We start from the raw sequence: 55,389 nt of genomic DNA, 5'->3' as shown, positions 1-55,389 counted from the left end.
TTTCATGCGGGCAGAAGGGCTGAAGGATGCGCTGTCGGTATCGGTCGGCTGTCTGGAGGACCCGGAATTCCCGACCCCGATAAGGCTCCATTGGCCTGAGAGAAAGCATAAATGGCTTTGTTTGGAAGGCTTGCCCGAAGCAGTCGCCTCTTGAGGAGCGGATCACCCAGAGCAGCGCGACACTTGGCTTGCGGCAGGGCGGATAGCTGCCGCGGGCGACTGCGACCCGAAGGCTCCCTTGCAACACTTTGCACTCCTCGACGTTCTCCCTCGGCTTCGCCCGGTGGGCTGCGGAAAACCGGCAGGCCGATCATAGTCGCCTTTGGTCGCGTTGTGGTTGGGCCGGCCGAAGGAGGACGCAATGACGAAAGAGAGCAACAACACGCAGCAAGTTCTGCAGTGCATGACAACCGAGCACTTCGTGCTGCAGACCGCCCGCGCAGCCACGATTCAAGAAGCGAACCAGCGCGCCAATCTGTTCCTCACGTCGGTCTCAAGCGTAACGATCGCTCTGTCATTCGTCGCGCAAGTCACGGAAATGGGTATGCCTTTCGTGCTGTTCAGCCTGATCCTGCTGCCTTGCCTGTTCTTCATCGGTCTGGTCACCTTCGTGCGCGCCGTGCAGGTTGCGATCGAGGATATGGTGCACGCTCGTGGCATGGCGCGGATCCGGCACTATTACGTCGAAATCGCGCCAATCATGCAAAAGTACCTCATCCATTCCACGCATGATGACCGCTCGGCGGTGCTCGTCGACAAGGGCTTCAACCCGTCGCCCCTGCAGTATTTCATGACGACCGCAGGCATGGTGAGTACGATCAGCGGCGCGATCGCAGGCGTCTTTACGGGCATAGTGGCAACATCGGTAATCGGCTCGGGAATGTCGCTCGGGGTTATTTCCGGAATTTTGGCTTTCGTTACAAGCATCCTGCTGCTGCGGCATTACCACGCCCGAGCCTGGGCGGCGGCCGAGCAGAAATTGATGACACTTTTCCCGGGCGTGCCCGGCAAATGACGTCACTCAGCCCTGCTCGCCCCTACGCCGGTTGCAGCTGCCCGCGGCAAGGCGCGACCGCGCCAGGCAGAATCGCAGCCCTCGTCAGTCGAGCGGTTCATGCTGATAGAGCTCATCCATGCTGAGCGATGCCAGCGCAGCAAAGGGCGCCTGCTTTTTCACACGGCCGCCGCTCAGGATCACCACGTCGTCGCAGAACGAGATGGTGCTGTGATGATGGCTGATGACTATGGTCGTGCGGCGGCCGGCCCTCGACTTCAGGGTTTCGACGATTGCCGCTTCCGACAGTCCGTCCACCGCATTGGTGGCTTCGTCCAGGATGAGGATGTCGGGATCGCGCACCAGGGCTCTCGCCAGTGCGATCCGCTGCCGCTGTCCCGCTGAAAGATTGACGCCCCTGTAGCCGACGACCGTCTTGTAGCCTTGCGGCAGATGTTCAATGAATTCGTGCGCCTCGGCCAGCCTTGCAGCGCGCTCGGCATCGCCGGCCGAGGCTGCGTCCTGCCCGTAGATTATGTTGTCGAAAATGGTGCCGTCCACCAGTTCGAGGTCCTGGCTGGCAAGCGCGATATGCCTTCGCCATTGGCTGGGATCGATCTGGTCGAGGGGTGATCCATCGACGAGAATTCTACCGGTATCAGGCTCGACAAAGCGGCACAGGAGATTGACGATTGTCGTCTTGCCCGCGCCTGACCGGCCGATAAGCGCCGTCGAGCGGCCGCTGCGGATTTCGAAAGCCGCCGAATGCAGCACCACGGCACGCCGGTCCTTGCCGGAATAGGTAAAGGTCACGTCATCGAACTTGATTCCCTGGCCCAGGCCGCGAAAGGGTCCGCTGCCTTGTGGAGGCTCGGGCTTGTCGGATGGATCCAGCATCCAGACCACCTCTTCAAGCGATCCGCTCAGGCCCTGCAACTGGCTCCAGGCCATTTGCAAGGCCCGCATATACGGCTGCAGCCTGTAGAGCAGGATGACGAACGCGACGATCAGCGGGAAACTCACGCCCACGAACCAGGCGCCGATCACCACCGCCAGAAAGAGCATCGCGTGGAGGACCTCGGTCAGCGGCGGCAACGCGCCCTGGCGGGTAAGCAGGACGAAAGCAGCGCGGCGAACCCCATCCGATGCCCGATCGAATACCGCCTTCTCGCGGCTCTCCTGTCCGAAAATGCGGATCAGACGCCCGGCATGCACGAGGTGGAGCATCTGCGAGGCGAGATCGCTGTTGCGCGAGGCGACGCTGCGGCTGGGCGCCTTCAAATTGGCTGACAGCACAGCGTGCGCGATCTGAACGAGAACCAGCCCCAGCGTGACCAACAGCGTCATCTGCCAGGAAAGCAGGAGCAGAAAGACCAGCAGGATGATTGCAGCCGAGGCGCTGACGATGGCCGCCAGCATGATCTGGATCGCATCCGATGCCCGCCAGGATTCGTTGGAGATGATGTTGAGCAGCCGTCCGGGACTTTGCTGCAGGAAGAATGGGTAACCCACCCGCAGCAGCTGCTCCGACAGCGCGCTGCGGATCGAATGGCTGGCTTTGCCATAGATAAAGGTCGTCAGCAGCGTGTTTGCGAAGGCGAAGACGTTCTTTAGGACGATCGAGCCGAGGATGGCGGCCGAAATGACGATCAACCGGTCGCGCTCGCTCAAGCTCGATCCGACGTGCTGGAACACGGCAGAAAAGCCGGCCATTCCGGTTTGATCCCCCTGCCCCATGATGATGCCCAGCAAGGGGATGATCAAGCCTATGCCAAAACCTTCAAGAGCCGCGCTGACGAGACCCAGCACCACCACGGCGGGAAGCAGGCGCAACTGCTTCCTTCCAAGCGCGCGGCGCAGCATCGGCAGGCTCGGCGGAACCAGTCGCATTATGGCGTATTCACCCTCGCCTCGGCATTTGCCTGTTGATCCTGTGCCTGTTGATCCTGTGCTTGTTGATCCTGCCGCACTTGCGGCGCCTGCGGCCATCTCGCCAGCAAAAGCACGGCGAACTTGGCCGCGCCGAGCATATTCATGACGACGATCGGCCAGTGCGACAGCTTGAGTTCGCAATCGAACGCAGGACCCTTCACCAATTCCCGGAATGCCGATCTGACTGCCCAGTAGAAATGGCGAAGCAGCCAGGGCGCACGGCGAACATGTTTCAGGCACAGCCCGCCATTGCCCATGCTATAGTCGCGGTGGAGTTTTTCGATGGCTTTGCGATCTCGCCGGCCGTGATGGTGGAAGATCGTCATATCAGGCACATACTCGACCGGGATGCCGAGCAGCACCGCTCGCACGAGGTAATCCGTATCCTCCGCGGAGCGCAGCGGGCCGCCGGCGCCGAACCGCTCGTCGAAAAGCCCGATACGGGCCGCAACATCGCGGTGCATCGTCATGTTGCATCCCAGCACGAAGCCGCCGGGATGAACATCCGATGTAAGCCGCTCGCGGACCGGCGACCGCTTGATCGTGAACGGCAGATCCCTGGCATCGCCGATCTCGACGCGGCCTCCCCGGACGACCCGTTCCCCGGTCGCATAGTGTCGCTGCAAATCGCTGAGATAGTCACCATGGACCTGACAATCATCATCGACGAAGACCAGCACACGGCCCCGTGCGCGCGCCAGACCGGCGTTGCGGGCCGCTGCCAATCCGGGTCGTGGCTCGCAAATAGCCTTCAATGGAATGTCCGACAGTTCGGCGATGCTGGCCAGGCGCTCTGCCGTGCGGTCGGTCGAGCCGTTGTCGACAACCACGAGTTCGGCCGCGAAGGCAGGATGGGCACGGCACGCGGCCTGGATCGACTTGATGCAAGGCTCAAGCACCGCAACGCGGTTGCGTGTGCAGACGATGAAGCTGACCTCGGGCGCTGGTCCATGCTGCGACCCGACCGAATTGGCCGCAGGCATCGTCGCGCGGTTATGCTGCAGAAGCTGGTCGGACTTGACTGTCATTCTAACTCGACCCAAGGGAAGGCAGAACCGCTGCGGCCGGCACGGACTGCAAGTACCGCGACAAGGCGTCGACCTGCCTGGTCGCCGACATCGAGACGAGGCTGAACCGCGGCGCGTAAGCGCCGGCACGCAATGCGTACCGCTCGCGACGCCGAATGAGGTCCCATTTCGCGGTCCGCGTCAGGAACTCGTGCGTCAGCAGCGGTTGCATCTCATCTGATATGAGTTGGTAGAGGAAATAGAACAGGTTCAGCGTGCCGGCCTCATAGCTAGGCCTCGTTTCCGCCGGCAGTCCGGAAATTCTCGCTTCCAGTGCCAGAAGCCATTCGGCGGCACGGCCTACCGTATCCGTCGAGACAACATCGCCGATGTCGCGCAGGTCCCGCGTGTTTTGCGCGAGTTCCTCCCGCTCAAGGGTCTCGGCCACGATCTTCAAATGTGTCCTCCGCATTTCCCCCTTGTGCCTGTTCGTCACGCTTTCGCCGTGGATACGATAGGCAATCAGGTTTTCGGGGATCATTGCGGCCGGGTAACGGTCGGTAAGCCGTCTGAAGAGATCGAAATCTTCGGCGTGCCTGTAGCTCCCGTCGTAATATAGATCGCCGCCCCTTATGACGTTCCTATTATAAACCACTGTAGGATGCATGAATATCGTGAAGAACATCGACAATATCCGAAGGAGATTTTCTTGGAGCGCCGGATCGGGCAAGCCTTTGACGATGCGGTTGCCAAGCAGGAAATCCACGCCCGCGCCACACAGAGCAAGGTCGGGTCGCTGGTTGAAGAGTGCTACCTGACGTGACAAGCGCCAGGGATAGGCAATATCGTCCGCGTCCATCCTGGCGACCAGATCACCCTGAGCCACAGCCAGCCCTTCATTCAGGGTTGCGACGAGGCCGCGGTTTTCTCGTGAGATGATGGAGATGCGATCGTCGGTCTGGCGGCACTTCTGCAGGATCTGCAGGGAGTTGTCCGTCGATCCATCATCGATCGCGATGATCTCCAGGCGATCGTAATCCTGCCGCAGGATGCTGCCGAGCGCGGCAGCCAGATAAGGTCCGGCATTGTAGATCGGCAGCAGAACGGACACCAAAGGAGCAGCCATGGTCAGCTCCGATCTGTTCGCGGGAGGTCGCGTGCCAAGGATGATGTGCGGCCACTGAGACGGGCTCCTGCTGTCCTCCCGAGCCACCCGCCACCGTTCGTTTTGACGCCTGTCGGGATGACAGCGCCGGCTCTTGGCGCAACATAGGAAAAATGGCGTTTGAGGCTGTTGAGCGGCTTTTCGAAAAACAGCCATGAGACTGAAGCCACGATGAGCGTCGCCGTTCCCGCAACCAGGAACCGCCCCGGCCCTTGCTCCGAAACATTGAGCGGGATCCAGGGCTGGGACATGACGGCCAGCGACAGGACGATCGGATGGTATAGGTAAACGCCATAGCTGACGCGGCCAAGGGCCAGCAGTGGCGGCAGTTCGAGAAGCCTGCCCCGGTAACCGCCGATGCCGGACGAGCAGCTCGCCACGACCACGACAAGCGGCGCGAGAGGCAGGACTTCCAGCAGCAGCCAGCGGCCCCATTCCTGCACGGGATTTGCCGGCGCCGGCGCAAGCCACTGCAGGACGAAAAACGCGGCCGCGAGGGCCGGCCAGCCACGTCGCAGCCACTGCGGCAAGCCGGCGGCTCTGGTTCGGTAAACTGCAAGCAGCGCACCTGTCGCCAGCGCGTCCATCGATGCCGGCGGAAGCAGGTCGCGCGCGAGGTCGGGACTTCCAGCGATCGGCCAGTAAAAGCGATACGACAGCGACAGCAGGATGACGCCGATACAGATCGATTGAAGACGCCGGCGCGGCGCCAGCAACACGATCAATGGCCAGACGATATAGAACTGCTCCTCGATGCTCAGGCTCCAAAGATGGGCAAGGACCCAAGGCGTCCATTCGTTGCGCAGCGCGAACCAGAAATTCGACAGATAAAGCGCATGCCAGACCAGCGATCCCCTCGACTGCTCCAGATCGACCAGCCAAACGAAACCCAGCACGGCAAAGTAGGGAGGGAATATGCGCAGCGCTCGCCTGATGTAGAAGGATTTGAGTGCTGGCGCCGTTTCGAATTCAGCGGCCGAGCGCGCGTCCAGAAGAAGGCGCGTGATCAGAAACCCGCTCAGCACGAAGAACAATCGCACGCCGATGTGGCCCCAGAAGGAAGACCCTCCCGCCGCAAAGAAATGCGAATACATCACCATCGTCACCGCGATGGCCCTCAGCGCGTCCAATTGCGTGTCACGTCTCATCGGCCGCGCCCGCCAGTTGGATGTCCCCGCCGAAATTGCCGCCGCCGCAGGCGTTCGCCGCGGGCCACTTTGCGGATGACGGCGCAACATGGCTGATCGTTTTTGCTCGAAGCGCAGCGTCTTGCGCGGGCTCCGGAGGTTCGGGCGGGGCTACCAAATAGCTCTGCGCCATCCCCGCCAGTGGGCCTACCAAATTGCAGATTGCGTCAACACCACGCTTCACCGGGCCTCCAGCGAGAATTGCCAAGGATAGTCTCTTCACGCAATCGAATGCCCCGGGGCGACGATAGGAAAAAAATGCTGCGCCGCAACACAAAATGTTAACGCTGTTGAAATAGTCGCGTGAGGCGCGGTCTGCGAAATGCGCGAAAACCGCCGGAATTGCCCTACTTTGGCAGTTTTGCGTCCGAATCCCGGACTTATCCACACCTCATATTGGCGCGAGCGCGCTGCGCTGCAGCATGACCGATCGCTAATCAAGAAAGAAATCGGGCCCACAGACCTGACCTAAACAGAGCACAAAGCTCCTGTCGTTGCCGATGGGGTCTCGTAGTTGGGGGTCAAAAGCTGGCATAGTTTATGTCCACTTTTGACCCCCTGCGCCCACTCTCGGCCAATCCTTACGCCGGTTGCAACTCCCTGCGCGGCAGCCGCGGGAAGGCGATCGCCACCGCCACCGCGCCGAGCCCGACAAGGGCCGAGCCGATGAACAGCCAGGAATAGCTGGCATAGGCATCGAACACCATGCCGCCGGCGAGCGGGCCGAAGGCCATGCCGATGCTGGACAGCATGGTGACGGCACCAAACACCGTGCCGAGGATGCGCTGGCCGAAATATTCGCGCGCCAGCACCGCATAGAGCGGCATCACGCCGCCATAGGTGGCGCCGAAGATGATGGCGAGCGTGTAGAATTGACCAAGCTCGCTGACGGCGAGATAGGCTGCGATGACCACGGACTGTATCGCCAGACCGGTAATCAGCACCGGCTTGACCCCCAGCCGGTCGGCAAGCACGCCGTATAGAAGCCTGCCGCCTAAGCCGGCCAGGCCCTCGATGCTGTAGATGCTGACCGCCGCCATCGGCGCTATGCCGCACAGCATCGCATAGCTCACCATGTGGAAGATTGGCCCGGAATGCGCCGCGCAGCAGGCAAAGAAGGTCAGTGCCAGAACGATGAATTGCGGCGAGCGGAACGCTTGTGGAACTGACATGCCGGTATCGTTGGCGGCAATATCGGCGGCTGCGCCGTCGGCGGCAGGCTTGGGCGGCTGGCGCACCAGCAATGCGGCCGGCACCAGCAGCGCCCATGCCGCGACGCCGATGACGAACATGGCGGTGCGCCAGTCATAGGCCGTGATCAGCCATTGCGCGAAGGGCGAGATCGTCATCGGCGCCACGCCCATGCCCGCCGAGACCAGGGAAACGGCCAAGCTGCGATTGGTGTCGAACCAAGCGGCGGTCAGCGCGATCATCGGCGCGAAGAAGGCGCTTGCCGCCAGGCCGACGAGCACGCCATAGGTGATCTGGAAGACAAGCAGCGAGCCGGTGCGGCTGGCCAGCACCAGCGCCAGCCCGAGCAGCAACGCACCTGTCATCACCACGATGCGGGCGCCGTAGCGATCGTAAATGGCGCCCCAGGCGAAGCCGCCGAGGCCCATTACCAGGAAGTTCAGCGTCATAGCGCTCGATATGCCGGCGCGCGACCAATCTGTGTCGAGCGCCATCGGTTCGAGGAAAATCGCCAGCGAGAACATCGCCCCGAGGGCGACACAGGTCATCACAGCACCTGCCGCGACGATGACCCAACGATAGGAAAGGCTCATGTTTTTCTCCCGAGATCGTTTGGACACGGCGCGACTTCTTTCGAGCTTCGTCACACCGCTTGCGTCCGAAGGACGATGGCGACATTTCGAATCCTACAATCCGGTTGCGTTTTTTATCCAGTCGGGAAATCGCCCCACTCAATTGCTCCATTGCATTGACCGTGCACTGTCCTGAGCTAGATTTCCAACCTGGCGATCAGGAGCTAACAGGCATGGAACTTCATCGCGGCCGTCTCATCGACCACGTCCAGCTGGTGGTCAGGGATCTCAAGGCCAGCCGCCGCTTCTACGAGGCGGTTTTCAAGGTGCTCGACGTTCCCATCGGCGGCAGCGCCGAGGATTATTTCTGGGCCGACGAGCTGTTCGTCTCCAGCATCGACAGCCGGGCGGCCAACGGGCAACTGACCGGGCGCCACCACCTTGCCTTCCAGGCAAAGGACCGCGCGATGGTCGACGCCTTCTACAAGGCCGGCCTCGATGGCGGCGGCACGGACAATGGCGCACCGGGCGAGCGGCAGCACTACCATCCCGGCTACTATGCCGCCTTCCTGCTCGATCCCGACGGCAACAACATCGAGGCCGTCTTTCACGGGCCGGCGAACCGCAGCGCCGCTTCGGTGAAGATTACGTTTTAGCTCGATGGACAGGGATTCTCGTTACGTCGCGCCGCGCCAGGGCTTGATATTAAACTTCAACGCAGCGACGCTCAAAGGCTACCGCATGGCCATCGAGGAAGCGCCGCTGTCTTTGCCACGGAGCGCCTGCCCTATCGCGTCAGCGCCGCCATCTGGCTCGCCAGGAAGTCGACGAACAGCCGGGCGCGGACCGGTAGCTGCCGCCCATACGCATGGACGATGTGCACCGGCATGGTCGGCATCGCCACCTCGGGCAGGATGCGGACCAGACGGCCGGTGTCGAGATCGTCCTGCACGGCAAACTGCATCAGATGCGCGATGCCGGCTCCGGCAAGCGCCGCTTGCCGGATGGCGCCGCCGTCATCGGTGTCGAGTCGCCCGTTCGGCACGATCACCGTGCCGTCGGCCAAGGTGACGGGATAGGGCCGGCCGGCCATCTGGTAGCGGACGAAGTCGTGGTTCTGCAAATCCTCGATCGAGGCCGGCCGGCCGCGCCGTTCGACATAGGCGGGCGACGCCACCAGCACGATCGGCAGATTGGCGATCTTGCGAGCGATGAGCCCGGTGTCCGACAGCGCCCCCATGCGCACCGCGACGTCATAGCCTTCGCGGATCAGGTCGGCGTGGCGGTCGGTGACGCTGAGCTCGAGCTTCACCTCGCCGTGCTGAGCCAGGAACGCTTGCGCCCATGCGGCGATCAGGCCGCGCCCGAGTTCGACGGATGCCGTGACGCGCAGCAGGCCGCGCGCCGTATCGGCAATCTGGACGATGTCCTCGGCATCGTCGAGCGCTCTCAGCAAAGGCGCGACCCGCTCGTAATAGGCGAGGCCTTCGCTGGTCAGTGCCAGGCGGCGCGTCGAGCGCTGGATCAGCCTGACGCCCAGCCGCCGCTCGAGCCGCGCTACGCTCTTCGACACCGCCGACGGGCTGGAGCCGACCAGCCGGCTGGCGGCATGGAACGAACCGGCATCGACCGTGCGCACGAAGGCGACGAGACCGGCGGTCTTTTCGAGGATGGTGGTCATTCAAGAATTCCAGGCACGAAAGAACCGATCGAGGCGATCCTAATACGCTATCCCATCACTATTAAATACCGCTCATCGTCAACGAAGGAGAGATTTGATGAGCAAGCTGAACGGCAAGGTGGCCATCGTCACCGGCGCCTCCAAGGGTATCGGCGCCGGCATCGCCAAGGGTCTTGCGGCGGCCGGTGCCGCCGTGGTCGTCAACTATGCTTCGTCGCGGGAAGGTGCGGACCGCGTCGTTGCCGCGATCAAGGCCGCAGGCGGCCGAGCCATTGCCGTCCACGGTGACGTGTCGCAAGCGGCCGACGTGCGCCGCCTGTTCGAGGCCGCCAAATCGTCGTTCGGCGCGGTGGACATCCTGGTCAACAACGCCGGCGTCTTCGCATTCGAGCCGCTGGAAGCGGTGACCGAGGCCGAATTCCACCGTGAGTTCGACACCAATGTGCTGGGCACCATCCTGACCATCCGGGAAGCGGTGAACCATTTCGGCGCCGGAGGCGGCAGCGTCATCAACATAAGCTCGGTCGCCAGCCTCAACCCGCAGCCGAACTCGCTGGTCTACGCCGCCACCAAGGGCGCGGTGGATTCGATCACGCTGTCGATGTCGCGAGAACTGGGCGCCCGCAACATCCGCGTCAACGCCATCGCGCCCGGCGGCGTCGACACCGAAGGCCTGCAGCGGATCGGCATCGTCGGCAGCGAGTTCGAGAAGCAGGTCATCGCCATGACCCCGCTCGGCCGCTTCGGCCAGCCCGACGACATCGCCCGAATCGCGGTGTTCCTCGCCTCAGACGACGCGTCCTGGCTGACCGGCGAGCGCATCACCGCCTCGGGGGGCTGGCGGTAGGCATCGAGCGCGGACTGCGCCGTTTCACGGACCCAAGCAGCGACATTGATCACCGGCAATCGATGACGGGGGCGATCTGTGCCCTATGTTGCGACGAGGGAGGAGCGCCGTTCGGTACCGATGACGGCGAGGAACCAGGAAGATGACGGACGACGAAAGAGCAATCCGAAAGCTGGTCGAGACGTGGATGGATGCGAGCAAGCGTGGAGACACCGCAACCGTCCTCAGCCTGATGACGGACGACGCGATCTTCATGGTTCCCGGCCGGGAGCCTTTCGACAAGGAGATCTTCGCAGCGGCCGCGCAGGAGATGGCCGGCGTTCACATCGACGGCACGAGCGATATCGTGGAACTACAGCTTCTCGGCGACTGGGCCTTCATCCGCAGCCGCATCGACATGACCGCGACCCCGCCGAATGGCGAGCCGGTCCATCGATCGGGATATGCGCTGATGCTCCTGCGCAAGGAGGCGGATGGTGCATGGCGGCTGGCCCGCGATGCGAACCTGCTGACCGTGCAAGGCTAGAGCCGGTCTCCGGCATCCCGGCCCCGGAGGCGCGCCAGGGGAAGCGATAAGATGGCAAAGATGCGATGCAGGTCGCCCTGAACAGCGTTCTCCTCCTCCACCTGATCACACCGGCAACAGGGCGTTCGGCTTGACATCGGCGATCGAGGCGAAAGTGTGCGTTTCGCGCACGCCGGGCAGTGGCAGGATGACCCGCTGCAGGAAATCCTGGAACACCGCCATATCGGCGATCCGCGCCTTGACCAGATAATCGAAACCGCCAACCACCATATGGCACTCCAGAACCTCCGGAGCTTTCGCCACGGCTTCGGCGAAGCGGTCAAAGACATGCGGCGCCGTGTGGTCAAGCCGGACCTCGATGAACACCAGCGTTCCCCGGCCGACCTTGCGCGGATCGAGCACGGCCCTGACCGCGGTGATGAACCCGTCGCGGAACAGCCGCTTCACCCGCTGGCTGGTTCCGGTCGGCGAGAGCCCGACACGCCCGGCAAGATCAAGCGTCGTCCGGCGCCCGTCCTCCTGCAGCAGCCGGAGCAGGCTGCGGTCTATCTGGTCGAGATCGCTCATCTCACAATCCACGCTATCTCAGGGATTTATATGCTAATTTCACGCAGAGATGTCAAAATCAACGTATTTCATCACATAAAACCCCGCAATAGCCTGCGCTTCCCTCACCCACTCAAAGCGAACGTGGTGAGCCAATTCGACGAACACAGGAGTGCAGGATGACCAAGGAAGCGTTCAGCCCAACCGGCAAGAGTGCGGCGGAAATCAGCAAGGGAGCGACCGAGATCCTGGTGCTGAGCGAAGCCGACGTGATGGCGTGCATCGACCTCAGCCAGCTTCTCGATGTTCTGGAAGACGGCTTCAAGGCGCTGTCACAAGGCAAGGTCGTCAATCCACCCCGACCACAACTCGACATCCCCGGGGCCGGCTACAGCCTCGCCATGCCGGCCTGGATGGAGGGCATGAACCTGACCGTCAAGATCGTCAATGTCTTCGAAGGCAACCTGGCCAAGAACTTGCCCAGCCACCTCGCCACCATCAGCCTGTTCGATCCGCTGTCCGGCCTGCCGGTCTGCATCATGGACGGCACCTTCATAACAGCGGTGCGAACCTCCGGCTCCGCCGTGCTGTCGGTGCGCGCGCTTGCCCGCCGGGACGCCAGGATTGCGACCGTGGTCGGCGCCGGCGTGCAGGCCAACCAGCACCTGCATCTGTTGCCGCTGGTGCGCGACTTTGCCGAAATCCGTGTCGCTTCAAAGAGCTTCGACGAAGCGGCAGCGCTTGCCCGGCTGCATCCGTCGGTGGTGGCGGTCGCCGACATCGAGGCGGCAGTGCGCAGTTCCGACGTGGTGTGCCTGGCGACCCACTCCTACGAGCCGGTGATCGACGCAGGCTGGGTCCAGCCGGGCACGCATGTCTCGTCGGTCGGGGTGGCGCCGCCCGGCGGTGAAATGCCGATCGAGCTCATCGGCAAATCCAGTCTTTTTGTCGAGACCAAGGATGCATTCAAGCCGACCCCGGTCGGCTCTTGCGAGCTTGCCGGCTTCGATCCGGATTTCGGCACCGAGCTTGGCGCCATGCTGATCGACCGCGCGCCGGGCCGCGTTTCGGATCAACAGATCACCACCTACAAGGCGATGGGCATTGCCATGGAAGACATGGTCGCCGCCGACCTCGCCTATCGTTGCGCCAGGCGTCTGCGCAAGGGAAAGCTCATCGTGTTGTAGGCGCGTGCCGCGAGCCAGGCGGGATCGACGTTGCTGACAATGGCGCTCAGGCCGGCTCGCGCTTCAGCGCCTGCGCCATGCAGTGGATGCCGCCGCCGGTCTTCGAGATCTCGCTCATGTCGATGGCCGCCACCTCGAAGCCGCGCGCCTTGAGCTGACCGATCAGCGTCTGGCTGGACGTCGGCGCGATCACCCTGTCCTTGCCCAGCGACATGAAGTTGCAGCCGAGCGCCATCGTATCCTGGAACGGCACGTCGATGATCTCGTGGCCCTTGCCCTTCAGCCAGTCGACGATGCCCGGCTCCGTGCAGGCGAGGCAGACGGCGGTCAGCTTTTCGGCGATCGGCACTACCATCAGGTCGATATGGACATAATATTCGTCGATGAAGGCGATGCGGGTCTCCCAGCCCTCCTTGTCGAACCAGGCCTGGACCTGGCGCGCGCCCTCCTCCTGCGTGCGGGCGCCGCCGCAGCCGATCAGCACCACGCCGTCCTCGATGACGTTGAAGTCGCCGCCCTCGAAGGTGCCCGCGGTGACCATGTCGTAGATCGGAATGCCGAGCTTCTCATAGGTGCGGATCGCGGCGTAGTTCTCGCCGCGCCGCCACCAATTGGCCATCGCGGTGATGATGACGCCATACGGCGTCATGACGCTGGAATCGCGGGAGTAGACCTGCATCGGCAGTTCCGGCGTCGGCTCGTGCCAATGGATGTTGACGCCGAAATGCTCGTAGGCGGCGACCAGGTCCTTGTGCTGCGCCTGCGCGATCTGGACATTGCAGGGCGCCTCGCGCAGATGCTTTCGCGACAGCGAGCTGGTCGAGAGATGGCGCAGGAAATTCGGCGAGCCGAGCAGCACGTCGGTCAGCACATCGGTCTCGTTGGCAAAGCCCCAACCGGTCAGCGGCTTGGTGCCGCCGGCCGGGTTGCGACGCTGCAGCGAAAACGGTTCTGCTACGATGCGGTCATGAACGGTCATGGGGTTCTCCTGGCTTGGGTGATCACGCGGCTTGCGGGTTGCTTGGTATCCACCAGTCCCGTCCGCGCGGGGTGGTGACATATTCCGGCCAGCGGAAATGGATCGGCGGCTCATAGTCGCAGAGCGGCGCCAGCCATTTGCTGCCGCCGATGCCGCCACCGGTGCGGGCGACGAATTCGTCCATCGCCGCATCGCGGGCGGCCTTGTCCTCCAGCAGGCGAAGTGCTGCCAGCGCAATCGTCTTCGACGCGCAGGTGACCATCGGATCGATCGTCGCGGAAATGCCGCCCAGCGCGTTCATCGCCCAGGACGGATAGGCGCGGCCATTCTCGGAACGCAGCGCCGGGCGGGCGACGTAGAACCGCGCCGTCGGCGTGTGCCACGACATGTCGGTGTAATCGTCGGAGGTCGAATTGAGCTGCGACGGCGGCAAGTCGCGGCGCAGGATCGCTTCTGCATCCTGCGGCGCAACCAGCTGCTCCAGCTCAGCGATGAACGGCTCGTCGGTCGCCGTGCCGCCGGCATTGACCTGGATTTCGCGGGCGATCGCCTTGGCCGCCTCGTCCCAGCGCGGTGGCCCGACGGTCGACAGCGCCTCATAGGCGATGCCTGACATTGCGTGATTGGCCAGCCCCGGCCGCGACTTCGACACCCAGTGCCGCTCATGGCGGCAGCCGCTCATCTTAGCGGCGGCTTCCGCATTGCGGTCGAGCACGGCGGTCACCTGCTCAGCCATCGCCAAGGTCGGCACGCGGATCATGTATTGGATCTCGGCCAGCCCCGTCGGCAGATTGTCGGCGGTCGCCTGTCCTGCCGTCAGGATCGCCTCGCTGATCGACCAGCCGCCCTGATGCGGCAGCATGGAATCGCGCAGCGCCTTGGACGCCATGTACATCATCATGAGCGCGTCATTGGCGCCGGGAGCCCTGATCGCCGAATGCGCCTGCGGGATCGGCGCGCCATCGCTTGCGCGAACCCAATTTTGGGGTTCGTCGCACACAAAGCGGTAGATCATCGCATAGGCCGCACCGCAATGCGTGTCCCAGCGCGCGGTGTTGCAGAGCGGCAGCATGTAGAAGGGATGGAAGGAGATCATGCCGGCGAGGCCATCGTAGTAGCCCTTTGCCGCGTGGATCGGCTTCGACCCCCGCACCTTCTCGGCCGGCTCGCCGGTGAAGCGCAGCGTGCCCGGTATACCGTGGCGCTGCATCGCCGCCTTGGTCGCCAAAAGCCCGCCCAGGCTGGCAACGCCGAGCCCGGAATGCGGATCGGTGTGGCCTCCGGCCTGTTCGCCAAGTCCCGGACGCGGACGCTTCACAGTCGCTGCGTCCTGGCAATTGCCGGGCACCGCGTCATACTCGGCATACATCCCGATGGTCGGCCCGGCGCCACTGGTCCAGTGGGCGCAGAAGGCGGTGGGCATGCCGCCGGAGCCTTCCTCGACGGAAAAGCCTTCGTACTTCAACTGCTCGACATACCAGGCGGCCGACTGGTATTCGCGCCAGGCGGTCTCGCCGAAATCGAAGATCGTCCGCGTCCACGCCGACAGCGACGGCTGGACGTCGTCCAGACAGGCAAGCGCGGTCGCTTGGGCTGAGGTGGTCACCGGTTCCTCCATCGGTCAAAGAAAGCAGTGAAGCGCCTCGCCAAAAAGTGATATGTTTTCCCGGCTCATGCAAATTCGGTTCACCTCTTGAGAATTCCATCGACGCAGGCGCTGCGCGCCCTCGACAGTTTTGCCCGACACGGCAGCGTCTGGCGCGCCGCCGACGAACTGCATCTGACCCGCAGCGCCGTCAGCCATCAGCTGCGCCTGCTCGAACGCGATCTCGGCTTCGACCTGCTCGAGCGCATCGGCAAGGGCGTGGCGCTGACGCCGCGCGGCCAGCGCTATGCCAGCGACGTGCGCAAGGCGCTGACAGTGCTGGGCGATGCGGTGACGCGCCATGCCGGCACCGGCGTCGGCGGCTCGTTCAGCGTCAGCTGCACCCCGGGCTTCGCCTCGCTGTTCCTGTGCACTCACATTGGCGAATTCCGGCAGATGTACCCCGATGTCGCGCTGCGCATCCTGACGCCGCGGCGGCTGGACGATGTCAGCAATGCCGAGGCCGACGCCTTTATCGCCTTCGGCGTCGGCAACTGGCCGAACCGCGCGGTCGAGCTGTTGTGCGAGATCTCGTTCACGCCGCTGTGCAGCCCGACGCTGCTCAACAAGATCGGCGGCTTTTCCAAGCCCGCCGACGTGCTGCGCGCCAATCTCCTGCATCTCGGCGACACCGAGGACTGGGCGCGCTGGCTGGCGCTGTCGAAGGTCGAGAATCCCGACATCGAGGGCGGCATCTTCTTTTCCGACATGAACCTGGTTTTCTCGGCGGCGATCGCCGGCCAGGGCATCGCCATGGGCGACGAGCTGACCAGCCGCCGGGCGCTGAGCGAAGGCCGGCTGGTGCGCCCGTTCGACATCGCGATCAAATCACCGCGGTCGTATTTTCTCGTGTCAGAGCATGCGAAGGCCGGGCATCCGGTGCTGAATGTTTTTAGTGGATGGTTGCGGTCGAAGCTGTCGGAGAACCAGCGTTAATCTCCCCCCTTGAGGGGGAGATGGCCGCGAAGCGGCCAGAGGGGGTTGGTCCGACTGGGCTCGGCCCGATCTGCTTTCAAAGAAAGAGGAAGTCGCCACTCCACGCGCAGCGACCCCCTCTGTCGCCTTCGGCGACATCTCCCCCTCGAGGGGGGAGATTAGCTGCATAGATGAATCAAATTTGCCGGTCAGGCGAAAACTATTCGGTTGCGGTAAGCCGCCGCCCTGCCTACGATTTCAATCAGCATTGAGGACAAAGGCAGGATGCAGCAACCCGGCCGGGCCGCAGAGATCAAGGCAATCGGGATCGGCAAGAGCTTCGGCTCATTCCGTGCGCTGGACGATCTGACGCTCGATATCGGCCGCGGTGAGTTCCTGACCCTGCTCGGTCCGTCAGGCTCGGGCAAGACCACCTTCCTGATGATCCTTGCCGGCTTCATTCAGCCCACCGACGGCCGCCTTTACAGCGACGGCGTCGACATCACCGAGCGACCGGCCGAGCAGCGCGCCGCCGGCATGGTGTTCCAGGGCTACGCGCTGTTCCCACATATGAGTGTCGAGGCCAACATCGCCTTCCCGCTCAAGGTGCGCAAGAAATCGTCGGCCGAGATCAAGCGACGCGTCAGTGAGATGATCGAGCGCGTCGGGCTGAAGGGCCACGAGAAGAAACTGCCGTCGCAATTGTCCGGCGGTCAGCAGCAGCGCGTGGCGCTGGCACGCGCCCTGGTATTCGAGCCGGGCGTGCTTTTGCTCGACGAGCCGTTCTCAGCGCTCGACAAGGGCCTGCGCGGCCAGATGCAGGCCGAGATGAAGCGGCTGCACCAGGAGACGGGCACCACCTTCGTCTTCGTCACCCACGACCAGAGCGAGGCGCTGGCGCTGTCGTCGCGCGTCGCCATCTTCAACCACGGCAAATTGCTGCAGGTCGGCGCGCCGGACGAGGTCTACGACCGGCCGGCCAACCGTTTCGTCGCCGAGTTCCTCGGCGAGATCAACATGCTGCCGCTGAAGGGCGTGCGCAACGCCGACAATGGCGCCACCGGCCTGTGCGAAGACCGCACCATCAACCTGCGCGGCAATGCCAACGCGGTCGGCAGCAACGCCATCCTGGCGATCCGGCCAGAATATATGTCGATCGCGCCCGAAGCGGCAGCGGGCGAGAACGGCATCGCCGCCACCGCGGTCGCCTCGACCTATCTTGGCGCTGCGACGCGGCTCGATCTGACGACACGCCAGGGCGCCAAGGTGACGGTCTCCGTGCCGAACGAGGTTGCCGCCTCGGCGCTCAGCAAGGGCAATTCCGTGTGGCTGACATGGCCGGCGGAAAAGGGTTTCCTCCTTCCGGACGGAGGACAATGACGATCGGCGTGGCGAAGCTGAAATTCGCCAAGCCTACTTTCGGGAAATATCAACGACAAAAAAAGGGGAACTGACATGACAAATGAAACCAAGAAACATTCCATCGAGACGCTGTCCGCCAGGGCGGCGCGCGGCGAAATCTCGCGTCGGCAGTTCACGCAGCTGGCTGCACTCGTGCTGGCCGGCACGCCGATGCTGCTGCGCTCGACCGGTGCCTTCGCGCAAGCCAAGCAACTGGTGCTGGTCAACTGGGGCGGCGACGCCATCACTGCCTATGATGCGGCCTATGGCCAGGCTTTCACCAAGGAGACCGGCATCACCGTCAAGATGGACGGCTCCGGCCCGACCGAAGGCGCTATCGCCGCGCAGTTCAAGAGCGGCGCTCCGACCTGGGACCTGGTCGACGTCGATCCGTTCTCGGCCATCACGCTCGGTGCGCAGGGCATGCTCGAGCCGATCGACTATTCGATCGTCGACAAGAAGAAGATGCGCGAGGGCTTCGGCTGGGAGCACGCCGCCTCGACCTATTTCTTCTCCTATGTCATCGCCTACGATTCCGAGAAATTCGGCAGCCAGGCACCAACCGGCATGGCCGATTTCTTCGACGTGGCGAAATTCCCCGGCAAGCGCTCGCTCTACAAATGGGGCGTGTCGAGCTGGGAAGCCGCATTGCTTGCCGATGGCATCGCGCCGGCCTCGCTCTACCCGCTCGACCTCAAGCGCGCGCATGACAAGATCGCCGCCTTCAAGGAGAATGTCGTGGCCTATTGGGGCGGCGGCGCCGAAAGCCAGAGCGTGCTGCTCGACGGCGAGGCCTCGATGGCGATCGTCTGGTCGACGCGCGCCTCGCTGATCGAGCAGGATTCCGGCGGCAAGATCAAGTTCATATGGGACCAGGGCCTGATCTCGCCCGGCGCGCTCGCCGTGCTTAAGGGCAACCCCGGCGGCAAGGACGCGGCGATGAAGTTCATCGCCAGCGCCCAGGACCCGCAAAAGCAGCTCATTATGTTCGACAAGCTCGGTCAGGGTCCGGCCAATCCGGCCGCCGACGCGCTGATCCCCGCCGACAAGAAGCGCATCAACCCGGTCGATCCGGAAAACATGAAGAAGCAGATCGCGCTCGACATGGAGTGGTACGCCAAGAACTACGGGGCCGCGCTCGACGAGTACACGAAGATCATCTCCGCCTGATAGGCCTGGGGAAACCGGGCCGAGATGAAAGCATACTTCTCCGACAGGATGGGCGCGGCGCTATTGATGGCGCCGCTGCTCCTATTCCTTGGCGCCGCCTATGCCTGGCCATTCTTCGGCGTCGTGAACTGGAGCTTCACGCTGCCCGAGCCGGGGCTCGGCCAGTATGGCACGCTGCTTAGCGACCCGCTGGTGCAGTCGGTATTTGTCCGCACGCTGCGCATCGCGGCGATCGTCACGATTGTTTCGGTTGCCGCCGCCTACGCCATCACCGTGGTGTGGGTGCGCGGCACGCCGGCGCAGCGCGTGGTCGCCGAGTTCTGCATACTGGTGCCGTTCTGGATCTCGGTGCTGACGCGCGCCTTCGGCTGGGTGGCGCTGCTTTCCAATCGCGGCCTGTTCAACACGTGGCTGCAGGCGATCGGCTTCATCTCAGAACCGCTGACGCTGGTGCGCAACGAGTTCGGCGTCATCGTCGGCATGACGCATTTCCTCATTCCCTTCGCTGTGTTTCCGCTGGCGTCTTCCATGCGCGGCCTCGACGACCGCGTGCTGCTGGCGGCGCGCGGGCTCGGCTCCAGCCGCATGCGCACCTTCTGGTCGGTTTTCGTGCCGATGACCCGCTCCGGCATCATCGGCTCGGCGCTGATCGTCTTCGTCTTTTCACTCGGCTTCTTCGTGACGCCGGCGATCCTCGGCGGCGGCCGCAGCGTGATGATCGCCGAGCTGATCTATCTCCGCATCTTCCAGAGCCCGGACTGGGGCCTGGGTGCTGCGATCAGCGTCGTGCTGGTGCTGTTCGTCGGCGCGCTGATGGCGCTGCTGTTCCGCTATGTCAGACCGAAGCAGCTGATCTGATGCCCACTTACCGCCCCGGCCCCGTCTCGCTGATCCTCGCCGGCCTGGTTGCGCTGTTCCTGCTGTTGCCGCTGCTTGCCGTCATACCGGTGTCGCTGACGCCGACCCGCATGCTGGCGATGCCGTCGGGCGAATTGTCGCTGCGCCACTACCGGGCGCTGATCGAGGATCCGCGCTGGATCAACTCGATCCTGCTCTCGATCAGGATCGGCGTCGTCAGCAGCGCTTTCTCCACCGTGCTGGCGCTCTGCTTCAGCCTTGGTGTGTGGATGTTCCAGCCGCGCTTCACCGCCGCACTCGTCGGCTTCGTGCTGCTGCCGATGGTGGTGCCGCCGGTGGTCTCGGCAATAACGCTCTACTTTCTTTTGACCTCGATTTCCGGCGTCAGCTCGTTCTTCGGCTATGACACCTGGCTCGGTGTCGCCATGGCGCATGCGGTGATGACGGTGCCCTTCGCCACGGTGCTGATCCTGGTGTCGCTAAGCCAGCTCGACCGGCGTATCGACCTTGCCGCACGCGGCCTCGGCGCCACGGTGTGGGAGCGCGCCACCCGCATCATCATGCCCAATATCAAGTTCGGCATCATCACCGCAGCCCTGCTGTCCTTCGTGCTCTCATGGGAAGAGATCGGCGTCACCCTGTTCATCACCTCGGTCAACGCCATCACGCTGCCAAGGCTGATGTGGATGGGCCTGCGCGACAACATCGACCCGGCGATCGCAGCACTCTCGGTGATCCTGATCATCATCACGGTGCTGGTGCTTGTGGTGCGCAGTGTTGTGGTCAGGCTGCGCGGGGCGCCTTAGACAAAACTCACCGAGACGCGGCCAAACCTGCCTAAATCGCCGGTGACTTTGTCACCGGCCTCGACGCTTATCGGCGTCACACAGGTGCCGGTTATCACCATCTGTCCCGGCTGGAGTGCTATGCCCAGGCCCGATAGTTCATTGACGATCCATGTGAGCGCAATCCGAGGATCGCCCAATACAGCTGCCCCCGTTCCGTTATGCTGCGATTTTCCAGAAACGAAAGCGACCACCGGGTGCTTCGCGAGATCCACGTCGCGCCAATCGTCTTCTGCAGCTTGGCCGATGACGAACAGGTTGGCACAGGCGTTGTCCGCTATGAGCTGCGGCGCCCCGACTGCGCAGAAATCGTCGTATCGTGAGTCCGGTATTTCGATCGCGGGGTGCAAGGCCGCTACGGCATCCATCACCTCAGCGATTTCATAGGGTGCTGGACGAGGCGGCAGTTGGCGGCCGAAACGGAAAGCGAATTCGATCTCGGCCACGCGCATCTTGCTCGTCGCCAGGGAAATGGCCCCACCGACCTCAATCTCTTTTTCAGCCAGGAGACGCCCGGCCATCGGGCCGTCGACGTTGATGTGCCTTTGTCCGGCCAGACTGGTTGCGGCAATCTTCCAACCGAAAAGCGGAGCCGCCGAACGATCCATCACATGCGACTGGATAGCGTAACCTTCGATCCGCGTTTGTAGCCGTAACTCCTGGGGTATGGCGTCGAGACGGGTGCCCTTCTCCCAATGGCTCACCAACAACTGGGACGCGGCCCTGGCCTTTTCTGGATCGAGCATCGTCAGCTCCGGAAATCAAAGAAGACGCCTCACTACCCGTCGCTTCGTGGATCAGGAGCCGGCAAGGAACATTCTGCTAGTGGACCCGTCCACACATGGGGCAAGGATAGATGACCAGGAATCGCGAGTCCACATTCACGCTCCGCATACCAGGCATCATAGCCGGCCTGCCCCTGTCAGATCGCAGTGCCGTCGCCGATTGTCTTTCCGAGATGGAACAGCGGGCGACGTCTCCATCACCGGGTTCACGCCGTGGTGATTGGTGACAAGGAAACCTTGTGCCATCGGATGCGTTTTAGGGTGTTCGACAGCAGGGGCTTCACCATGAATCAAGGATGGTTTTCCAGGCCGGTGTCAGTTTCGGTCGGCATTGCCGGCGCGACCCGACACATCTTGAGCGCACAGCAGGCAGTAGAACTACTGGCGGGCCATTGGCGGGATGCGGGCAGTCTGCAACACAGCTCAGCGCTGCGCGCATGCCGCCGGGCCATGAGCGGCGATGTTTCAGCCGAAATCGCCAGGGATGCGTTTGTCGGAGCCGCGCGGGAGGCGCATGTTCTGGTCGAGTGAGCCGCCGAACAGAGCCGGATAGTTGGCGGCTATATCAAGGCAAGCTATCCCATGGCGTGGCGGATAGTCTTGGACAGACGGCTGAGGAATGCCGGCCTGGACGATGCGTCAAGCTTCCACGATAGGACCGCCGTCGCCATTTTCCGCGGCAACACCCCGACCGACAGGAACCACGCGGCAAGCACGGCGCGCCGGCGCAGGGACGCTGTCATTTCGAGGCTGGCGACGGCGCCGGCCGCCCCAAGCGCCAGCCGGGAATCGTCGGCCACGGGGTGCTGGCGCCTGTCTGCGCACAGCGACGCCAGCCGCTCTTCCAGGTGGACCGGATCGTGGCGGACAGCCTCCGACGGCACGATGGTCAGGCCGATCTCGGAGGCCTGGTCCGACAACGCCTGCATGCGGCGGAAATCGTGGATTACCCTCCAGCGCGCCCGCTCGGCGAGCTTTTCACCGAAGACCGAATGGTTGGCGCCGTGGATCCGGTATGCGCCGACGCATTCCTCGATGGACTGGACGTGCCCATACATGGGCGCCAGCGTTGCAAGATAGCCGTCGGCGCCCTGACGGAACTCCGGCTCCGGAATCGGCATGATCGATTCCAGGGTTGCGCGGTCAAAGGCCAGCCCGCTGGTCACGGTTGTTTGATAGCGGCCCTTGTGCAGCAGTTTCGGCATGACGTCGCCGCTGTCGAAGGGCAATTCGGGCGGCGGAAAGACGTCCTTGATGCGTTGCCGCTCGTCGACGATATGCAGCCTGGACTGCACCTGGGCCGTTGCCGCATCCCAGGTGTCGACGATCGTGGAAACGGCGGTCGGATAGAGGTAGTCGTCGGCGTCGAGGAAGAGGACGATCTTGCCGGAGCTTGCCGCAAAGCCGGTGTTGAATGCCGCCGCATGCCCGCCATTTTGCGCTCGCGGACACGCGACGATCTCGTCGCGGTATGATTCTATGATTGTCGTGGAATTGTCCTGCGATGCATCGTCGACGACGATGACTTCGACGTCCGCGTAGTCCTGCTCCAGGGCGCTGTCGATGCTGCGTTTGAGGAAACGCGCGTAATTGTAGTTCGGGATGATGATGGATACCGGAGTCCTCGGTGCAGACTGCATCGCGTTTGACCTCGCATCTTGCTTTGGTTTCGGCAAAGCCCGCTCACGGGCCGCCCCCCTCTTCAAGCGCGACGAGTTCCTGAGAGGAAAGCCTGCGCCTTCCGTCAGGAGACGGGTCACGTCTCTTGCGACTTCGTATTGAGGCCGCCATTGCCTTCGAGGCTGCCGCCTTGGTCAAGGTTGCGGTTGGCGGCAGCAAAAGCTCCGACGGTTTCGGCCGGTCGCAACCGAGCCCGACGGAAATGTCTCGCCTTCGGTCGCGATCAGGTCGGGATCGAAGTGGACGAGCGCCTTGAAGGCATGGCGGATACTGGCCTTCAAATGCGGCTGGGACAAGCCCCGCGCCAAGAACAAGGCTCACAAGCCTGTTACATTGAGGCAGGCGCGCAGCGGCGTGGCCTATGGATAATCGCAGATGTTGGAGATGGGCAGCGGCTAGCCCGAAGCCGGCGGCGAGCCGGCTCCGGGCCTTGCGTGCTGATAGCCTGAACGATCAGGCGGGCTGCAGCCCGGGCAGCGACAGGTCGGCTTCCTCGGGCAAGTCGCCGGCCATTGCGGCAGCGAACTTGGTCTGGTCGAGTTCCCCTTCCCAGCGCGCCACGACCACGGTCGCCACCGCGTTGCCGACGAAGTTGGTCAGCGCCCGGCACTCCGACATGAAGCGGTCGACGCCGAGGATCAGCGCCATGCCGGCAACCGGCACGGTGGGAACCACCGAAAGCGTCGCGGCCAGCGTGATGAAGCCGGCGCCGGTGATGCCGGCGGCACCCTTGGAGCTCAGCATGGCGACGGCGAGCAGCAGGATCTGGTCGCCGAAGGTGAGCGGCGTGTCGGTCGCCTGAGCGATGAACAGCGCGGCCAGCGTCATGTAGATGTTGGTGCCGTCGAGGTTGAAGGAATAGCCGGTCGGGATGACCAGCCCGACCACCGAGCGGTTGCAGCCGGCACGCTCCATCTTGGCCATCAGGCCCGGTAGTGCCGCTTCCGAGGACGAGGTGCCGAGAACCAGCAGCAGCTCCTCCTTGATGTAGCGGATCAGCGCCAGGACCGAGAAGCCGTTGTAGCGGGCAACTGCGCCAAGCACCACCAGCACGAACAGCAGCGCGGTGAGGTAGAATGTGCCGATCAGCATGGCGAGGTTGGCGATCGAGCCGATGCCGTATTTGCCGATGGTGAAGGCCATGGCGCCGAAGGCGCCGATCGGCGCGGCCTTCATCAGGATGGCGACGAGGCGGAAGATCGGCGTGGTCAGCGCCTGCAGGAAATCGACGACCGGACGGCCGCGATCGCCGACCATGGCCAAGGCAACGCCGAACAGCACCGAGAAGAACAGCACCTGCAGGATGTCGCCCTTTGCGAAAGCGCCGGTGATCGTATCGGGAATGATGTTCATCAGGAAGCCGACGATGGTGGTGTCATGCGCCTTCTCGGCGTAGCCCGTCACCTTCGTGGCGTCGAGCGTGGCCGGATTGATGTGCATGCCGGCGCCGGGCTGGACGACATTGGAGACGACGAGACCGACGACAAGCGCCAGCGTCGAGAACACCAGGAAATAGATCATCGCCTTGCCGGCGACGCGGCCGACCTTCTGCAGGTCGGAAACGCCGGCGATGCCGGTCGCCACCGTCAGGAAGATCACCGGCGCGATCACCATCTTCACCAGCTTGATGAAGGCGTCACCGAACGGTTTCATCGCCTCACCGGTTTCGGGATAGAAGTGGCCGAGAAGCACGCCGGCGGCGATCGCCGCCAGCACCTGCACATAGAGATGCCGGTAGAAGGGAAGTTTGCCGCGCGGCTCGGCGGCAGCGAATGCTGTCTGCATGACGTCCTCCATTGTGCTCCGATCGAAAGCTCGACCTCCCGGAGCAATTGCATTGACCACCCCCAGCAGCCTCACGACCGCTGAATTCGTGTTTGCAACTGCCGTGCCAAGTGCGCGGAAAAGAGCCTACCGTTTGATTTTATTGAATATTCTCGGACCCAAGGTTTCGTCTCGCGCACAGAAAGTGCGGATATTCGCGTAGCCGAATTGTGCTTTGTGCGAAATCATGCACAAATGTGTGATGCTGCAACGCCCCGCCGCCGCCTTGCCGTCGACGCCCGAGCAACTCGGCAGGCGGGCGCGCCGTGCTTGGCTGCTGTTTGCGGCCATCGCCCTTGCGATCGCCACGGCCGCACTTCACGGCGCCGGCCTTTATGGCCGCGCCACTGAGCTCGGGGCACTGGCGGCGCAGGGCCGCACCGATGCCAATCTGAAGATCGCGCTGCTGCGCGCCGTGCTGGAAAGCCCGCGCGCCCTGCCCCTGCTTTTGTCGGAAGACCAGCAGGTGCGCGATGCGCTGGCGCAGAAAAGCATTGCGGCGGTCGATGTGCTGAACCGCAAGCTCGACGGGCTGGTCTCCGGCACCAAGGCTTCGGTGCTCTATGTCATCGGCACCGACGGGCTGGCGATCGCCTCCAGCAACTGGCGAGAGCCGATCAGCTTCGTCGGCAACGACTACCGGTTCCGCGATTATTTCTCCGGCGCGATGCAGGCCGGAACTGCCGAATATTTCGCGCTCGGCAATGTCAGCAAACGCCCCGGCCTCTACATCTCGCGCCGCGTCGGCGACGCTGCCGCCCCGCTCGGCGTCGTCGTTGTCAAGGCGGAATTCGATCAGCTCGAGGCCGACTGGCACGAGGCAAACCGCCCGGCCTATGTCAGCGACGAGAAGGGCGTCGTCCTGATCACCAGCGTGCCGTCCTGGCGCTTCATGACGGCGACGCCGCTGGCCGGGCCTGATCTTGCCGCCATTCAGAACAGCCAGCAGTTCGGCGACGCACCGCTGATGCCGCTGCCGATCACGCGCCCCCAGGCACTCAGCCCGGACGTCTCGATCGTCCACGCGGTGACGCCCGGCGGCAGCGACGCGGAATATCTCAGGCTTTCCACACCGGTCCCTTCGACCCCCTGGCGGCTCGATTATCTCGTTCCGGCTGAAGCGCCGATCGCCGCCGCGGTCCGTGAAATGCGGCTCCTTGCACTCGGCGTCGTTGTCCCGTTGCTCGGCCTTGCTGCGTATCTGTTGTGGCGTCGGCAGTCGGGACAAATGCGGATCGCCGCCGAACAGGCGGCGCGCACCGAGCTCGAACGCCGCGTCGTCGAACGGACCGAGGATCTGAGCCGCGCCCGCGACCGGCTGCAGGCCGAGATATCAGGTCACCGCAGCACCGAAGCCAAGCTGCAGGTGGTGCAGCAGGATCTCGTCCAGGCGAACCGCCTCGCCATCCTCGGCCAGGTTGCCGCGGGCGTCGCGCATGAGATCAACCAGCCGGTTGCCACCATACGCGCCTATGCCGACAACGCCCGCACCTTCCTCGACCGCAAGCAGACAGCGCCGGCCGAGGAAAACCTCGGCGCCATAGCCGCGCTGACCGAACGCATCGGCACCATCACCGAAGAATTGAAGGCCTTTGCCCGCAAGGGCCGCACCGCCGCCGAACCTGTCGAATTGCGCGACGTCATCGAAGGCGCCGTCGTGCTCTTGAAAAGCCGCTTTGCCGGCCGGCTCGACGCACTGGCCATCGACCTGCCGCCGCCTGCCCTCAAGGTCATGGGCAACCGGGTCAGGCTCGAACAGGTGCTGATCAACCTCTTCCAGAACGCGCTGGAGGCGCTGGAGGGCCGCGACGACGCAAAGGTGCGGGTTTCGGTCGAGGAGACGGCGGACGGCGTGACGGTCGGCGTGTCCGACAACGGACCGGGCATTCCGCCCGCAATCCTTAGATCGCTGTTCACGCCATTCAACACATCCAAGGAAAAAGGCCTCGGCCTTGGCCTCGTCATCTCGAAGGATATCGTCGCCGATTATGGCGGACGCATCGAGGTTTCGAGCGACGACAACGGCACCCGCTTCACCATCCATCTCTTGAAAGCAGCGTAATGGCCAAGGCGTAATGACCAACGACAACGCAGCGCCGGTCATCCTGATCGATGACGACAGCGATCTCTTGAGGGCCACCGCGCAGACGCTGGAGCTTGCCGGCTTTTCGGTATCGGCTTTTTCGGTGGCGGCCGAGGCGCTGGCCAGGCTCGACGCCGGTTTTGCCGGCGTGGTGGTGTCGGATATTAGGATGCCGGAGATCGACGGCTTGCTGCTTTTCGACCGCGTCCTGCGGCTGGACGCGGACATTCCGGTCATCCTGGTCACCGGGCATGGCGACATCGCCATGGCGGTCAAGGCGATCAAGGACGGCGCCTACGACTTCATCACAAAACCCTTCGCCGCCGACCGGCTGGTGCAGAGCGTGCGCCGCGCGGTGGAAAAGCGCCGCCTGGTGATGGAAAACCGCGCCTTGCGCGAGGCGGCCGGAGAAGCGCAGGACGGCTTGCCGCTGATCGGCCAGACGCCGGCGATGGAAAGGCTGCGCCGCACGCTGCGCCAGATCGCCGACACCGATGTCGACGTGCTGGTGACCGGCGAAACCGGCTCCGGCAAGGAGGTGGTGGCGAGCCTTCTGCATCGCTGGAGCCGCCGCGCCAGGGGCAATTTTGTTGCGCTGAATTGCGGCACGCTGCCGGAGACGGTCATCGAGAGCGAATTGTTCGGCCACGAGGCCGGCGCCTTCACCGGCGCGCAGAAGAAGCGGATCGGCCGCATCGAGCACGCCAGCGGCGGCACGCTGTTCCTCGACGAGATCGAAAGCATGCCGGTCTCGACACAGGTGCAGATGCTGCGCGTGCTGGAAATGCGCGAGGTCACCCCGCTCGGCACCAACGAAATGCGGCCGGTCGACCTGCGCGTGGTTGCGGCCGCCAAGGTCGACCTGGGCGATCCGCGCCAGCGCGGCACGTTCCGCGAGGACCTCTACTACCGGCTCAACGTGGTGACGATCTCGATCCCGCCGCTACGCGAGCGCCGCGACGATGTCGCCCTGCTGTTCTTCTATTTCGCCGAGCGCGCCGCCGCCCGCTTCCGGCGCCCGGTGCCGACTGTCCCGGCCGCGGTGCACCGCCATCTCAGGGAGCATGACTGGCCAGGCAATGTGCGCGAGCTCGCGCATTTCGCCGAGCGGCTTGTGCTTGGATTGGAGGAAGACGCCGGAACACCATCCCCTGCCCCAGCCCAGGCGGATGCCGCCATGAAGCTGCCGGAGCGGCTGGAGCGTTACGAGGCCGACATCATCCGCGAGACGCTTGGCCGCAACGAGGGCGACGTCAGGCGCACGATCGAAGCGCTGGGGATTCCTCGCAAGACCTTCTACGACAAGCTCCAGCGCCACGGCATCGTGCGCAGCGAGTTTTCCAGATAGAGGTCGCCCAGCGCGGCGGCTTCGATTGCCTCAGGCCTTCTTGCGGTAAGCCTCGAGTTCCGGATCGAGGTCGACGCTCACCGCATTGGTGAACACGGTCGTCGCCACCATGATGCCGGCGAAAGCGACCAGGTTGACGAGCAGCGGCTCATGGTAGCGGGCTTTCAGTTCGGCCCAGATCTCATCGGGAATGGCATTGGCGTCGGTCGCGATAGCCTTGCCGAAGGCAATCAACAGCGCCTCGTCGGCTGTCGGCTCGATGCTGTCGGGATCGAGCCCCATATCGATCAGCGCGCGGCGAAAGAAGGTCACCGGCACCTCGGCCCGGCACGCCGCGGAAATCGCCAGCGAAAACAGCCAGATGGCGCGATCGTCGAGATCCGGTCGCAGCAGGTCGCGCAAGGTGAACCACTCGGCATAGATGCGATGGGCGGCCGGCGAATGCAGCAGGATGCGCTTCATATTCGTCATCCGGCCGCGCAAGCGCAGTTCCTCGTCGTGCGCCGCGCGGATTTCAGGCGGGGCAGTGTCATAGTCGATCCGGGAAATGCGTGCCATGGGCGGCCTCGGAGGATGCGTGAAATTGGTCAACGAGGATGCGATCAGCCGGCGAGCATGGTGACAAGCTCGGGCGTCTCACGCAGCGTGTTGCTGACCGTGCAGATCGTTTCGGCGTCCTCGACGATCCGCCTTTTCGTGGCCTCGTCGAGATCGCCCGATATATCGAGCGTGATGGTGAAGCGGCCGATGCGGGAAACATCGCCCTCCGCCTTTTCGCCGCTCACATCGGCGCGGACCTCGCCGAGGCTGGCAGCGACACCCATGCGCGTGGCAGCGATCCGGGCGCTCAGCACCATGCAGGCGGCCACGGAGGCATAGAGAAGGTCGAGCGGATTGAAGCCCGGCGCGCTGGCACCGGTCACGACGTCGACCATGCCGCCGGTCGGCGTGGTGACGACGGGCAAGCTGCCCGGCGACAGCACGGCAACCGCGCCGGTCGGTCGGGTCCTGACCTTGAGCTCACTCATTCGCAAATATCCTTTCGGCCGGCCGGGCATGGGGCCGGATACCGCAGCATTCGCCAACGATCGTCAAGCTAGCCGGTCCCAGCAGTGCTGCTTGAGTTCCCAATATGCGTCAAATACCCATATCTCGCCTGCCAACAAGATCGTGACTGAACAAGGATGATAGAGGCACATCCTGCCGGATTGCTTTGGGTCAGGCCGCATCCGTCTGTCAGGAGGCGCGCCGAACCCGATTCCAGATTTCGGGGGCGTGCGCTAGACTGGTTGCATCCGCAACCAGGCCGCCGCCTCCATGATTGTCCAGACCTGCATCAATGGCGCACGCAACGCCGACTTCCACCCTCAACTGCCGCTTGACGCGGACGCCATGGCGCGAGACGGCGCGACCTGCGTGGCCGCCGGTGCGGCCGAGCTGCATGTCCATGCGCGCGGGCTCGATGGCCGCGAAAGCCTCGCGCCTGAGGCTATGGACCCGACCATGCTGGCGCTGCGCCGCGCCTGCCCAGGAACGCTGATCGGCGTATCGACCGGCGCCTGGATCGAGAACGACGATGAGCGCACGCTGGCGGCGATCGCCGGCTGGACCGAGTTGCCCGACTATGCCTCCGTCAATCTGAGCGAGAAGGCCGGGCTCGCCTCCGTCGCTGACGCCGAGCGCCTGGTCCGCCTCGACCATGGCAGCCAGGTGCTGCGCATCCTGATCGAGATATCGGAGCAGGAACTGGACGTGGCACTGGAGGTCAGCGACGGTATCGCGGCGGTGCTCGACCGCGCCGGGCTGCGTCGCGCCATCTTGCTGCACGGCGCCGACGCCACGGTGTGGCCGTTCGTGCGCAGGGCGGCGGAGCGGAACTGGTCGACGCGTGTCGGGATGGAAGACGGCAAGGCGCTTCCGGACGGCACTACGGCATCAGGCAACGCCGCACTGACGGCCGCGGCGGTGGCGATCTTCCGGGCCGGTCGCTGATTCATCCCATAGGTTTCGGGCGCCTTGCCCGATTTTTTCGGGACCTTGCGTCAGGCCACGTCCCGCAAAGTCGAACGCGGCGTCGCCGACTTGGCGGTGGCGCCGGCACGGTCCTCGTGAAGCGCGAAACCTGCGGCGCCCAGGTCGCCCAGTTCGGAGCGGAGCTGCATGCTCGGGATGTGATAGTCCCCGCCATTCTGCTGCCGATAGGGAAGCGGCCGGGTTGTCTCGAGCGTCCGCATCCTTTCGCGCAGGCGCTCCGCGACAGGCTCGAAATCGGCCTCCCCAAAACGATCCACTCTGTAGACCACGAACGGCGGAAGCACGTCGTAACCCGGATAATAAAGGATCCCGTGATTGATCGGGAACAGCAGGTCGTCGATCGGGCCGTTGACGCCGCGGGCGGAGTAATGCTCTTCCCAGCCGCCAGTGGTCACGATCAGCATCGCGCGCTTGCCGGCGAGCGTTCCCTCACCAAAGCGGTCACCCCACCGCTTGTCGCTATGCTCGCCGACGCCATAGGCGAAGCCGTAGGCGTACACCCGATCGACCCAGCCCTTGAGGATCGCCGGCATGGCGTACCACCACAGCGGGAACTGGAGGATCAGCGTGTCGGCCCACAGCAGCTTGTCGACCTCCGCCTTAACGTCATCGGTCAGAGTGTTGGTCGCAAAAGCTTTTTTGGAGGCCCCAGCCGGCAGGAAGCGTGCTTCGGGCGGCCACGACGGAAAATCGGCACGGTCCACCTCGGATTTCCAGCCATCGGCATAGAGGTCCGATATGCGCACCTCGTGGCCCTGGGCCTCGAGTTCCCTGATGGCGACGTCACGCAGTGCGCCGTTGAGCGAACGCGGTTCAGGATGAGCAAAAACAAGCAGGACTTTCATGGGTCAGCTCCGAAGAAGGACAATGAATGCTGAAGGTAGCCAGCCCTGGGGTGATCCGCTATATCTAGGCAATGCATAAGATTATGCCGAATAATGGATAGATCCGATGTGACCCTCGAGCGCATGCGCACCTTCGTTCGCGTCGCCGAGCGCGGCAGCCTGTCGGCAGTGGCGCGCGAGTTCGGAGTTGGGCAGTCGACGGTCACACGGCATCTGCGCGAGCTTGAGGAGGCCGTCGGCGTGCCCTTGCTCAGCAGGACCACCCGGCGTGTCACGATGACCGATGAAGGCGGCCGTTACTATGCCGACAGCGTCCAAATTCTGCGCCTCGTTGAGCAGGCCGGCGATGAAGCGCGGGGCACGCGCGGCGCGTCGGCCGGCACGATCCGGATATCCTGCACGGCGGCACTCGGGGTCTTCCACGTCAGCCGACTGATCTTCGCCTTTCAGGACCGCTATCCCGACATCGGCATCGATCTCAGCCTCACCGACGAACGCATCGACCTTGTGCGGGAGGGCGTCGACATCGCGCTTCGCCTCGGTCCGCTCACCGACAGCTCGATGAAACTACGGGCGCTCGGGCAGTCCCGGCGTCTGCTGGTGGCTGCGCCAGCCTATCTGGCGGCGCGGGGCAGACCGGCTGGCCCGCAGGATCTGCCTAGTCATGAAGGCATCCGGATGTCGAACATCGCGGGAAGCGACACGCTCGCCCTGCAGGGGCCGAGCGGCGAACGCCATGCGGTGCCCTTTGGCGGCCGATTTCGGGTCGACCATGGACTTGCCGCGCGCGAGGCCCTTATCGCCGGACGCGGTATCGCGCCCGCCCATCACTGGCTTGTCGACGATCTTCTGGCAGCCGGCCGGCTGGAAGTGGTCTTGCCGGACTATTCCCCGCCCCCCGTACCTCTGAGCATGCTGATCGTCCCCGAGCGCGCGGGCATTGCCCGGGTCCGGCTCCTGGTCGACTTTCTCGCCGAGCGGATCGGCGGCATTCCCGGTATCCAGAAGCCGCGTTAATGCCCTCGGTCGGCTGCGGCACTGGCAGAACCCCCGACTTCCGGGATACCGGCCTCGTCAAGGCCGCCACCAAAACGGCGCTCAACGTTGCGCCGCGACAATCAGCATCATCGGCCGCTCCAGTTCGTCGGCAAGATCAGGAGCCTGCGCGCCCTGATCGGCCGTTGGGCGCCATTCCTCGACCCGGCGTATGGTGAAACCCGCTTCGATCAGCGCGTTCAGCGTCGTTGCGAGCATGCGATGCTGCTTGAGCACGCCCTTGGCGAGCCAGTCGGTGGTACGCGGACCTTCCACGCTATAGCGATTGACCGGCCACGTCTTGCGGCCGTCGACATCGACCGACCAGCCTGGGTGAGACGGTGCCATGTAGATCGGGTGCTCGATGGTGAAGACGAAGTGCGCGCCTGGAAGGAGCGCATCATGCACTGTCTTCACCAGCCGGTCGAAATCCTCGATGTAGTGGAAGGCAAGCGAGCTGTAGGCGAAGTCGAACGATGCCTGGGGCAGTTCGAGGCGGTCGAGGTCGGCGATGACATAGTCGACATCCGGGTCGCTGGTGTCGGCTCTGGCCCGTTCTATCATGTTGCGGGAAAGGTCCAGCCCAAGGACATGCCTTGCGCCATGCGCCTTTGCCCAGCGGGCAAACCAGCCAAACCCACAACCGAGATCGACAATGCGCTTACCGTCGAGATCGGGAAGCAGTGCGCGTATTGCCGGCCATTCGGGTGCGCCGTCCAAGCCGTGAACCGAGCGTGCCATCTGGCTGTAGCCGGCGAAGAATTCAGGCCTGTCATAGATATTCTGTGCCATTGAGCTTCCGTTTCGGGGCTTGGAGGACCTTTGGTTCAGGTTGAGGCTTAGTGCCGATGGGCGAGACACAGCAAGGGGAAGCCCGTGCCTCGGTAATGTCCACCTGGGCTGCCCGGCTTTGCAAGTTTCCTGCCATCCTGCCTTGTTGACAAGCGGTTGAACGCACTTGCAGTTTCGAAAAATAGTCCCTAGGCTATTTTCATATCAGAAAGAAAACTTCTTCGATAATTCCATTTTATGAAAGCCTAGGCGTTTGCGGGAACATCTCGATCAGACCGACCGGCGACTGGTCAAGCTGCTGTCGCAGGATGCGCAGCTTGGCGTCAATCGCCTCGCCGAGAAGATGGCTGTCTCCGTCCCGACCGTGCGCATGCGGCTGCGCAACCTCTTGGACCGCAACCTGCTCAAGATCGTCGGGCTGCTCAACCTGACCGAGCGCCCCGAGCTGATCTCGGCGATCGTCGGCATCAATGCGCAGGGGCGCGGCCGGGCGCGGGAACTGGCGCAGCGTATCTGCGAGCTGCCTTTCGTGAACTCGGCCTCGGTGGTCACCGGGCGCTTCGACATCATCGTCGACGTGACGGTGGCCGGCGATGTCGCCGACCTCTACCGCGTCACCAGCGAGCTGATCCCCGGCGCAGGCGAGCCGGGCGAAGTCGTGCGCAGCGAGACCTTCGTCGTCATGGCCTCCTGCAACAAATGGGTCAGCCTGCCGGAAGGCTGCTGGTCGGACGAGACCAAGCGCGACGAAACTGGCCGAAAGGAAATGCCATGAAAATCGCGGTTCTCGGCGGCCTCGGCCTCCAAGGCCGGGCGGCGATCGCCGATCTCGTCGCCAGCGCTGGTGTCGAAGAAGTCGTCTGCATCGATACCGCGCCGGATGGGGCAGCCCGACTTGGCGGCCTGACCAACCTTGACCGCGTGCGCTTCGTCGTGCCCGAAGGCGCGATCGGTCCAGTATTGGCGGAGGTGCTGGTGGGTGTCGAAGCCGCCATCGACCTGTTGCCGCAGCCGCTGATGCGCGAGGCGGTGCAGGCGGCGATCGCGACGCGCACGCCGCTGGTCACCACCAATTACGGCAAGACGATCGCCGACCTTGCCCCGCCGGCACAAAAGGCCGGCGTCTCGATCATGACCGAATGCGGGCTCGACCCCGGCATCGACCTCGTGCTCTACGCGCGCGCCGCAAAGCAGTTCGACGCCATCACCGCGATCGATTCCTATTGCGGCGGCATCCCCGAGCCGAAGGCGATGGCCAAGCCGCTATGCTACAAGGTGAGCTGGAACTTCGACATGGTTCTGATGAGCCAGAACCGCGACAGCGTGGTGGTCGAGGATGGCCAACGGGTCGAGGTGCCGGCCGGCCGCCAGCACGACAATCCTTTCATCCATCAGATCGAGGTCGAGGGACTGGGCAGCCTAGAAGCCTTCCCCAATGGCGACGCACCGTATTATGCCGGCATGCTTGCCGCCGCCAAGGGGTTGCAGCGCTCTGGCCGCTATTCGCTGCGCTGGCCCGGCTGGTCGGCGTTCTGGGCGCCTCTGAAGGAGCTTGGCTTCCTTTCTGAAGACAAGGTGCCCGGCGTCGGCGCCAGCCCACGCGAATTTCTTGGCCGGCTGCTCGGGCCGCAACTGCAATATGGCGCCGACGAAAAGGACCTTTGCGTGATGCGCAACGTCTTTACCGGCAGTGAAGGCGGCCGCCGCAAGACGGTGACATCGGACCTGATCATCGAACGCGATCTCGCCTCCGGCCTGTTCGGCATGAGCCTCGGCGTCGGCTATCCCGCAAGCATCGTGGCGCAGATGCTGGCGCGGGGCGAAATCACCGAACCCGGCCTGCTCAACCCGCTGCTGCATGTGCCTGACGGCCGCTTCCTCGACGAATTGGCTCGGCGCGGTATACGGGTATCCGAAACGATCGACTGGGACTGAAGGATTTTCGAACGGTGGCCGCCGCCGGCAACGGCGCTGCCGCTCAAAAAGCACCCCCAAGGGGTGGAACAACAAAGTGGAACAACAACGACAACAAGGAGGAATGCCCAATGAAGATTGCCAAGCTTTTCATAGCAGGCCTTGCGCTCGCCGGCCTCACTGCCGCAGCCAGCGCCGGAACGCTCGACGAGATCACCAAGCGCGGCGAGTTGCGCGTCGCCGTGCAAACGCAGGGACCGCCCTTCTCGCTGGTCGGTGCTGCCGGCGAGCGCACCGGCAGCTCGGTCGAGCTCGCCGAGCTGATGGCCAAGGAAATGGGCGTCAAGATCACCTTCCTTGACTTCGACTGGGATGGGCTGATCCCGGCACTTTTGTCGGGCAAGGCCGATCTTCTGGTCGCCGACATGACGCCGACGCTGGCGCGTGGCATGAAGGTCGCCTTCACCAAACCTTACATGTATACGGGCAGCACCGTCTTCACCAAGACCGACAGCAAGTTCAAGACCACCGAGGACTGCAAGGCCAAGGGCACCAAGATCGCCGTGCTGCTCGGCGCCACCGGCGAGAAGGAAGCTAAGAACGCCTTCCCTGATGCCGACATCAAGAGCTACAAGGGCGGCGGTCCGCTGCTGCTCGACGCCGTCAACAACGGCCAAGCCGATTGCGGCGTCAATGACGTCTCGGCGGTGAAAGGCCAGTCGACCGCCTATCCGGCCGGTAGCTTCACCATCATGCCGGACCTGCTGTCGAAGGAACCGCTTGCGTTCGCCACCCGCTATGACGAGCCGGACCTGCTGGTCTGGATGAACCTGTTCCTCGACCAGGTCAGCGTCGACGGCCGCCTGCAGAAGAACCTCGACTACTGGGTCAATTCCGAAGATTGGAAGAAAGACCACTAAGCAGCGATAGATCCGAGGCGGTTTCGCGCGCGCCCCGGCGCCGCGAAGCCGCCCGGAATCCGTTTCGCCCGGGGGAAATCCGTCCAGCGATGCTCGAAAACTTCAGCTTCCGCACCATCGTCGAATATCTGCCCTTGTTCGGGCAGGGCCTCGTCACGACCGTGTGGCTGTCTGTCCTCTCCTTTGCCGGGGCGCTCGCCGTCGGCATCGTTCTCGCCGCCATGAACCTGCAGCGCGGGCGGCTGTTCCGAATCCCGGCCAAGGCCTATATCGACGCGGTGCGCGCCACCCCCTTGCTGGCGCAGCTCTACTTCCTCTATTTCGGCCTGCCGCGGCTCGGCATCATCCTGCCTGAGCTCGTCGTCGGCATCCTCGCTCTGTCGCTGAACAGCGGCGCCTATGTCGCCGAGATCATCCGCGCCGGCATCCTGTCGATCCCGCGCGGTCAGGTCGAGGCCGGCGTCGCTTCGGGGATGACCTATGTCCAGCGCATGCGCCTCGTCATCCTGCCGCAGGCGTTCAAGGTGACGATCCCGCCGCTGCTCGGACAGGCGATCGTGCTGGTCAAGGATTCCGCCCTGCTGTCGCTGATCGCAGTCGCCGAGCTGACGCGCGCCGGACAATTGCTCGCCTCCGACCGCTTCATGCCGGCGGAGGGCTTTATCACCATCGCCGCCTTCTACCTCCTGCTCTATTACGGGCTGAAGGGACTGGCGGCGCTGTCCGGGCGCTGGCTCGGCCTAGCGGGGGCACGGACATGATCTGGCAGCAGCTGCAAAGCATCGCCGGCAGCTATCCCCTCGCCCTGCGCGGCCTCGGCATGACCGTGATGCTGTCGCTGATCAGCCTGGTGCTGGGCACGCTGATCGGCTTTGGCCTCGGCATCCTGCGGACCGGCGGCAACCACCTGATCAGCGGCGTGATCGGCGCCTGGGTCGACCTGATCCGCGGCACGCCGTTCCTGGTGCAGATCTTCCTGATCTTCTTCATCCTGCCGGAACTTGGCATCGAGCTGGACGCCTTCACCGCCGGCATCATCGCGCTGACCAATCTGGCCGCCTGCTTCATCTGCGAGATCGTCGTCGCCGGCATCCGCTCGGTGCCGACCGGCCAGGTCGAGGCGGCGCTGGCCTCCGGCCTGTCGCGTTGGCAGCGCATGCGCCAGGTGGTGCTGCCGCAGGCGATGCGCATCGTGCTGCCGCCGCTGGTCGGGCAGTATGTGCTGCTGATCAAGGATTCTTCGGTCGTTTCAGCCATCGGGCTCACCGACCTCACCCGCGTCGGCTGGCTGGTGGTGCAGCGTGTGCCGAACGGCCTCCTGGTCTTCTTCCTCGTCGGCCTCGGCTATTTCATCGTTTGCTATCCGCTGATCATGCTGGCCCGCCGGCTGGAGCAGCGCATGGGTGCGGCCCATGGCGAGGTGCAGTTATGACGTCGAACCGCAGCAAAAATGGTACCGGCATGATCGAGTTTCGCGGCGTCAACAAATGGTTCGGCACGCTCAATGTGCTGAGGGATATCACGCTCAGCGTCGAGCCGCGCGAAGTGGTCGTCGTCTGCGGCCCGAGCGGCTCGGGCAAGAGCACGCTGATCCGTTGCATCAACGGGCTGGAGACGATCCGCGATGGCGACCTGGTGGTCGACGGCCAGCGCCTCGGCGACCCCACCACCAACATGACGCGGCTGCGCACCGAGATCGGCTTCGTCTTCCAGTCGTTCAACCTATACCCGCACAAGACGGCGCTCGAAAACGTGACGCTGGCGCCTATCCATGTGCGCAAGATTCCGCGCGCTGAAGCCGAGAAGGCCGGGCGCGAGCTGCTTGCCAAGGTCGGCCTTGCCGACAAGGTGAATGCCTATCCGGGGCAGCTCTCCGGTGGCCAGCAGCAGCGCGTGGCGATCGCCCGCTGCCTCGGCATGCGCCCCAAGATCATGCTGTTCGACGAGCCGACCTCGGCGCTCGACCCCGAGATGATCTCCGAAGTGCTCGACGTCATGGTCGCGGTGGCCGAGGAAGGCATGACGATGATGGTGGTGACCCACGAGATGGGTTTTGCCCGCAAGGTCGCCCAGCACGTGGTGTTCATGGATGCCGGCGCCATCGTCGAGAGCGGCACGCCCGATGAGTTCTTCTCGCATCCCAAGACCGACCGCAGCCGCGCCTTTCTCAGCAAGATCCTGCGGCATTAGGATTGCCGGAAGCGAAGGTTCGCCGCCTGAAGCCTTGCAAAGCTATTTCACCTTGATGACAACCTTGCCCTTGGCGCGGCCCTGCTCGATGTAGGCCAAGGCCTGATTGGTCTGCTCAAACGGGAAGACCCGATCTATGACCGGGCGGATGATGCCCGACTCGACGAGAGACGTGATTTTGGTCAACTGCTCGCCATTGGCCGCCATGAACAGGAACGAATATCGGACATCTGCGCGTTTGGCCCGCCGCCTGATGCCGGCGCTCAAAACGCGCATGACCAAGTTCAGCACCACGTTCAGACCCTTCTCCCTGGCAAACGCAGCGTCGGGCGGACCGGAGATCGAAACGGCGAGACCACCCGGCTTCAACACACGCAGCGACTTTTCGAGGGTCTTGTTGTCCTGGCTGTTCAGGACGACGTCGTAGCCCGAAAGGACTTTCTCGAAGTCATCCTTCTTGTAGTCGATGATGACATCGGCGCCCAGATTCCTGACCATATCCGTGTTGGACGCGCTGGTTGTCGTGGCGACCGTCGCGCCGAGGTGCTTTGCCAATTGAATGGCGAATGTTCCCACTCCGCCGGAACCAGCCTGAATGAAGACCTTCTGTCCTTTCTTCAGCTTCGCCCTTTCAACCAGCGCCTGCCAAGCGGTTAGCCCCACCAGGGGAATGGACGCAGCCTCTTCCATGCTGAGGTTCTTCGGCTTCAGGGCCACGTCCGCATCATTAATGGCGATGTACTCGGCGAAAGTCCCGACCCGACCGTCGCGTGGTCGCGCATAGACCTCGTCGCCCGGTTTGAACTGTCGGACTTTCGAGCCGACGCGAATGACCGTTCCGGCCACGTCATGGCCTGCAACGAAGGGCCGGCGATAGGGCAGGATGAGTTTGAATTCTCCATCCCTGATCTTGGAGTCCAGCAGATTGACGCTGGCGGCATGGATCTGCACCAGCACGTCATTCTCCCCTACTTCCGGCTCTGGAACCTCTCCAAGCCGCAGGGGAGCGTTCTTTGCGTATCGATCGACGATGAAGGCTTTCATTGTAGCTTTCCCAAATTGAGGAGACCGGAGCGGTGCGGCGCCTATTGCATTACGGTCATTTAGTGATAATATGATCATAATGCAATAGCTGATCGAAGGAAGAAAAAACATGCGCTACGAAAAGGGCAGGAAGGACGCATCGCGGCAGCGGATTATGGATGTGGCGGCCGAACGGTTTCGTTCCGACGGCATCGCTGCATCAGGTCTCGCCGGTATCATGAGCGAGGCGGGGCTGACCAACGGAGCCTTCTATCCCCACTTTCCGTCCAAGGCAGCGCTTGTGCGTGAGAGTGTGGCGGCCGCCCTGGAGGTTCAGGCGACCCAAATTCAGGAGCTATTTGCCGCCGGTGGCCTGTCAATGGCCATCGACGCGTATCTGTCGGCGGACCACCGAGACAATCCCGGCAAAGGTTGCGCTTCAGCCGCGCTGTTGCCCGAAATTGCACGTGAGCCGGCCGAGACGCGCCAAGTCTACGCCGAACACCTGCTCAAGCTCGTACGCCAGGTGGCGGCCGAACTCACGCCCGACGCCCGCAACCCCGACGATGTCGCGTTCGGTGTCTTTGCGACCCTGATCGGCACGCTTGAGCTGTCGCGCGCGGTGAACGGGACCGAACTGTCCGATCGCATTCTTGAGGCTGGCGCGGTAGCGGCGAAGGCGCTGCTCCAGCCCCGCGAGAACGGCAAGCCACAAGAAAGGAAACCATCATGAACGTGCATCAGCTATCGCGACCTGCCGCGATCATCAAACACAGGGACGTGCCGACGAAAACGGTCGACGTCGGCGGTACGAAATTCGCCTACCGGGAGCTCGGGCCCACGACCGGGGTACCGGTGATCTTTCTTACCCATCTGAGTGCGGTTCTCGACAATTGGGATCCCCGGGTGGTCGATGGCATTGCCGCAAAACGGCGAGTTATTACCTTCGATAACCGTGGTGTTGGCGCATCAGGCGGCTCCACTCCCAACACGGTGGAGGCGATGGCCCGCGACGCGATCGCCTTCATCCGGGCCCTCGGTTTCGAGCAGGTCGATCTGCTCGGCCTATCTCTTGGCGGCTTCATCGCCCAGGTGATTGTTCAGCTGGAACCTAATCTGGTTCGCAAGATCATCCTCGCGGGAACCGGCCCAGCCGGGGGTGCCGGCATCGACAAGGTGACGTCCGTCACCATCTTCGACATGATCCGCGCCGCGCTGACCATCAAGGATCCGAAGAACTACCTCTTCTTCACCCAAAGCCTCAACGGCAAGAGGGCGGCGCGCGCGTTTCTGCAGCGATTGAAGGAACGGACCAATGACCGCGACAAACCCATCGCGCTCGGCGCCTTCAACCAGCAGCTCAAGGCAGTCCGTGCCTTTGGCCAGGAGCGCCCTGCCGACCTATCGCGTATCCGGCACCCGGTCCTCGTGGTGAATGGCGATCACGACAGAATGGTGCCCACCAGCAATTCCGTCGACCTGGCACGGCGCTTTCCCAATGCCGAGCTGGTCCTGTACGAGGACGGCGGGCATACGGCCATTTTCCAGTATCACGGCGCCTTCGTGGAAAAGGCCCTGGACTTCCTCGAGGCCTAGCGCATCGGCTCGAAAATCGGAATCGATTTTCGGAAAGCACGATGCGCAGATTCAAAAGTGCTAAAGCGTACTTTGTGCGTCCAAATGGACGCACGTCGCTCTAGCGGCGGCCCGCTTGGTCCGATCAATCGGGGGACGACCAGCTGCAAATGCAAATGCAAGGTTGAACGACGCTTAGCCTGCCGTGGCCGGCGTCTTCAGCCGAACGTCGCCAGAGGCTCAGTGCGAACCTCGACCCACTGGCAGCGCCGGCTGTCGTGATAGAAGGACAGGAAGGGCGGCGGGAACGATGGGTCGGCGAAAGCACCCACCGGGATGGCAATCAGACCGGATTGGACATCGATCCGGTAGTGGACGGTGGTGCCGCAATCCGGGCAGAAGCTGTAGGTGACGCAGCCGCCCTCCTCGCCAATACGCGTGAACTCCGCCGATCGCCCCTCGATCGATACTTTGTCCTCGGGAAACCGCGCATTGAAGCTGAGCGCACTGCCGGTGCGCCGCTTGCAGGCCAGGCAATGGCATACGGAGACGCGTACCGGCTCGCCCGAACAGCTGGCTGACAGCTGACCGCAGGAACATTCGGCTCGGCGCGTGACCATGGCTGGCCCCTTTCAGCGAATGACATTAATGGGTTTCGGCATGGGCCCTGAGCTCAGCCCTCTTCTCGTCGGAGACGACGGCAAGGTCGAGCACCTTCTGCAGTTCGCCCGCATGGTGGAATGACGGTTCGGCCTGAACGCCGCTGCGCACTGCATCGACAAACCGCTGGTAGTTGGTCGGCACCGTTCCGGCATCGACGACCAGCCATTTGGCGTTCTCGATGTTCTCGCCCATGCACACTTTCAGCTCCGAGCCGTTCAGATTGTGCACGACTTCGATGCCGCCCTTGTCGCCATAGATGCGCAGCCGCAATTCGTTGAGATGACCGGTTGCCCAGCGGCTGGCATGGACGACGCCGAAAGCGCCGTTGCTGAAATCCAGCGCCATGGTGAAGCTGTCATTTGCGTCGAGCTCGTACTCGCCGATCCGGTTGCCGGGCGCCTTGTCGAAGGACCTGAGGCGGCAGAACACATGGTCGATGTCGAGCGCCGCGCCATAGCTGGCGAAATCGAGGATGTGGATGCCGACATCGCCCAGCACGCCGTTGGAGCCGTGGCCGCGCGACAGGCGCCAGAGCCATTTCGGATCGGTGCGCCAGTCGCCCCAGAATTTGGAGACCAGCCAGCTCTGCAGATAGGACGCTTCGACATGCCTGGCCTGGCCGATCTCGCCGGCCAGCACCATGGCGCGCGCCTTCTGCAGCGGCGCGACGTTGCGATAGGTCAGGTTGACCATGTTGATGATGCCGGCGCGCTCGGCGGCATCAGCCATTTCACTGGCCCTCTGGTAGTTTTCGGCCAGCGGTTTTTCGCACAGCACCGGCTTGCCCGCCGCGATCAGCATCATGGTGGTCGGATGGTGGATGCGATCCGGCGTGACGTTCGCCACTGCGTCGAACTTGTCCCATGCGAGCGCATCTTCCAGCGACGCGAACCGATTGGGGATACCGTTGATGTCCGAAAACTTGTCGACACGCGCGCGGTCGACATCGACGGCGCCGATGAGTTCGACGCCCTCGATCTTGCTGAACTGCCTGGCGTGCTCCTCCGCCATCCAGCCGGTGCCAAGTATCAGCAGACGCATAATTCTTATCCTTAGGATGAGGCTTTATCTTGTTGTTTATCACTGATTTTCCGAACCGAATGTTCGGGATTATGGTCTAGCGATAGCCGGCTTCATCAGCGGCATGGAGTTTTCCGCCGCGCTCGACGATCGGCTCAAGCGCCTTTTCCACCGGCACGTTCGGCGCGTCGAGGATGGCTGGATTTGACCCCTGCGGGTTGTGCGCCCATTTCACGGCGTTGCGCAGCACCTTCTGGACAGTGGCGTCGTGATAGGTCGGATAGGTCTCGTGGCCGGGCCTGAAATAGAAAATGTTGCCGGCGCCGCGGCGATAGGTCAGCCCCGACCGGAACACTTCGCCGCCCTGGAACCAAGAGATGAAAACCGTTTCCAGCGGCTCCGGCACGGCGAACTGCTCGCCATACATCTCCTCGTTCTCGAGCTCGAAATACTCGCCGATCCCGGCAGCGATCGGGTGGTTGGGGCTCGTCACCCAGAGCCGCTCGCGCTCGCCGGCCTCGCGCCATTTCAGCGTGCAGGGCGTGCCCATCAACTTCTTGAAGATCTTCGAGAAATGGCCGGAGTGAAGGACGATCAGCCCCATGCCTTCCCAGACGCGGCGCGCAACGCGCTCGACGACTTCGTCGGCGACGGCGCCATGGTCCTTGTGTCCCCACCATAGCAGGGCATCGGTTTGCGCCAGACGGTCGGCCGGCAGACCATGCTCCGGCTGCTCCAGCGTCGCCCAGGACACGGAAATTTCGGGGTCGAGCTTGAGCGCGTTGGCGATCGTCGCGTGCATGCCCTCGGGGTAGATCCCCGCGACCACCTCATTGGTCCGTTCATGGATATTCTCGCCCCAAACGACAGCGCGTATAGTCATGACATCCTCTTTGATTGGTTGAAGCCGCCGCCCCGGTCCGGTCAGTCATAGTATCCTCGGCCGGGAATGAAAACCTTCGAGATTGGCCGAAATCTCCCCACAGCTTCGTCATCCCAGGGCGGAGCAGGAGCGAAGCGACGTCGAGAAGACCCTGGGATGACGAAGCCATGAAGGACCGCCGCCGCGACGACCTACGCGCCGCGCCCCTTCCGAGGCGACCTGCAGCAGCGGCTTGGTTAGCCGCGCACGACGAGGCGTTTGATCTTGCCCTTCTTGAAGGCGGCGAGGAAGCGGGCATAGTCCTTGAAAACGACGCAGCCGCTCGATTCTCCGCGGCGGCCGCGCAGCAGGTAGGTGTGCGCAAGAAAGCCGTCCCGACCAAATTTGTTCTTGCCGTCGATAGGAGTGAGACGCAGCGCCTCGACGCCATGGAAGCGCGATTCACGCAGCCTCAGATCGTAGGTGTGGGGCGGCGTCGGGCCGGCATTCTTCCGGTTGGCGTAGCGCGGCTGGTCGGCCATCGAGCCCAGTCCCGAATGCGCCTCGAGCCGCGAACCGTCCGGCATATAGACGGTTTTCGCCGAGATGTCGTAGACGGCGACGCCGCTGCCGATGCCGGGCTTGGTGAACAGGTTGCGGAAGGCCCCGCCGCCCGCCGGGCTGTCGGGTTTGGCATAGGCCAGCATGTCTGCGGCCTTCGACCGCTTGGCCGGCTTGACCGGGCTGCCCTGCATGCCCGGGCTGCCTTGCATGCCCTGCTTGGCTTGCATGCCCTGCTTGGCTTGCATACTTGGCATCGCCGCCGGTGACGAACTCCTCGGCGACAAGGCTGGCGCCCGGGGCATCTCGTCCTGCGGAGCGTCGGCGGTCTGCGCTTTGTTGGCATTGGATGGCCGAGACTGGGCCTTGGCGGCCTTTGATGACTGGACCTTGGGCGCTTTGGCCTTGGGTGCCTCGACCTTGGGCGCCTCGACCTTGGGCGCCTCGACATGGGGCGCCTCGTCTGACTGGTCGACTTCCGCCCGCGGGCGGAAGGTCGGCAAGGGAACGCTGTCGGGCATCTCGTCCTGCGGCGGCAGCGAGGCCATCTGAACCTCGCCCTCCGGCGGCGCAGCAGTGTCGGCCGTCGCCACCTCCGGCAGCACATCGATCATCTGTTCCGGCAACGCATTCGCCAGCGCGAGCGCCAGACGGGAGGATCGTTCGATCTCAGCGATCTCCGGCCCGAAGCGCACCGCGGCCGGGCCGTTCTGGTCGGGCAGGCGCGCCGGCTCCGCAACGCCCGCGGCCGCCGGCAGGCTGGCAAGCATAGGAGGTGCTGCGTGGGCAAAGGCAGCAGCAAGCTTTTGCGGCGACAGCGCGGCTTTCGCCACCACGCTGTCGAAGCGCGCTTGCGGCGAGATTTCTGCGACAAGCGGCACAGTATCCGGCTGCGCCAGCGGTTTGAGACGCGCCGCCTTGCCTTCATGCACGAAGTTCGCGGCGGCCTGTGCGCAACCGGCATCGCATCGGCTGAGCAGCGACGCCTGACGCTGCCGGCTTGCCGGTAACGGCGCCCACGAATTGGCCCATGAATTGGCAAGCGTGCGATCGGCGAGCGCGATGGTGCGCGGCGCGCGCAGGCTTTGCGGAAGACTGTTGGAGGCAGCGGTGAGCGAGGTTCCCACCGAATAGAGGCCGGCCATGGTCGCCACCGACCACAGAGCGACCGCAACGCCAACAACGGGAACCGCGACCCAGCGCAGCCCGGGCCTCATCGAAGTCAATCCAGAGTCAGGATTGTCACCCCGGTTTTTCAAACGCACAAACGCCATACACCAACCTCAATCGGCCTTGCGGCATGCGGGGCTCGCAGCCGTCACAATCACAGTCGCCTGGTGCCCCCTGCACGCTTCGCGTCTGTTGCCGATTGATTCAAAAGATGGACAAACTTGGTTAACCAATCCCTCTACCGATCGCCGATTGGGCGAAGGTCGATAACAAAAAAGCCCCCTCCACGACTAAGAAAATGGCGGGAATGCCCTCCGTATCAGGCTTTGCTGCCCGTTTTTGCCGACCGAGTCAAGAAACCGAAAGGACTAGACCTTGCCTGGGCGGGCGACAGCTGAAGCTTTCTCGGATCAAAAGCGTCGCGTCACGCATAATCGTCTGCGCGCAGGCAGCGTTGCCGGCGCGGCTTTGCATACAGGTAAATTCGATTGTGCTAATATACCTTGGTCATGCATATTTGTGCGCGACCAACAAACGGGAGGATGCGATGGGAACCATGAATCGCAGGTCTGCAATTGCTCTCGGCGTCACCGCCGCCGCGGTAACGCCGCTATTCGCCTTGGCGACGCCTGCAAGGGCCGCCAAGCAATACGGCCCGACGGAGGGCAAGGAGGTTGCGCCCGGCATCAGAGTGGTGGAGGTCGGCACTGGCAACTCCGACATTCCCGCTTACAAGAGCATCTCAATCGTCGATATAGTCTTCCAGCCCGGAGCAGTCTTTCCTGAAACCGTGATGGACAACGACATGGTATGCACGATTGCTGCCGGCGAATTCACGATCAAGAAGGCGGACAAGGAATTCAAACTTAAGGAAGGCGAGATGTACACTTGCGCCAAGGGCAAGACCGACGGTGCCACGAATACAAGTAGCGTGGTCGGCGTGCATCGCATTGCGATCTTGATGCCTGCCTAGACCAATTCCAGGAAAAGTGTGCAACGGTTTCTGCCCGGAATTGCACAAAGAAATAGCCAGAGCGGTTCAGCGAACCGCTCTGGCGCATGACCGAAATGAGGCCCGCGACCTCCGCCGGAGGGGCGGGCCTTGTCATTGCGTGCTTGTCCTATGCGGCGCGCAGGTTTTCCGCCGGCCGCAAATTCTGGTTCATGCGGAACAGGTTCAGCGGGTCGTAGCGCTGCTTGATTTCCAGAAGCCGCCGATAGTTGCCGCCATAGGCTGCTTCGACCCGGTCGACCTCGTCCTCGGGCATGAAGTTCACATAGGCCGTGCCGGCGGCATACGGCCTGATCGCCTCGTAAACACCGCGCGCCCAGTCGATGCAGGCGCGGTCCATTTGCGGTTCGCGCCAGCGGGCGTGGACATTCATGACGAAATGCGCGCTGCGTTGCGGAAACGCCGTTGCATCCGCTGTCACGCGGCCTGCGGCACCGCCGATATGGGCGAAGAATATCTCGCATTCAGGCCCCGGAAGCCTGGGTATCGCGGCCGTGACGACCTCGATCGCGCTGTCGGAAAGCTCGGTGAAGTCATGGCTCTTCCAGTAGTTTCGGGCGCCGGGCGTCAGCAACGGATCGAATGCCTGCTCCCAGCCGGTGAACGGGTTGGGGCCGACCACATCGGCAATCGGTGTGCCGATGGCGCGAAGCCTTTGCGTCGCTTTCTCGCCCTCCTGAAGATCGCCGCAATAGCACATGGCCAGGACCAGCACCTCCTTGCCATGCCATTCGGCCGGCAGGAACGGCAACGGCGGCGCCTGCCGCATAACCACCCAGCAGGTCAGCTCATTGGGCGCTGCTTCGAGCGCCGCTCGGTATTCCCGCAACACATTTTCGGCATCGGCGAAAGGATGAACGACAAGCCCCGCCAGCACCTGCGGACCAACGTGGTGGAGCTTGAACTCGAAGGCCGTGACGACGCCGAAATTGCCGCCGCCACCGCGCAGCGCCCAGAACAGGTCGGGATTTTCGGTCTGGCTGGCGCGCAACAGCTTGCCGTCGGCCGTAACCACATCGGCGCCGAGAAGATTGTCGATGGTCAGGCCGAATTTCCGCGTGATCCAGCCGAAGCCGCCGCCCAACGTCAGGCCTGAAATGCCGGTGGTCGAGTTGATCCCGATCGGCACTGCCAGTTCGAAGGCCTGTGTTTCCGCGTCGACGTCGGCGAGCGTCGCTCCAGGTTCCACCCATGCCCGCCGCGTCGCTGGATCGACCCGCACCGACTTCATCGGCGACAGATCGATCATCAGGCCGCCATCGCAGACGGCACTGCCGGCGATGTTGTGGCCGCCGCCGCGGACCGCGACAAGAAGCCGGTTTTCCCTGGCAAAATTCACCGAGGCGATGACGTCGGCGGCACCGGCGCAGCGCACGATCAGCCCGGGCCGCCGGTCGATCATGGCATTCCAGATGCTGCGTGCGTCGTCATAGGCGGCGTCGCCTTCCCTCAGCACGGTGCCGCGCAACTGTGCCGAAAGCGCTTCAAGGGCCGCGGCTTCGACCGTCGTCTTGCCGCGTTCAAGCGTGGTGAGGCTCATGCTGTTCATGGCTTTCCTCCCGATTGCTTTTTCTGAGCTGTTTCCCCCCACCCGGTTTTGAAGTGTGCTCTTATATTAGATATCACGCAAGTTCAAAGCCGCTTGCTGGCCGGTCTTGCGGCACGCGGCGGTGGCCGCGCCCAATCGGACGAGATCTGACGCAGGCCGCCGGTTTTGCGAGGATGCAGAATGACATTGTTGGCAGCTTGCTAGTCGGCATGCCGCCGGATTTCACCTTCAGCCCGTCCGTGAAGGCGATGGGGCCTAACGGCCCGCCGCCCAGGCGAGGGCGGACTGCACGTCTTCCTCGATCCGGTGCCGCGCTGACGGGCTCACGCCGTCCCCCGTCTGCATAGACGATGCTGGGCGAGCCATAGGCCGGCAATTCCGGCCTATGGCGATTTGCCGATCAACACTCTTCGGTAGTCTTCTTCATTTGACCGGGGGCGGCGGTCTTGGTGTCGGTGTCCTGCTGACCAGGAGCGGCCTCTCGCGCGCTGCCGGTCTGCTGGCCAGGTGCGCAATCTTTGGCCGAATTCGGATTCGTGCCGCTGGTGGTGGTCGAGTCAGTTTCCTGATCGGTTGTGGTGGTGGAGTTGGTTCCCTGATCGGTGGTGCTGGGCATGGTTGTGGTCGTCGAGGTTCCGCTCGTCGAGCTTCCGCTTGTCGTCTGGGCAAGTGAAAGCCCGGACGATACTGCCAGCATGACCGACGCCAGAAGGATGCGTTTCATCGTCGTTCTCCTGTTCTGAATGCGCGGGATGCGCTGGAAAACCAACAGTGAGACCGAAGGACTGTTCCTCGACCATGTTCAACTTTTGTAACTCCGGCCTAACGGTCAGCTCTCATTGAGACCAAAGACCGGAGACTAAAGGCCCGGCAAAAAGCCCGTCGGCAGGCCAAACCGACATGGCTGCTGGATCGACGTGAAACGATCCCGCCGGTTCGGCCGAGGAACTACGCAGCGGTCCGCGGAGTTAGGCATGTGATCCACATAAGCACAGGAGAGCTCTGATGGCACCGCGCAGAAAATCCGACGATCCGTCCGAAGGCCCGACAATCGAACAGCAGGATTGGGACGCGATCAAAGGCGGCAAAATTCTACCAGACAGCGTGCCGGGAAACGGCGACATCCGTTATGACCTCGAGAAAGAGGGTGAACTGCCCGAGGAAGACGACGACAATCCGTACCAGGACAGCGACGAGGCGCTGCCGGACGATGAGGAGGAACGCGCTCTCGCGCGTAATCCTTCGAAACAAGACATCGACGAGCCATGACGGCAGCATTTAATAGGCCCGGCTAGCCCGCCCGGTTCGGGTGCGCTCCAAATTCCGTGAAAATTCCTGCAGCGACAGAAAAGGCCCCGCGGGGAGGAAGCGCGGGGCCTTTGTCCGAATGCCGTCCGAACGGCCTTCATAGTCGCTGGAGTAGAACGACTGCGCTTCCAACCGTGGCGGGCGGATGTTGTTCCATCGAAACCGAAAAAAAGACGGTGCCCGTTTGTTGTTTGCGCCAGCATTGCTGCCGCAGAGCTAACGCTTGTCGAGGACGCTGTGGCACTTGGTTTGCGCCTGACGCGTCGCACCACTTGTCAGACAAAGCCGGGAACCGGCTTTGTCTTGCCGCTTAGTTGCGCGCCCAATGTCAGTGTCTGCGGGAAATTCCGGACAATTGCCGCCATCAAGGTGGCGCTGCCGGGGCGAAGGGCAATTCCGGCAAGTGCTGCAGCGGCGTGGACCCGTGTCGAAAACAGTCTTTTCCAGGCCGCCTCATAGCGTCTGCCGGCAGCCTCGCGCCCCACCCGGCCGCTTGGCGCGCATGCGAGTTCGCAAGCCAGCAGCCAGCCGGACTGAAGCGCCATCGAGATGCCCTCGGCGATAACAGGATGAGACTCTCCGGCTGCATTGCCGACGCGGAAGATGTCCCGTTCGTAGCAGGAGCGAATGCCCGGCCGGATCGGGCCTGCGGCAAGCCACGGACCGTCGCGGTGAGCTGCGCCAAGGGCATCCCTGACACCCCGGCACGATTCCATCAGATGGCGGGAGACCGCATCGGCGGCCGATACATGGCTGTGGTTTGGGCCACGGTGTTTACGCAACCGCGCCAGCATATCGCGCCGAATGCAGCACGAGATCGACAACCGGCCATGATCCGCCGAGACCATGCCGCCATAACCGCCCGGAAACGCCAGCAGAGGCATCAAATCAGGCGCCAGGGACGACCCGGCGAAATGCGCCTTGAAGCCGAGCAGGTCCGAGGGGCGGTTGCTCTTTCCGGGCTGGCTGGGCAGCGGTCCTGGTTCCCAGGAGCCGTGTGCGGCGACAATCACCGAGGCACGTAACATCGACGTTTCGTCTCCGGCTTGAATTCGCACCATTTGCACCTCGCCATCCCGCTCGATGGCGACGGCGCGGCAAGGCTGAAATATCTCGACGCCCGCCGATCGCGCCGCCTGCAAAAGCAGACAGTCGAGAATGTCCCGGCCAAGCGCCCGGCCGAAACCATCGTTTGCAGCGGGCCGATCTTTTGCACGGGGCCCATTTTTTGCAGGAGGCATGGGCGCCTCGACACTAGCTTCGCCGGAAAAGAAGCCGACGCGGCGGATTTCGGGGCCGGCATTGGCACGCCAGGCATCGCCGATCTCCAGCTGGTCCAGAAGCGCAAGATTGCTTGCCGATATATATTCGCCGCAGACCTTGCGGCGCGGGAACACGCTCTTCTCCACGATAGCCACGGCCCACCCGCGCCGGGCCAGCGTGAGCGCGACGGACGTGCCCGCCGGGCCGGCGCCTATGATGATCGCGTCATGGGTCCGCGTCATAGGTCATCACCGGCGCTGGCACCGACGAAAATGTGGGAAAAAAGGCCGGCGCGCCGTTCCTCGACCGGTTTGCCTTTTGCCGCAAGCCAGAGACCGGAAAGCTCATTGCCGCGAAAGCCGCCACGCACGCTTTGAGCGGCGTCGTTTCGTGTGACGTCATTGGCGCCGATTGCCGGGAGAAGACGGGTAGCGGCCAGCGCCAGTTTTGCCCGCAATGGCTCTGTCGCCAACAGCAGCGGGGCCTTCGGCGCCATCAGCGAAAACAGGCGCACGAGCTCGGCATCGTCGAAATGATGCAGAAACAGATTGACGGTGATCGCGTCGAACCGCCTGCCCTCATTCTTTCTTGCCCAGTCGAAGACATCGGCGGTGATGCCTTCGGCCGTCCACCCCAGCCTGTCGAAATCACCACGCAATTGCGCGGTGATGAGGTCGACGCGGTCGAGCATCACCAGTTCGACCCCAGGCCATTGCCCGGCCATGCGCCGCGCTACCGCCAGCATGAAGGAGCCATCGCCGGCGCCGATCTCCAGAATCCGGCGTGGCGGCTTTGGCACAAATTTCCCGAGCAGCGACGCCATGATCTTTGCCTGAAACATCAGCGCGTTGATGTGACGAAGGTCGCGGCGCGTGGCAAGCGCTCGCGGATCGTCGGCCGCAAGTCCGTCAAGGATTTCCGGCGCAAGCTTACGGTGCTCCAGGCCACTCATGACACGGTTCGAAAAAGCATGGTTTCGGCCGTCAGCCCGGGTCCGAACGACATGCCGCAGCCGAGCAGGCCCGGCGGCGCCTTCAGCATCTCCTTCATCACGAACATGACGGTCGCTGACGACATGTTTCCGTATCGGCGCAACACCTCGCGCGATGGCTCCAGCGCGGTGGGCGCGAGTTTCAGAGCCCTTTCGACGGCGTCGAGAACCGACCGTCCACCCGGGTGCACGGCCCAAAGGTCGACCGCTTCCGCTGTCCGGCCGCTGAGGATGGCGTCCTGGTTGCTCCGCAACGCTTCATGAATCGCTGCCGGGACCTGGCCGGAAAGAACCATCTCGAAGCCGTGGTCGCGAATGCTCCAGCTCATCAGGTCACGCCGCTCACGCGCCACGATACAATGAAAGCTCTCGAGCTCGACGCCGGCCGGCTCTGCGGTGACGAGCGCGGCCGCGCAGCCGTCGCCCCAGAGGCAGAACGACAGCAGCTTTTCCAGTTCGGTCGTTTCGCGCAGATGCAGCGTGCAGAGTTCGATATTGACCAGGAGGACCTTGGCGCGAGGGTCGGAGCGGACGATGTGGCGGGCAAGCTTGAGACCGTTGATCGCCGCGTAGCATCCCATGAAACCAATCATCGTGCGTTCGACCCTGTCCGGCAGGCCGCATCGCGCAACCAGATCCAGGTCGATGCCCGGCGCCGAAAAACCGGTGCAGGTGGTAACGACGAGATGAGTGATGCGGCGAGCGTCATCGCCAAGCTCCAATCCGTCGACGCCTTTTTGCGCCAGAACAGGCGCGGCATCTCCGAACATTGCCATTCTCTCGGCCGTTCCAGGAAAGGCGCCCCGGATAAAAGTCCCAGCCAGATCTGCTGATGGTCCTTCGGGGTCGCCAGCGGGTGCAAAGCAGGAATAGCGGCGCTCGATGCCGGCGAGATCAGCCATGCGTTCGAAAATTCTTCGGCGATCGGCCACAAGCATGGAGGCCGCGAAACGCAGATAGAATTGATGAACCTCGTGCTCCGGCACCGCTGTCGCGATCCGGTTGATATAGGCTTTGGCCGGCATATTCTGTCTCCTCGGCGTATGCACGGTGTAACGTGAGGCCACCGCCGGAGGGTCTTTGCTCACCAAGGATGGAGCGTTGTTCGATAAACGTTTCCGAAAACTGATTTCATCCCGAGATTCAGCACACGCTGTTGCAAAGCGATGCTGCGGTTCGCCGACACTAGCAATATAGGCTCCATCGCCGAGGCGTCGACGGGAGAGCCCGCGCTTCTGGCAAGATGCGAGCCGCGGGCCGAGGCGCCTTGCGTCCGGCACTCACCGGGCACCGTCTTTTTCCTGCATCGACGGAACATTAGCGCATACTAACAGTTGTAGGATGACAGCGGGTATCTCCCGGATATTGGCTGCTGGATCGGGGCCCGTACCCCGGTCGGCCCGCGCTCCTCCAGAGGCGCGGGCCTCCCGGTCCTGAGGGCGGCTATTGGAACAAGAATGCCGAGCAGGCGTTCCACAAATTATGTCCAGCTGCCCGGGATTCGCGGAAAAGACAAAGGAGAGCTGTCATGAACAATATCATCTGGCTGGTTGGGGCCGTCGTTATCGTAATAGCGATACTCAGCTTCCTTGGCCTTCGTTAACATTCGCCTTTAGCGAAAAGGCGACGCAGGACTAAGTAGTCACTTGGATCTACTCCGAAACCCAGGTCGCGGCGCTAGCTGACGCCGATGTGTCACGCGCTTTCCTGCTGTTCCGATTCCAATCGCCCGATCGTTTAAGCAAAGCACGATGTTGATCTGCGCACGCCAGCACTTAGGTCGCATCGGTCCGCTGGGGGTTGCGAACTCTCGAAGCCGGTCGCCAAATCGCGTGAGCGGTATGAAGCCAAGGCTTCTTTCTCGTCTTGATGTCAGGGCATTGGGACTTGCAAATGCCGCACTTTGCGGTCAGCCTATGCGCATGATGGCACGCCGGTCGGCAAAGCAATTGCTTGTCATGCTGCTCACGGTCTTCCTGACCGCCGGGTTCAGCCTTGCCGGCGCTCAGGCGAGCGTTATGTCGGCGCAGATGATGACGACGACGTCGGACAAAGCCATGGTCATGCACTCCGACGCGGACACGGCCATGTCGTCCGACATGGCTGGCGACTGCAAGGCGTGCCCCAAAGGAGCCGGCGACAAAGGCGATCCTATGCATTGCCCGCCGACCTGCATCGCACCGGTGCTCGCGGTGCTGCCGCAAGGCATCGCCATGAGGATAGTTGTGCGGATGCAGGAGCCGTTGGCGCTACCGACCCCGCTTCTTCACGGGCGAAGTTCCCTGCCCGACCCATACCCTCCAAGACAAGCGATCTGATCTGACGCCGTTTCAGCCGTCCTGCGGCTGATTGTCGGCGCTCGATCGCCCACTGCGCTCATTGTGGCGTAGCGGGCCCGGACAGCAGTTCAATCGATGTCGAGATGCTCGCCGTCGATCGAGATCGCAAAGGGCGTAAGGGTGCATTCCGATTCCAGTCATTTGATTTCACGCCGCAGGTTTCTCATTGCGGCGGCAGGGGTTGCCGCGTCTGCACCAATGCGTCCCGGGTGGGCATCCGCCACGGAGGAACGCCGGGTCAAGGTCGCGCCGAGCCAGGCCCGGCTCACCGGCACCGATGGCCCGCAAACCCCAGTGTGGGCCTATGACGGGACAGTTCCCGGCCCAACGCTGCGCCTGCGGCAAAGAGAGCCGGCCCGCATCGTCGTCGACAACGGGCTCGATGAAGACACGACGGTTCATTGGCATGGCATAAGATTGCCAAATGCGATGGACGGCGTGCCGGGCCTGACCCAGCCGCCGATCAAGCCGGGCGAGAGCTTCGTCTATGAGTTCACGCCGCCCGATGCCGGCACCTTCTGGTATCATCCTCATGCCGACAGCCTGGTGCAGCTCGGCCGCGGCCTTGCCGGCGCACTGATCGTCGAGGAGGCCGAGCCGGTCGCCGTCGACCGCGATCTCGTGTGGCTGCTGCAGGACTGGCGGCTTGCCAAGGATGGACAGATCGCTGCCGGCTTCGGCAACATGATGGACGCGGCGATGTCCGGCCGCGTCGGCAATGTCGTCACCATCAACGGTGGGGCGCCGGCAGATCAGAAGGTGCGCGCCGGCGAGCGCGTCAGGTTGCGACTGGCCAATGCGTCGCTCGCCCGCATCATGGCCTTGCGCTTCGAAGGTCATCGCCCGGTTGTCGTCGCGATCGACGGCCAGCCCTGCGATCCGCACGAACCGGATGACGGGCGCATTGTGCTCGCGCCGGCCATGCGCATCGACATCGTGCTCGACATGCAGGGCGATCCGAGCAAGCGTTATGCGGTGACCGACGACTTCTATGACGGCCTCGCCTACGCGCTGACCAACCTCGTCTATGACACCGGTCCGCCGCTGCGGCCCCATCCTCTCGACGCGCCCCTGCGCTTGCCGGCCAATCCGCTGCCGGCCCCCGGTCTCGCCGGGGCCGAGCGCCAAGAGATCGTGCTGCAAGGCGGCATGATGGGTGGCGGCAAGCTCGCCGGCGTCGGCGGCATGATGGGGATGCCCGGTATGAATGGCGAGGCTGCCTGGGCGATCAACGGCACGTCGATGACCGGCGACGGTCACGCCGGCATGGCGCCGCAATTCACGCTAAATCGTGGCAAGACCTGTCATCTCACCATGCGTAACGAAACCGCTTGGTGGCATCCGATGCACATCCATGGCTTCAGCATGTCGGTACTTTCGCGCAACGGTTCGCCGGTGCCGCACCGGCAATGGCAAGACACGGCGCTGCTTGCCCCAAAAGATACGATCGAATGCGCGTTCGTCGCCGACAATCCCGGCGACTGGATGCTGCACTGTCATGTCGCCGACCATCAGATCGCCGGCCTGATGACCGTCTTCCGCGTGACGTAAAGCTCTTTTCATTCAACCAAGGAGAACTGCCATGAAACCGACCTACGCCTTCGCTGCCTTCGCCCTCGCAATCGCAACGCCAATGCCCGCCCTTGCCGCGACGATCAACGCCATCATGTACAAGAACCCGCAATGCAGCTGTTGCGAGGCCTATGCCGCCTATCTCGAACAGAACGGCTTCAAGGTCGATATCAAGCCGGTCAACAATCTGTCCCAGATCAGCAGCGATGCCGGCGTGCCCACCGACCTCGAAGGCTGCCACACGCTGATGGTTGACGGCTATGTCATCGACGGCCTAGTGCCGATCGACATCGTCAGGAAGCTTCTGACCGAACGCCCCGCCATATCAGGCATCACCCTGGCCGGCATGCCGACCGGCGCGCCCGGCATGGGCGGCGAGAAGT

At 63.3% G+C, this 55,389-nt stretch carries 55 protein-coding genes (2 of these 55 cut by a window edge); 29 read left to right on the top strand and 26 right to left on the bottom strand.

From position 1 onward, the window contains the following. Together EJ075_RS21060 and EJ075_RS21055 are read left to right on the top strand one after the other, a co-directional pair. Positions 1–154 carry the 3' portion of a GFA family protein gene (locus EJ075_RS21060; protein ID WP_126105595.1) on the top strand. Its footprint begins 260 nt before the window's first position, so the window shows 154 of its 414 coding nt (coding positions 261–414); the start codon falls outside the window, past its left edge; its stop codon occupies positions 152–154. Positions 155–361: 207 nt separating this feature from the next. Further along, on the top strand, positions 362–1,015 hold the full coding sequence (locus EJ075_RS21055; RefSeq protein WP_095489208.1) for a hypothetical protein: 654 nt from the start codon (positions 362–364) through the stop codon (positions 1,013–1,015). An 84-nt stretch (positions 1,016–1,099) separates the two neighbouring features. On the opposite strand, the gene EJ075_RS21050 is transcribed toward EJ075_RS21055, so the two are convergent. The 5 genes from EJ075_RS21050 to EJ075_RS21030 form a co-directional block, all read right to left on the bottom strand. Continuing rightward, positions 1,100–2,887 carry an ABC transporter ATP-binding protein gene (locus tag EJ075_RS21050; RefSeq protein ID WP_164547304.1) on the bottom strand — a complete coding sequence of 596 codons (1,788 nt, stop codon included), beginning with the start codon at positions 2,885–2,887 and terminating at the stop codon, positions 1,100–1,102. Further along, a complete protein-coding gene (locus tag EJ075_RS21045) occupies positions 2,884–3,909 on the bottom strand; it encodes a glycosyltransferase (protein ID WP_245458217.1) in 1,026 nt (341 codons plus the stop codon). Before EJ075_RS21045 ends, EJ075_RS21050 begins: the two co-directional genes overlap by 4 nt. Before the next feature lie 46 nt (positions 3,910–3,955). Further along, a complete protein-coding gene (locus tag EJ075_RS21040; RefSeq protein ID WP_126105592.1) occupies positions 3,956–5,059 on the bottom strand; it encodes a glycosyltransferase in 1,104 nt (367 codons plus the stop codon). 2 nt (positions 5,060–5,061) lie between these two features. Further along, entirely contained in the window at positions 5,062–6,246 is a 1,185-nt protein-coding gene (locus tag EJ075_RS21035) for an acyltransferase (RefSeq protein ID WP_126105591.1), read from the bottom strand. Positions 6,247–6,866: 620 nt separating this feature from the next. Further along, the gene (locus EJ075_RS21030; RefSeq protein WP_095489203.1) at positions 6,867–8,069 is read right to left on the bottom strand and encodes an MFS transporter; all 1,203 of its coding nucleotides are present in this window, start codon (positions 8,067–8,069) and stop codon (positions 6,867–6,869) included. Positions 8,070–8,281: 212 nt separating this feature from the next. Between EJ075_RS21030 and EJ075_RS21025 the strand changes: the two genes are divergently transcribed. Further along, the gene (locus EJ075_RS21025; protein WP_126105590.1) at positions 8,282–8,704 is read left to right on the top strand and encodes a VOC family protein; all 423 of its coding nucleotides are present in this window, start codon (positions 8,282–8,284) and stop codon (positions 8,702–8,704) included. Between the two features lie 131 nt (positions 8,705–8,835). Here the strand turns inward: EJ075_RS21025 and EJ075_RS21020 are convergent, their stop codons facing one another. Then, entirely contained in the window at positions 8,836–9,729 is an 894-nt protein-coding gene (locus tag EJ075_RS21020; protein WP_126105589.1) for a LysR family transcriptional regulator, read from the bottom strand. Between the two features lie 97 nt (positions 9,730–9,826). Here EJ075_RS21020 and EJ075_RS21015 point away from each other — a divergent pair, with 97 nt between their 5' ends. Both EJ075_RS21015 and EJ075_RS21010 read left to right on the top strand, forming a co-directional pair. After that, the gene (locus EJ075_RS21015) at positions 9,827–10,576 is read left to right on the top strand and encodes a glucose 1-dehydrogenase (protein ID WP_126105588.1); all 750 of its coding nucleotides are present in this window, start codon (positions 9,827–9,829) and stop codon (positions 10,574–10,576) included. A gap of 142 nt (positions 10,577–10,718) precedes the next feature. Beyond that, positions 10,719–11,102, top strand: a complete 384-nt coding sequence (locus EJ075_RS21010) for an SgcJ/EcaC family oxidoreductase (RefSeq protein WP_126105587.1) — start codon at positions 10,719–10,721, stop codon at positions 11,100–11,102. A 105-nt stretch (positions 11,103–11,207) separates the two neighbouring features. Here the strand turns inward: EJ075_RS21010 and EJ075_RS21005 are convergent, their stop codons facing one another. After that, positions 11,208–11,669: an Lrp/AsnC ligand binding domain-containing protein gene (locus EJ075_RS21005; protein WP_126105586.1), complete on the bottom strand. Its 462-nt coding sequence runs from the start codon at positions 11,667–11,669 to the stop codon at positions 11,208–11,210. A gap of 158 nt (positions 11,670–11,827) precedes the next feature. On the opposite strand from EJ075_RS21005, the gene EJ075_RS21000 reads away from it, so the two are divergent. After that, positions 11,828–12,835, top strand: a complete 1,008-nt coding sequence (locus EJ075_RS21000) for an ornithine cyclodeaminase family protein (protein WP_126105585.1) — start codon at positions 11,828–11,830, stop codon at positions 12,833–12,835. Between the two features lie 46 nt (positions 12,836–12,881). Here EJ075_RS21000 and EJ075_RS20995 read toward each other — a convergent pair whose 3' ends face one another. Then, entirely contained in the window at positions 12,882–13,814 is a 933-nt protein-coding gene (locus tag EJ075_RS20995) for a dimethylarginine dimethylaminohydrolase family protein (RefSeq protein ID WP_095489196.1), read from the bottom strand. Positions 13,815–13,836: 22 nt separating this feature from the next. After that, on the bottom strand, positions 13,837–15,432 hold the full coding sequence (locus tag EJ075_RS20990; RefSeq protein WP_164547155.1) for an amidohydrolase: 1,596 nt from the start codon (positions 15,430–15,432) through the stop codon (positions 13,837–13,839). 75 nt (positions 15,433–15,507) lie between these two features. On the opposite strand from EJ075_RS20990, the gene EJ075_RS20985 reads away from it, so the two are divergent. From EJ075_RS20985 to EJ075_RS20965, 5 genes are all read left to right on the top strand, one after another. Next, positions 15,508–16,395, top strand: coding sequence for a LysR substrate-binding domain-containing protein (locus EJ075_RS20985; RefSeq protein ID WP_095489195.1), 888 nt, complete (start codon positions 15,508–15,510; stop codon positions 16,393–16,395). 264 nt (positions 16,396–16,659) lie between these two features. Continuing rightward, positions 16,660–17,754 carry an ABC transporter ATP-binding protein gene (locus tag EJ075_RS20980; RefSeq protein ID WP_126105583.1) on the top strand — a complete coding sequence of 365 codons (1,095 nt, stop codon included), beginning with the start codon at positions 16,660–16,662 and terminating at the stop codon, positions 17,752–17,754. A gap of 75 nt (positions 17,755–17,829) precedes the next feature. Next, positions 17,830–18,945: an ABC transporter substrate-binding protein gene (locus EJ075_RS20975; protein ID WP_126105582.1), complete on the top strand. Its 1,116-nt coding sequence runs from the start codon at positions 17,830–17,832 to the stop codon at positions 18,943–18,945. Between the two features lie 24 nt (positions 18,946–18,969). After that, complete coding sequence (locus tag EJ075_RS20970; protein WP_095489193.1) at positions 18,970–19,803, top strand: ABC transporter permease; 834 nt, start codon at positions 18,970–18,972, stop codon at positions 19,801–19,803. Next, a complete protein-coding gene (locus tag EJ075_RS20965) occupies positions 19,803–20,609 on the top strand; it encodes an ABC transporter permease (protein WP_126105581.1) in 807 nt (268 codons plus the stop codon). The genes EJ075_RS20970 and EJ075_RS20965 overlap by 1 nt, the downstream gene beginning before the upstream one ends. Here the strand turns inward: EJ075_RS20965 and EJ075_RS20960 are convergent. Next, entirely contained in the window at positions 20,606–21,394 is a 789-nt protein-coding gene (locus tag EJ075_RS20960) for a fumarylacetoacetate hydrolase family protein (protein WP_126105580.1), read from the bottom strand. The genes EJ075_RS20965 and EJ075_RS20960 overlap by 4 nt on opposite strands. Positions 21,395–21,718: 324 nt before the next feature. Here EJ075_RS20960 and EJ075_RS20955 point away from each other — a divergent pair, with 324 nt between their 5' ends. Then, a complete protein-coding gene (locus EJ075_RS20955) occupies positions 21,719–21,964 on the top strand; it encodes a DUF982 domain-containing protein (RefSeq protein ID WP_126107400.1) in 246 nt (81 codons plus the stop codon). Between the two features lie 44 nt (positions 21,965–22,008). Here EJ075_RS20955 and EJ075_RS20950 read toward each other — a convergent pair whose 3' ends face one another. Both EJ075_RS20950 and EJ075_RS20940 read right to left on the bottom strand, forming a co-directional pair. Then, positions 22,009–23,073, bottom strand: coding sequence for a glycosyltransferase family 2 protein (locus EJ075_RS20950; protein ID WP_126105579.1), 1,065 nt, complete (start codon positions 23,071–23,073; stop codon positions 22,009–22,011). 493 nt (positions 23,074–23,566) lie between these two features. Then, on the bottom strand, positions 23,567–24,910 hold the full coding sequence (locus tag EJ075_RS20940; RefSeq protein ID WP_126105577.1) for a dicarboxylate/amino acid:cation symporter: 1,344 nt from the start codon (positions 24,908–24,910) through the stop codon (positions 23,567–23,569). 229 nt (positions 24,911–25,139) lie between these two features. Here EJ075_RS20940 and EJ075_RS20935 point away from each other — a divergent pair, with 229 nt between their 5' ends. Next, positions 25,140–26,999, top strand: coding sequence for an ATP-binding protein (locus EJ075_RS20935; RefSeq protein WP_206437502.1), 1,860 nt, complete (start codon positions 25,140–25,142; stop codon positions 26,997–26,999). Between the two features lie 13 nt (positions 27,000–27,012). Then, positions 27,013–28,368, top strand: coding sequence for a sigma-54 dependent transcriptional regulator (locus EJ075_RS20930; RefSeq protein WP_126105575.1), 1,356 nt, complete (start codon positions 27,013–27,015; stop codon positions 28,366–28,368). A 30-nt stretch (positions 28,369–28,398) separates the two neighbouring features. Here the strand turns inward: EJ075_RS20930 and EJ075_RS20925 are convergent, their stop codons facing one another. Further along, complete coding sequence (locus EJ075_RS20925; RefSeq protein WP_126105574.1) at positions 28,399–28,926, bottom strand: hypothetical protein; 528 nt, start codon at positions 28,924–28,926, stop codon at positions 28,399–28,401. 44 nt (positions 28,927–28,970) lie between these two features. Further along, the gene (locus tag EJ075_RS20920) at positions 28,971–29,396 is read right to left on the bottom strand and encodes an OsmC family protein (RefSeq protein ID WP_126105573.1); all 426 of its coding nucleotides are present in this window, start codon (positions 29,394–29,396) and stop codon (positions 28,971–28,973) included. 289 nt (positions 29,397–29,685) lie between these two features. On the opposite strand from EJ075_RS20920, the gene EJ075_RS20915 reads away from it, so the two are divergent. Next, positions 29,686–30,360 carry a 3-keto-5-aminohexanoate cleavage protein gene (locus tag EJ075_RS20915; RefSeq protein WP_126105572.1) on the top strand — a complete coding sequence of 225 codons (675 nt, stop codon included), beginning with the start codon at positions 29,686–29,688 and terminating at the stop codon, positions 30,358–30,360. A 50-nt stretch (positions 30,361–30,410) separates the two neighbouring features. Here the strand turns inward: EJ075_RS20915 and EJ075_RS20910 are convergent, their stop codons facing one another. Next, positions 30,411–31,247, bottom strand: coding sequence for an NAD(P)H-dependent oxidoreductase (locus EJ075_RS20910; protein ID WP_126105571.1), 837 nt, complete (start codon positions 31,245–31,247; stop codon positions 30,411–30,413). Between the two features lie 93 nt (positions 31,248–31,340). On the opposite strand from EJ075_RS20910, the gene EJ075_RS20905 reads away from it, so the two are divergent. Continuing rightward, positions 31,341–32,264: a LysR family transcriptional regulator gene (locus EJ075_RS20905; protein ID WP_126105570.1), complete on the top strand. Its 924-nt coding sequence runs from the start codon at positions 31,341–31,343 to the stop codon at positions 32,262–32,264. Between the two features lie 81 nt (positions 32,265–32,345). Here the strand turns inward: EJ075_RS20905 and EJ075_RS20900 are convergent, their stop codons facing one another. Beyond that, entirely contained in the window at positions 32,346–33,074 is a 729-nt protein-coding gene (locus EJ075_RS20900; RefSeq protein ID WP_126105569.1) for a class I SAM-dependent methyltransferase, read from the bottom strand. 253 nt (positions 33,075–33,327) lie between these two features. On the opposite strand from EJ075_RS20900, the gene EJ075_RS20895 reads away from it, so the two are divergent. The 6 genes from EJ075_RS20895 (at position 33,328) to EJ075_RS20870 (ending at position 38,098) form a co-directional block, all read left to right on the top strand. Beyond that, positions 33,328–33,849, top strand: a complete 522-nt coding sequence (locus tag EJ075_RS20895) for an Lrp/AsnC family transcriptional regulator (protein ID WP_126105568.1) — start codon at positions 33,328–33,330, stop codon at positions 33,847–33,849. Continuing rightward, positions 33,846–35,009 (top strand): saccharopine dehydrogenase C-terminal domain-containing protein, encoded by a 1,164-nt coding sequence (locus EJ075_RS20890; protein ID WP_126105567.1) that lies wholly within the window; start codon positions 33,846–33,848, stop codon positions 35,007–35,009. Before EJ075_RS20895 ends, EJ075_RS20890 begins: the two co-directional genes overlap by 4 nt. A 110-nt stretch (positions 35,010–35,119) precedes the next feature. Beyond that, positions 35,120–35,908 (top strand): ABC transporter substrate-binding protein, encoded by a 789-nt coding sequence (locus EJ075_RS20885; RefSeq protein WP_126105566.1) that lies wholly within the window; start codon positions 35,120–35,122, stop codon positions 35,906–35,908. A gap of 89 nt (positions 35,909–35,997) precedes the next feature. Beyond that, complete coding sequence (locus EJ075_RS20880; RefSeq protein WP_126105565.1) at positions 35,998–36,669, top strand: amino acid ABC transporter permease; 672 nt, start codon at positions 35,998–36,000, stop codon at positions 36,667–36,669. Continuing rightward, the gene (locus EJ075_RS20875; protein WP_126105564.1) at positions 36,666–37,340 is read left to right on the top strand and encodes an amino acid ABC transporter permease; all 675 of its coding nucleotides are present in this window, start codon (positions 36,666–36,668) and stop codon (positions 37,338–37,340) included. The genes EJ075_RS20880 and EJ075_RS20875 overlap by 4 nt, the downstream gene beginning before the upstream one ends. 29 nt (positions 37,341–37,369) lie before the next feature. After that, positions 37,370–38,098: an amino acid ABC transporter ATP-binding protein gene (locus tag EJ075_RS20870; protein ID WP_126105563.1), complete on the top strand. Its 729-nt coding sequence runs from the start codon at positions 37,370–37,372 to the stop codon at positions 38,096–38,098. A gap of 42 nt (positions 38,099–38,140) precedes the next feature. On the opposite strand, the gene EJ075_RS20865 is transcribed toward EJ075_RS20870, so the two are convergent. Then, positions 38,141–39,142 (bottom strand): NADP-dependent oxidoreductase, encoded by a 1,002-nt coding sequence (locus EJ075_RS20865; protein WP_126107399.1) that lies wholly within the window; start codon positions 39,140–39,142, stop codon positions 38,141–38,143. A 109-nt stretch (positions 39,143–39,251) separates the two neighbouring features. On the opposite strand from EJ075_RS20865, the gene EJ075_RS20860 reads away from it, so the two are divergent. Together EJ075_RS20860 and EJ075_RS20855 are read left to right on the top strand one after the other, a co-directional pair. Beyond that, complete coding sequence (locus EJ075_RS20860; protein WP_126105562.1) at positions 39,252–39,854, top strand: TetR/AcrR family transcriptional regulator; 603 nt, start codon at positions 39,252–39,254, stop codon at positions 39,852–39,854. Continuing rightward, positions 39,851–40,717 carry an alpha/beta hydrolase gene (locus tag EJ075_RS20855; RefSeq protein ID WP_126105561.1) on the top strand — a complete coding sequence of 289 codons (867 nt, stop codon included), beginning with the start codon at positions 39,851–39,853 and terminating at the stop codon, positions 40,715–40,717. The genes EJ075_RS20860 and EJ075_RS20855 overlap by 4 nt, the downstream gene beginning before the upstream one ends. A 197-nt stretch (positions 40,718–40,914) precedes the next feature. On the opposite strand, the gene EJ075_RS20850 is transcribed toward EJ075_RS20855, so the two are convergent. The 4 genes from EJ075_RS20850 to EJ075_RS20835 form a co-directional block, all read right to left on the bottom strand. Next, positions 40,915–41,316: a GFA family protein gene (locus tag EJ075_RS20850; protein WP_126105560.1), complete on the bottom strand. Its 402-nt coding sequence runs from the start codon at positions 41,314–41,316 to the stop codon at positions 40,915–40,917. A 25-nt stretch (positions 41,317–41,341) separates the two neighbouring features. Continuing rightward, the gene (locus EJ075_RS20845; RefSeq protein WP_126105559.1) at positions 41,342–42,400 is read right to left on the bottom strand and encodes a Gfo/Idh/MocA family oxidoreductase; all 1,059 of its coding nucleotides are present in this window, start codon (positions 42,398–42,400) and stop codon (positions 41,342–41,344) included. 76 nt (positions 42,401–42,476) lie between these two features. Continuing rightward, entirely contained in the window at positions 42,477–43,262 is a 786-nt protein-coding gene (locus tag EJ075_RS20840; protein WP_126105558.1) for a ThuA domain-containing protein, read from the bottom strand. A 236-nt stretch (positions 43,263–43,498) separates the two neighbouring features. Beyond that, positions 43,499–45,019 carry a tlde1 domain-containing protein gene (locus EJ075_RS20835; protein WP_126105557.1) on the bottom strand — a complete coding sequence of 507 codons (1,521 nt, stop codon included), beginning with the start codon at positions 45,017–45,019 and terminating at the stop codon, positions 43,499–43,501. A gap of 500 nt (positions 45,020–45,519) precedes the next feature. Here EJ075_RS20835 and EJ075_RS20830 point away from each other — a divergent pair, with 500 nt between their 5' ends. After that, complete coding sequence (locus tag EJ075_RS20830) at positions 45,520–45,945, top strand: hypothetical protein (protein WP_095489267.1); 426 nt, start codon at positions 45,520–45,522, stop codon at positions 45,943–45,945. Positions 45,946–46,093: 148 nt separating this feature from the next. Here EJ075_RS20830 and EJ075_RS20825 read toward each other — a convergent pair whose 3' ends face one another. Together EJ075_RS20825 and EJ075_RS20820 are read right to left on the bottom strand one after the other, a co-directional pair. Then, positions 46,094–47,533 (bottom strand): FAD-binding oxidoreductase, encoded by a 1,440-nt coding sequence (locus EJ075_RS20825; protein ID WP_095489171.1) that lies wholly within the window; start codon positions 47,531–47,533, stop codon positions 46,094–46,096. A 400-nt stretch (positions 47,534–47,933) separates the two neighbouring features. Beyond that, a complete protein-coding gene (locus EJ075_RS20820) occupies positions 47,934–48,257 on the bottom strand; it encodes a hypothetical protein (protein WP_126105556.1) in 324 nt (107 codons plus the stop codon). A 281-nt stretch (positions 48,258–48,538) separates the two neighbouring features. Between EJ075_RS20820 and EJ075_RS20815 the strand changes: the two genes are divergently transcribed. Further along, complete coding sequence (locus EJ075_RS20815; RefSeq protein ID WP_095489169.1) at positions 48,539–48,802, top strand: hypothetical protein; 264 nt, start codon at positions 48,539–48,541, stop codon at positions 48,800–48,802. A 314-nt stretch (positions 48,803–49,116) separates the two neighbouring features. On the opposite strand, the gene EJ075_RS20810 is transcribed toward EJ075_RS20815, so the two are convergent. The 3 genes from EJ075_RS20810 to EJ075_RS20800 are packed head-to-tail and all read right to left on the bottom strand — an operon-like array spanning position 49,117 to position 52,120. Next, positions 49,117–50,346 (bottom strand): NAD(P)/FAD-dependent oxidoreductase, encoded by a 1,230-nt coding sequence (locus EJ075_RS20810; protein WP_126105555.1) that lies wholly within the window; start codon positions 50,344–50,346, stop codon positions 49,117–49,119. Beyond that, positions 50,343–51,056, bottom strand: a complete 714-nt coding sequence (locus EJ075_RS20805) for a methyltransferase domain-containing protein (RefSeq protein WP_095489167.1) — start codon at positions 51,054–51,056, stop codon at positions 50,343–50,345. The genes EJ075_RS20810 and EJ075_RS20805 overlap by 4 nt, the downstream gene beginning before the upstream one ends. After that, positions 51,053–52,120 carry a type III polyketide synthase gene (locus EJ075_RS20800; protein ID WP_095489166.1) on the bottom strand — a complete coding sequence of 356 codons (1,068 nt, stop codon included), beginning with the start codon at positions 52,118–52,120 and terminating at the stop codon, positions 51,053–51,055. The genes EJ075_RS20805 and EJ075_RS20800 overlap by 4 nt, the downstream gene beginning before the upstream one ends. A gap of 933 nt (positions 52,121–53,053) precedes the next feature. On the opposite strand from EJ075_RS20800, the gene EJ075_RS20795 reads away from it, so the two are divergent. The 3 genes from EJ075_RS20795 to EJ075_RS20785 form a co-directional block, all read left to right on the top strand. Next, a complete protein-coding gene (locus EJ075_RS20795; RefSeq protein ID WP_245458215.1) occupies positions 53,054–53,413 on the top strand; it encodes a hypothetical protein in 360 nt (119 codons plus the stop codon). Between the two features lie 96 nt (positions 53,414–53,509). Next, positions 53,510–54,985, top strand: coding sequence for a multicopper oxidase family protein (locus EJ075_RS20790; protein WP_126105554.1), 1,476 nt, complete (start codon positions 53,510–53,512; stop codon positions 54,983–54,985). A 31-nt stretch (positions 54,986–55,016) separates the two neighbouring features. Beyond that, positions 55,017–55,389: the 5' portion of a DUF411 domain-containing protein gene (locus tag EJ075_RS20785; protein ID WP_126105553.1), read on the top strand. The gene runs 68 nt beyond the window's last position; 373 of the gene's 441 nt are visible here — the first part of the coding sequence; its start codon is at positions 55,017–55,019; its stop codon lies off the right edge, out of view.

The organism is Mesorhizobium sp. M6A.T.Cr.TU.016.01.1.1 (assembly GCF_003952585.1).
GTDB classification, from domain to species: Bacteria; Pseudomonadota; Alphaproteobacteria; order Rhizobiales; family Rhizobiaceae; genus Mesorhizobium; species Mesorhizobium mediterraneum.
Note: the sequence above shows the minus strand (reverse complement) of the source record. Positions and strands in the feature narration are given on the sequence as shown.

Bases quoted from the DNA above. Each gene is read 5' to 3' on its own strand.
- EJ075_RS20950 (WP_126105579.1), bottom strand. From the start codon at position 23,073: ATGCAGTCTGCACCGAGGACTCCGGTATCCATCATCATCCCGAACTAC.
- EJ075_RS21020 (WP_126105589.1), bottom strand. From the start codon at position 9,729: ATGACCACCATCCTCGAAAAGACCGCCGGTCTCGTCGCCTTCGTGCGC.
- EJ075_RS20790 (WP_126105554.1), top strand. From the start codon at position 53,510: ATGTCGAGATGCTCGCCGTCGATCGAGATCGCAAAGGGCGTAAGGGTG.
- EJ075_RS20835 (WP_126105557.1), bottom strand. From the start codon at position 45,019: ATGAGGCCCGGGCTGCGCTGGGTCGCGGTTCCCGTTGTTGGCGTTGCG.
- EJ075_RS20810 (WP_126105555.1), bottom strand. From the start codon at position 50,346: ATGACGCGGACCCATGACGCGATCATCATAGGCGCCGGCCCGGCGGGC.
- EJ075_RS20875 (WP_126105564.1), top strand. From the start codon at position 36,666: ATGATCTGGCAGCAGCTGCAAAGCATCGCCGGCAGCTATCCCCTCGCC.
- EJ075_RS21015 (WP_126105588.1), top strand. From the start codon at position 9,827: ATGAGCAAGCTGAACGGCAAGGTGGCCATCGTCACCGGCGCCTCCAAG.
- EJ075_RS20980 (WP_126105583.1), top strand. From the start codon at position 16,660: ATGCAGCAACCCGGCCGGGCCGCAGAGATCAAGGCAATCGGGATCGGC.
- EJ075_RS20865 (WP_126107399.1), bottom strand. From the start codon at position 39,142: ATGAAAGCCTTCATCGTCGATCGATACGCAAAGAACGCTCCCCTGCGG.
- EJ075_RS20960 (WP_126105580.1), bottom strand. From the start codon at position 21,394: ATGCTCGATCCAGAAAAGGCCAGGGCCGCGTCCCAGTTGTTGGTGAGC.
- EJ075_RS20860 (WP_126105562.1), top strand. From the start codon at position 39,252: ATGCGCTACGAAAAGGGCAGGAAGGACGCATCGCGGCAGCGGATTATG.
- EJ075_RS20990 (WP_164547155.1), bottom strand. From the start codon at position 15,432: ATGGAGGAACCGGTGACCACCTCAGCCCAAGCGACCGCGCTTGCCTGT.
- EJ075_RS20795 (WP_245458215.1), top strand. From the start codon at position 53,054: ATGCTGCTCACGGTCTTCCTGACCGCCGGGTTCAGCCTTGCCGGCGCT.
- EJ075_RS20825 (WP_095489171.1), bottom strand. From the start codon at position 47,533: ATGAACAGCATGAGCCTCACCACGCTTGAACGCGGCAAGACGACGGTC.
- EJ075_RS20905 (WP_126105570.1), top strand. From the start codon at position 31,341: ATGGATAGATCCGATGTGACCCTCGAGCGCATGCGCACCTTCGTTCGC.
- EJ075_RS21010 (WP_126105587.1), top strand. From the start codon at position 10,719: ATGACGGACGACGAAAGAGCAATCCGAAAGCTGGTCGAGACGTGGATG.
- EJ075_RS20920 (WP_126105573.1), bottom strand. From the start codon at position 29,396: ATGAGTGAGCTCAAGGTCAGGACCCGACCGACCGGCGCGGTTGCCGTG.
- EJ075_RS20955 (WP_126107400.1), top strand. From the start codon at position 21,719: ATGAATCAAGGATGGTTTTCCAGGCCGGTGTCAGTTTCGGTCGGCATT.
- EJ075_RS21055 (WP_095489208.1), top strand. From the start codon at position 362: ATGACGAAAGAGAGCAACAACACGCAGCAAGTTCTGCAGTGCATGACA.
- EJ075_RS20900 (WP_126105569.1), bottom strand. From the start codon at position 33,074: ATGGCACAGAATATCTATGACAGGCCTGAATTCTTCGCCGGCTACAGC.
- EJ075_RS20870 (WP_126105563.1), top strand. From the start codon at position 37,370: ATGATCGAGTTTCGCGGCGTCAACAAATGGTTCGGCACGCTCAATGTG.
- EJ075_RS20820 (WP_126105556.1), bottom strand. From the start codon at position 48,257: ATGAAACGCATCCTTCTGGCGTCGGTCATGCTGGCAGTATCGTCCGGG.
- EJ075_RS20830 (WP_095489267.1), top strand. From the start codon at position 45,520: ATGGGAACCATGAATCGCAGGTCTGCAATTGCTCTCGGCGTCACCGCC.
- EJ075_RS20940 (WP_126105577.1), bottom strand. From the start codon at position 24,910: ATGGAGGACGTCATGCAGACAGCATTCGCTGCCGCCGAGCCGCGCGGC.
- EJ075_RS21025 (WP_126105590.1), top strand. From the start codon at position 8,282: ATGGAACTTCATCGCGGCCGTCTCATCGACCACGTCCAGCTGGTGGTC.
- EJ075_RS20915 (WP_126105572.1), top strand. From the start codon at position 29,686: ATGATTGTCCAGACCTGCATCAATGGCGCACGCAACGCCGACTTCCAC.
- EJ075_RS20880 (WP_126105565.1), top strand. From the start codon at position 35,998: ATGCTCGAAAACTTCAGCTTCCGCACCATCGTCGAATATCTGCCCTTG.
- EJ075_RS20930 (WP_126105575.1), top strand. From the start codon at position 27,013: ATGACCAACGACAACGCAGCGCCGGTCATCCTGATCGATGACGACAGC.
- EJ075_RS20995 (WP_095489196.1), bottom strand. From the start codon at position 13,814: ATGACCGTTCATGACCGCATCGTAGCAGAACCGTTTTCGCTGCAGCGT.
- EJ075_RS20855 (WP_126105561.1), top strand. From the start codon at position 39,851: ATGAACGTGCATCAGCTATCGCGACCTGCCGCGATCATCAAACACAGG.
- EJ075_RS21000 (WP_126105585.1), top strand. From the start codon at position 11,828: ATGACCAAGGAAGCGTTCAGCCCAACCGGCAAGAGTGCGGCGGAAATC.
- EJ075_RS20840 (WP_126105558.1), bottom strand. From the start codon at position 43,262: ATGACTATACGCGCTGTCGTTTGGGGCGAGAATATCCATGAACGGACC.
- EJ075_RS20975 (WP_126105582.1), top strand. From the start codon at position 17,830: ATGACAAATGAAACCAAGAAACATTCCATCGAGACGCTGTCCGCCAGG.
- EJ075_RS20885 (WP_126105566.1), top strand. From the start codon at position 35,120: ATGAAGATTGCCAAGCTTTTCATAGCAGGCCTTGCGCTCGCCGGCCTC.
- EJ075_RS21040 (WP_126105592.1), bottom strand. From the start codon at position 5,059: ATGGCTGCTCCTTTGGTGTCCGTTCTGCTGCCGATCTACAATGCCGGA.
- EJ075_RS20815 (WP_095489169.1), top strand. From the start codon at position 48,539: ATGGCACCGCGCAGAAAATCCGACGATCCGTCCGAAGGCCCGACAATC.
- EJ075_RS20965 (WP_126105581.1), top strand. From the start codon at position 19,803: ATGCCCACTTACCGCCCCGGCCCCGTCTCGCTGATCCTCGCCGGCCTG.
- EJ075_RS21035 (WP_126105591.1), bottom strand. From the start codon at position 6,246: ATGAGACGTGACACGCAATTGGACGCGCTGAGGGCCATCGCGGTGACG.
- EJ075_RS21045 (WP_245458217.1), bottom strand. From the start codon at position 3,909: ATGCCTGCGGCCAATTCGGTCGGGTCGCAGCATGGACCAGCGCCCGAG.
- EJ075_RS20970 (WP_095489193.1), top strand. From the start codon at position 18,970: ATGAAAGCATACTTCTCCGACAGGATGGGCGCGGCGCTATTGATGGCG.
- EJ075_RS20935 (WP_206437502.1), top strand. From the start codon at position 25,140: ATGCTGCAACGCCCCGCCGCCGCCTTGCCGTCGACGCCCGAGCAACTC.
- EJ075_RS20850 (WP_126105560.1), bottom strand. From the start codon at position 41,316: ATGGTCACGCGCCGAGCCGAATGTTCCTGCGGTCAGCTGTCAGCCAGC.
- EJ075_RS21030 (WP_095489203.1), bottom strand. From the start codon at position 8,069: ATGAGCCTTTCCTATCGTTGGGTCATCGTCGCGGCAGGTGCTGTGATG.
- EJ075_RS20845 (WP_126105559.1), bottom strand. From the start codon at position 42,400: ATGCGTCTGCTGATACTTGGCACCGGCTGGATGGCGGAGGAGCACGCC.
- EJ075_RS20890 (WP_126105567.1), top strand. From the start codon at position 33,846: ATGAAAATCGCGGTTCTCGGCGGCCTCGGCCTCCAAGGCCGGGCGGCG.
- EJ075_RS20910 (WP_126105571.1), bottom strand. From the start codon at position 31,247: ATGAAAGTCCTGCTTGTTTTTGCTCATCCTGAACCGCGTTCGCTCAAC.
- EJ075_RS20925 (WP_126105574.1), bottom strand. From the start codon at position 28,926: ATGGCACGCATTTCCCGGATCGACTATGACACTGCCCCGCCTGAAATC.
- EJ075_RS20800 (WP_095489166.1), bottom strand. From the start codon at position 52,120: ATGCCGGCCAAAGCCTATATCAACCGGATCGCGACAGCGGTGCCGGAG.
- EJ075_RS21005 (WP_126105586.1), bottom strand. From the start codon at position 11,669: ATGAGCGATCTCGACCAGATAGACCGCAGCCTGCTCCGGCTGCTGCAG.
- EJ075_RS20805 (WP_095489167.1), bottom strand. From the start codon at position 51,056: ATGAGTGGCCTGGAGCACCGTAAGCTTGCGCCGGAAATCCTTGACGGA.